Here is a 56310-nt window from a genome sequence, read left to right on the forward strand (position 1 = left end):
TGGTGAGATGCCCGTGGAGCAGGCAGTCCAGAAGGTAGAAGTGGACACAGCAGGAGCAGGGCAGCGTCTGAAGACCGCGAGGGTGGATAGGGGCCTTAGCATGTGGGAGCTATCCAGGAGAGCCGGTATCTCACAGCCACAGATCAGTTTGCTTGAAAGTGGGAAATATCAAGTGAAGCGAAAAGCGGCGGAGAAGCTGGCGGCTGCGCTTGAGGTTGGTGTGGATTGGCTACTGACCGGGGATGAAGAGAAAAAGGCTTTCCCGGCAGATAAGGCAATGGTTGACTGGCTGTGGCAGCATCCAGAGGTCAGGGAAGAACTGTGGGAGCGGATGAATGAATGAGCACCTCCGTAATGCCCTCTGAGGGCTTCTAGGAGCGGTTTTAAGCATTAGGGGTATTGCGGTATACCTCGATGCTCTGGAAGCTCCTGGAAGCTCTCTGAGTGGCTCAGAAGGTCATAGGTGACCTCATGTTAGGTGGTGATTAAATGCAAGATATGGTTGGCAAACGTTTCGGCAAGTTGGAAATTGTAGAATATGAGAAGCGGAAGCCGAATGCCTTAAGCAGATGCACCTGCAAGTGCGACTGCGGTAAAACGATAGAGATTGGTTTGGCTGCGCTCAGGAAGCGTACATCCTGTGGGTGCGATTACCTGGACCCTAGAGCTGATATAACCGGCAAAAGATTTTCAAAGCTGACTGTGGAATCCCGCATCATCGAACCCAATGTTGAGCCCTTCGCAATGAAATGGAAGTGCCGGTGTGATTGTGGTAAGGAGATTACTGCCACCACACTTGCGCTCCAGGCCGGTCTTATTGTCTCATGTGGATGCACTGCTGCTGATGAAGTGACCCTGGACCTTGCCAACGTCAACCGTGGTAATATCGAGAGAACGAACACACTTTTACTCCAGGGCGCACTTGACGGTGTGATGTACGAAAACAATAAATCCGGGGTGCGGGGAGTATATTTCAGCACCACTTTTCAAAACTACTGGGCAAACATAGTTTTTCAAGGAAAGAGGTATCACCTTGGAAGCTACAAGACTATCGAGAAAGCAAAACGGGCGCGAGAGAAAGCTGAGGATATTCTGTATGCAGGTTTCATGGAGCATTATGAGGAAGACCTGAAGCCGCAGATAGCAGCAGAAAATGAACGAGCCAACATTGAGAGCTTTGATAATTTTTTGGAAAATCTGGAGCCGGATGAAGAACGTACACCGATACTCACACCTGGGAAATTCGGGGAGGGACAGTGTCAGGTTTGCGGCAAGCCGATCCCCAAAGGAAGACAAAAGTACTGCTCCAATGCATGCTGCTCTCGGGCCTTGCAGGAATTCAATTATCATAAACGAAAGCGCTCGGAAGAAAGATTCTGCCCAGTGTGCGGAAAGCCCGTCCCTTCAAACAGGACAAAGTATTGTTCTGACTCTTGCCGTGGTCTTGCTTTAAAGAGAAGAACTGTGAAGACCGGAAATGGTCACCAGAAACAGATTGTCTGCCCGGACTGCGGCAAGACTGCTTGGGTTGGATATAGCAGCATCCGCTGTAAGGAATGCCAGGCTGTGGTTAGGAAAAGACAAAATGAGGAGTCTCATTTAAGGCGAAAAGAAGGTGCCACGAGGAAGATCGGCAGCGAGGCATCCTGTGAACGTTGCGGCAAACCATACATCGTAAAAGGTGCTGTACAGAAGTATTGTGAGAATTGCGCTGGTATTATGCTCCAGGAAAAGGCGCGGAAAAGATATGTTCCCAAAGAAGCTGCGACTCTGATTTGCCAGATATGTGGGAAAGAGTTTACTTCAACCGCTAATAAGAAGCCCAAGTACTGCTCGGATGAATGCCGTGAAGAAGGCTTGAGAAGGTACTATAAAGAAGTCTGGAAAAGACAAAAGGCGGAGAAAGAGAAAGAAAAGAAGTAAGTTTATAGGAGCTTCCGATGCACCGATGCCCACAAGAGAGTGTATAGCCACAAGCTGTGGGAGGGAGGGGAAGTTGAATGTGGTCGTTTATATTATTTACTTCCCCTGTAGTATTATATATTTAACTTTCCCTTATTCCCTTTATAAAAAATAATATATATAATAAGATGTAATAATAATTAAAGCAACTGTGCCGCCATTGATCACGAATGCATTATTGTATAGGGCGATAGTTTTGGGGGTTATGACATCAAAATATCAAGACAAGGAGAACACGACGATGAAAAAAGTCTTAATGATTGTTGGCTCTATGAGGAAAAAGTCTTTTAACAGGCAGCTGGCTGCAATCGCGGCAGAACTTCTCCGGGGAAAAGCAGAAGTTTCTTTCCTGGAGTATGCAGACATTCCTTATATGAATCAGGACATTGAATTTCCTGTACCGGAAGAAATTGCACGAGTGCGTGAAGAAGTCAGCGGGGCGGATGGTATTTGGATTATCACTCCGGAATACAATTACAGCTATCCGGGTGTACTGAAAAACCTGCTGGATTGGCTCTCCCGCCCCACAAGGATGGGAGCTCCAAGAACCGAAACAGCCATTGCAGGCAAAAAAGTGACAATCAGCGGTGTAGGCGGGAAAAGTGCTACAGCGAATGTAAGAGTAAAACTAAAAGATCTTTTGCAGTTTATGCAGGTCGATCTGATGGAAGAATGCGAGACAGGTGTGGCGTTGGATATGAGCGCATTTCAGACAAATGTCTTGAATCTATCTGAAGAAACGAAAGTATCTCTTCAGAAACAGGTAGATGCGTTCCTGAAATTTATGGAGGGCTGACCAGACCGCTTTTCAATGCCATTAGTCTTCTGATTATCGCCTACCATCGATCACGAATGCATTCTTAGGACTTGCTATGTGCTAAAAGATAGGTTCTAATGGTGATGGAGGCGGTTTCGTGATAACTACAGAATATAGAGTTGGAGCTGCTTGCAACCACACTGCTGCTCATAATCCCCATATCTCTATCGCTATTGTAGATCCCGCCTGTGAGAAGATACCATAGTTTCCGCAGCAGGATATTTTATATATTCTCACAGAAAATATGATGTAACCACACACGTTCCGGCCTAATCTTGATTTCTTTACGGACTCCTGCTATAATACATTTCGCGCATAGATATAATAAACTATGAAATATCAGGCTCTGTTATATCACACATTGTTTTATGCAATCAAAAAAATATATTTCTAAGGAGTGTGTTCATTATGCCGCGTACCAAGGGGTCTAAGAATAAAGCAAAAACCTCATCCATCCCTACCACCGACTTCACCTCTCTCATTGCTGAGAAAGCAGCAGCCAAAGATGCTCTCGTTTCCGATATCGCTGTGCTGGAAGAAAACGTGAACAATCTGAAGAATGAGCTGAAGGAGAAGAAGGTCGAGCTGAAGAAGCTGGATACTGAGCTGTCCAAGCTGGAAGCAAAGAAAGCGGAAGCCGATGCTAAGGCTGCTGCGGAAGCTCAGAAAGCCGAGCTGGAAGAGACGATTCAGAAGCTGATGGCCGATGGTGTGTCTGCGGCTGAGATTCTGGAGAAGCTGAAATAAAAATATATACCCTGCTGTGAGAGGTAATCATCCACACAGCAGGGTATTTTTTTGCCTTGATGCGTGCGTGCCTGGGAGCATTCACGCCTGTTCTGACATCACTTTCAATTTTGCAAACATGAGCTCTCCGATACAGGTACCGATTTCTAGTAGGAAATCTTCATCTATTTCCCAGAACTTTTCTTTTTTGACCTGTGTTTCAAGCAAATCCTTCATTTTCCAGAGCTGGACGCGGAATCTCTCATCATCCACATCAGATATACAGGTGGGTTCTATTTCATCGTCTGGCACAATGATGTTGCCGTTATCATACACCTTTAACTTCCTGTCTGCGGCGGCTTTTACATACAGCACAATAAAATCATCCATGAGAAGATTTGCAAAGTAATGTGCAAGAGCGTATTCGTCTATGGTGGAGGGGTAGTACCAGAGAGCATCATCAAGTAAACCCACCAGACGGTCAACGATTCCTCCCCAGTATTGAGGATGCCAATCCATCAGCTCCGGGTGATAGTATTTTGTATTTGAACGATGCTTAAAGCTAACATACTTGGAGATAGCTTCAGCAATAAACTCCTGCCAGAACCAATACCCTTCCTGCTTGAGGCGCTCATCGGATAGCCCCAGGACCGGGCCATGCGTGGTGAATTCAACAATATGGCTATCATCGACAAGCCCCGGGTCGCTATAGTGATGCAGGTTTGTTTTTTCGGAATTGATGGCATAGAAATGTCCAAGTTCATGCCAGAAGTACCAGCAGAAGCGTTCGTCATTGCTATCGGGAAGAAGATTCTGCCGGATGAGGATTGCATGACCCTTCTCCCCAAGCATATATTCCATAATGGAATCTTCGGGAAATTCAGTTTTCTTGCAGGCAAGGTCGTTAACAAGCTGGGCCCTAATGGAGCGGATGTTTCGACCGTTGGCGATGATGACTTGAGGATAGGGTGTATTAATCGGCGGCATGATGGACTTGAATATATCCGTAGCAGCAGGAATCCACAGTTGAATCTCGGACTTTGTGGGAGCTTTTGCCATATGTTTTTTCTCCTTATGTCTTTGTGGGTGCATTCAGTGTATTTGATACTCCCGGCCATTATATAAAAAAAGGACTTCACATCGGAGATAAGTATAGACGGGATGACGGCATTATATCATCCGACTGTTGGTAATTCAACTGTGTCTGCAAGGTTTACGGAATTTGCTTTCATTTTCTTCGCGTACTGCATGGTTTTATAGGCTCCGCCGGAATTGTGGTCAACGCAGAAAACGACAAGGTCGGAGCAATTAGCCACAGTCTTGGGTGAGATGAGATGTCCAAAACCTTTTTTCTATATATTCTTTTCTTATATAGATATTTATATATTCATTATCTACGTCTTCTTCAAAGAAGAAAATATAATATATAAGTATATATATAATAGAATCCATAGGGTGAGTGGTACTTACTCACACAACACCATCGTCCATATAATCCACGAGATCACCGTGGATTTCGGTAATCCGGTCGATGTCGATTGTGGCGTTCATCCCGGCAGGACCCGTCTTTTTCATCAGAATGACCTTCCGGGCCACCGGGGCTATCTTCTTGATTTTCTCTGTTACAGTGATATATTTCCCACCGGATTTCCGCTCGTCCGGCACAAAATAGGTGATGGACACAGTGGGTTTCGTGCCATCTTCTATCACATCGGCAATCAGAGTGAGCTTTTGGTTCAGAAGCTCTATGGATGCTTCCCCCAGATCTATCTGCTGCCCGACATATCGCGCTTCTTCTTTGACCATGTCATCGTAGCCGGTCAGAGCCGCAAACGGAGCGAACTGCGCGGCCCGGTCATACAGACTCATGTGAGGTCTGGTAGGTGACTGGTGGTGGGGCAAGTCTATAATATCCGCGTACACGACACGTGGGTCCGGCTCTTTTTCTGTGATTCCTTTTGTCATACCATCTCTCCATTCTGCGGTGCTGCAGCATCTCCTCACGCCTTGTGGCCACCAACCTGCTCATTACGAAGCCGGGTGGTTCCATCTTCAGACAGGTTCATTCCTTTCAGGACAGCGTTCTTGCCGTATTTGGCTTGCAGCAGTAGCGTTGCTTTCTGCAATCGGCGCTCTTTATCGTCCGCTGCCGCTTCCGCAGCTTTCTTCTTTTCAAGGGCTGCGTAGTCCGTGAACAGGTCAAGCTGCTCTGGTGCTTCCTCTGGAATGTCATCCTCATGCAGAAGGTTTACAGCAACCACGGTTACGCGCCTGACCAGAAGATCGGGGTCCACGATTTTATCGAAAAGCTCCATCATGACTTCCATGATCCGTCTGGTGCTGCTGGTCCAGCAGCTGATGTTCCCGGTGCCATGGGCATACTTCGGTACCGGTCTGCCGTAATGGTCAGAAACGACAGCCCCTTTATAATGTTTCCCTGTCTTGACCACCGTGTAGACGGAGTCCTTGATGCTTTTCCCCTTGTACACACAATTGATGCTTTCCCGGTCATATCCGATGGTCAGTTCGATTTTCTTTGTGACCACACCCTTGCGTACCAGATCAAGGACCAGCAGCTCCGTCATTTCTTTCACGATCAGTTTCGCCTGGTCAATGTTATAAGGCTTCATCAAAACCTGCCCGGACGAGATGCTATTGGTTTCCGGTTTGTAGGATTTGATGGTTTTGATTTCCGTAGGCTCCCAGCCCCAGGCGTGGTCGATCACAAGCTCCGCGTTGATACCCAGTGCGGCATACAGCTTATCTTCGTCCTTCACGCTGAGCCTTGCAATATCACCCATGGTAAAGCAGTTGAGCGCAGCAAGGCGCTTTGAGATGCCGGGGCCGATCCGCCAGAAGTCGGTGAGGGGTGTGTGACACCACAGCAGTTCCCGGTAGGTTCGCTCGTTCAGTTCAGCGATTCGGACACCATCCTTATCGGGCTTGACGTGCTTTGCCACAATATCCATGGCGACCTTCGCCAGATACATATTCGTCCCGATCCCAGCGGTGGCGGTGATGCCGGTGGTGTACAGGACTTCCCGGATCATCGTGATAGCCAGCTCATGGGCGGACATGCGGTAGGTGTTCAGGTAAGAAGTGACATCCAGGAAGCACTCATCAATGGAGTACACATGGATGTCCTCTGGTGCTATATATTTCATGTAAATTGAGAAGATCTGCGTACTGATCTGCTCATATAATCTCATTCTTGGTGGAGCAATAATATAAGAAAGCTCAAGAGATGGGTCTGCAGCGAGGGCATCCGCATCGAAGGAAGCGGAGGTGAAGTGGTAGTTTCCGTCCTCGCCCTTGGGGAGCTTGCCGAGCCGCATCGCTCTCTGAAACCGCTCCTGGTTGACTTCCTTCACCCGCTGCACAACTTCAAACAGCCGGGCACGACCGCTGATGCCGTGGGCCTTCAGAGAAGGGGAGACTGCCAGACAGATGGTTTTCTCCGTCCGGGAGGAATCCGCAACAACAAGGTTTGTGGTCAGCGGGTCCAGGTGGCGGTCGGCGGCTTCCACCGATGCGTAATATGATTTCAGGTCAATGGCCAGATAAGTGCGGCCATTGTTTTCCGACATTGCTGTTTCCCCCTTTCTGATTATTCGTACTGTGTAAATGACTGCGTGTTATCTCGCAGCCCTTGGTGTTTCCACAAACCATCTGCCGAAACGGCCTGAGAACATCGGGTCTGTTCGCTCAAAGAAGAGGTGCTTGACCTCACCCTTGATGACTACGGTGTAGCAGTCACCCGGCAAATGCTCTGCCAACGATGATGCCGGTCTGAAGTCCTTTATCGACTCGATCTTAAAGACCCTGCCATCTTTCCAGATGATTTCAAGCGGCTGCATATAGCCGGTGGAATCGAAGATGGAGGTAACCGTGACAAATATTCTCTCCGGGCGCTTTGTGCTTGTGGCCATGGGCGGCTACCTCCTTTCTGCATGAATACTGATTATCTGCAACTATTGACAGCCTATATGCTGCTGTTGACAGTATATATGCTTCTGTTGACGGGTTATTTATATAGTAGGTGTATGGGTTTAAGTAGGTGTATGGCTACTGACAGTCACATATAACTGTCGTTCTCTGCACCGCTGCAGTCAATGGTGCCCATGCAGTTACGCTTCGTGTAGATGGGGCATTCAGCGGACAGCAGATTATAGTAGCGGAGCATCCGCATCTTGTAATCCAGGATTTCCTTTGGCACTTCGAGCAGAGCCGCCGCCTGAAAGAAGTCGTTGCTTTCCCTCAGCACCTCCAGCGTTTTGTCGGTGTCGAGCAGGTACTCAGCAATAAAGCGGTTGGCTTCATCCTCGAACACTGATGCGGCATCGAAGACAGCGAAGTCCTGGAAGGCAAAGACCTGTTTCTTCTGATGGTGGTTCAGGACATAATGCCCGATCTCGTGGAACAGGACGATGGCCTGAGTCCGCTTCGGAAGGTCCGAATTTATAGTGATGACACAGCACCGGGAATTTCTCGTAATAAGCCCCTTTACTGCATCAGGCCCTTTCCCCATAGGGAAATAGTCAATCAGGATGTCCAGGTATCTGCACAGTACCTCAGGCGAGGTGGTTTGGTGCAGGTTGCGTAATCTGCGGGCAATTCTGGTGATTTCCTCGTTCGTCATCTTATCATCTCACAATCCGGTATATACTCAAAAACAGGTTGCGGCATATATATCTCCATTGCATGAACCCGAAACTGCAAGGAGATGTCTATGTGTATCAGAATAATGCACATATGCGGTCATATACCCAGATTGTGATTTACTTATCCTTACGTCCAAACTTCTCACGGGCATGCTGCTTGTTCATGAAATAGGCGCGACTGACTGCTTCATAGAACATGTCCTTCTGATCTTCACTGAGAGAACCACCGGCAAAGAGCGCTTCATTCTGTTTGAGAAGTCCGGCCATCTCCGCTGCACCTTTTTTACCAAAGGTTTCCTGTGCAGCTTGGATGAACGGCTCTTCATCAATACCAGCCTGCGGGTCATCGCAATCATCATTTTGAAGATAGCGCATCGTTACACCAAGTGCCTCAGCCAGCTTCCGCAGTGTGCCCTCACGAGGAAACTTACCCCCGGTTTCATAAGAGACGATGGTGCGGCGAGATACGCCACACAAGTTTCCAAGTTGCTCCTGCCCAAGCTGCAATGCTTCCCGCGCAGTTTTTACTTTTTCTCCGAATCTTGTCATGGTAGTATTCCTCATTTCTATAATTGGGTGAACTGCTTCATTATGAACGCCGTGTAAATTTCCTCAAACTTCTCTTGACAATGAGAAGTTACAGAGATATAATACAAACAAGCGTTCGAGAAGTATGAGAACATTATACACCGAAAACTTCTCAATGTCAAGAAGGAGAGCGAAAAAAAGAGAAGTAAAAATGAGAACTTGAATATAAAACTTCGCATTATATAGTTGCTTAGAATAAGTATAGCATGGATAGTGTCCAATAAAACGGACACGAAAGCGGTAGGAATTGAAGTGTGATTACTAAAATAGTGCCATGAAATATGTACATCAAAAACATGACAACCCTATTGACAACCGATGGCTACTCATATATAATAGTGTACATACAATACATGACAAAGATAACATTGAATGAATGACAAAGAGGGGTAACGATATATGATGTACGAGATTGGGTGCATGGACTGTCAGGTGGCGAGTGGGACCGTCATTAGCCGCATTGCTGTTAAGGACGCAAAACCGGACGATAGAGAGTTGTTTGAGGAGAGGGTATTGCTGCCCAAGGCTCTGGATGGCGGTATCATTAAAGAAGAGCTGGGTTCGGTGGTTGTCTCCCGTAAACAGATGCAGAGCGGGAAGGTGATGAGGACAGAGAAGGGCGATGTGGTGATAAAGCTCACAACACCCTATGACACCGCGTATGTGACGGAGGACGATGCAGGTATCATTATTTCCTCACATTGCGCCGTGATACGTGCGCTGAATCCAAACGAGGTGGATTGTAGATATCTAGCCTATGTTCTAAGTAGCCCATATGGAAAAGATGCGCTAAGTTCCATGACCAACGGAGCCGCTACTGCTATGCTAAAGGTAAGAGATATAATCTCAATCCCTATTCCTATGGTATCTATGGAGGAACAGAGATATCTTGGTGATCTCTATGAGTTGTCCTGTAAGAAAAGAATTGTTTTACGAGGGATACAGATCAACGAACGGAAGGTTATGGACAACTTGATTATGGACGCAATCGAGAAGGAGATAGGGTGAGATGAATTTTTACGAAAGGGTATATAATATAACAAAGGATGACAATCAGGCAATAGAGGCAGCACAGGCGTTCCAGGAAATCTTCCGGCTGCAGAAGACATGGAAGTATCGAATGGTATCACCCGGAGGAATGCTACCAGGGTTGCTAATGCCCCTGCTTCCCAAATTTGTCCTGGATAATAAAGAGGACTTTGAAATCCCTGATGACCTCGCAAGCGGAATAGATGAATTGATGAGAGGTTATGGACGAAAGGAATCGGGGTTCATCATTGCGATCATGAACCAGTTTGTTGCTTTCCTGGATCATTGGATGGGATTGCAGAACAGGTTGATTGCCAGCATTTATATGCAACAGGAAGGAGAGAATTTCTTTTCATTTTTGAAGGAATCCTTCTATATCTTGAGCAGATTGGATCTGAATATGCATCGCCACCCTTATGCGGCCTATGAAGCACTCTTGGAGGTGATAGAGGATATTACCAGGTATGAGGGCAGAAAAAGCGGTGAGCTAATTTCCGAGCGGAGCATCAGCAATTTGATGTGTGAGCTTGCGGAAATAAGAGACGGAGACCTTGTGTATGATGGAGCCTGTGGCTATGGTATTTCCATGAGTCTCGCTGTGGCGGCGACGGATGCAGTTCCTTATATGCAAGATTATTCCAGTGACTGCACTGCGGTGGCTTCAATTCTAATGCTGTTCGCGGGGAAAAAGGAGGCTGTGATTCATTGTGGAGATACCACAGTGAAACCGCTGACAGCAGAGGTTGATGTATATTTTGACCGCTTTATTACTCATCCGCCATTCCTGAATTACAGCACTGAAGTAGAACAACGCTCTGAATATCAAAGAAGTCGGGATTTCCTGTACTCTGGTATGGTGCCGCCCAACGATCGTTGGCTTTTTGTGCGTAATGCATTGGCGCGACTAAAGGATGACGGAGTTGGGGTTGCGCTTGTTCCGATTAGCGTCTTAAGCCGTGAATCAGATGCTTATGCCATGACCAGAAAACACCTTGTATGGGATGGTTTTATCGATTCCGTAATCGAACTGCCAACGGGAGTTGTCGGCAGCATCAATACCAAATGGTCGATTTTGGTCTTCCGAAAGCACGCGCAGCGAGAATCTATCTATATGCTAGATTTGAGCCGTAAGAATGTATACTCGTATTTTGAAAAAGAAGACGCGATGCTGGTATTACGTGATGGTGCAGCTGAAGAAATTGTTTCTTTTGTGAAGGAGCATACAGCGATTGATGGCATGGCGAGAATGGTATCGCAGGACGAGATTGCACAGAAATACTATCGACTAAGTATCGGAAGCTATATAGTAGCAACCACAAATCGAGATGCTGCTGTGGCAAATAGCGCTGAGCTGTGGGATGAACGAGAGCGCTTGGAGAAGGAATATGAACGAGTCAACTATGAATTTGAAGAAGCTCTATGTGGTTATAACGCTTGGCTTAATCATAATGCCATCGATGACGAGGAAGAACTGGGCGAAGACTTATCTTTCAGATATGGAAGCAGACGGCGCTAAACGAGGTAAATGGGAGGGTAGCGAATGAGGAATAAAAAGAACAATGAAATTCGTACCGCCAGGGAGGATATTATGGTCGGCACAAAAACAACGGATCACGAAACCGGCGCACCTGTGGCCTTGATCAAAGGGAAGGGCGACAAGTACGACACCATCAGTCTACAGGAGATTGCCGAGGCCCTCTATGGGAAAGGCGTAACGGTCACAATTCACACAGCATAAAAGAAAAAACAGATCGGCACCGCACTGAAAACGGTGCAAACAGCGTAGCCGGTCGTTCACGCACATCGAGCTTTCCGATAGGACAAGATTCCTTACAAAACGAGATAAGCCGGAGCGGATATAAGCAATATGGTAGCGCAGTACCCAGGATAACTGGGCTGTGAGAACCATGGGCTTTTATCTGCTCCGGCTTTTTGATTCTCACAGAAAAATATATTTTTCCTTCGACAAATACATTATATTTTCGACATTTTTCACGCAAAAACGTAACGAATCTTCTTGACGGCCCTGATAAGCTGAAAATGAAAGGAGTCGAAACGTGGAATCGGACGTTTACAGAGAGGACAGCGTGACTAGCAGGGTCATGGATTACAACAACTACATGACCACAGGATAGAAAGATTAGCATTTTACAAAGGAAGGGGGTGTCTTACAGATATGGAAATCCAGGCAGATGCAGTTGTTTTGGGGAGAAACATCAAAAGCATCAGAAAAAGCCAGCATCGTACCCAGGAGGACCTGACGTTTGATGCCGAGATATCTGTTAAGATGCTCTCCGAATATGAAAATGGCAAGCGGGAAATGAGCAGCCAGGTTCTTTTCAAGATTGCGGATGCCCTGATGGTATCCGTGGACGAGCTGGTGCCGGATCGGCTAAAGAAGCCGGAGGAGGAAACAAGCCCGGAAGAAGATACCCTACTTACCATGTTCCGCCAGTTGAACGCAGCCGACAAGGAGATGCTCCTTGGTATGGCAAAGCGGCTGAGTACATCCGTAGCATAATCCGTACAGTGAGAAATTGCTGTGCGGATTATTTTTTTGTCTTCCGAGGGGAGGACGGCCCCACAGAAACGGGAGAAAATCTGAAAACTTTACATATGTGTAAAGTTTTGAGGGGGAGAAGCGGCTGAACCTTACATCGCTAGGAAGGTGTTTTTCGGGGTTCTGGTGTAGAATTTAACCATCGACAGGGCGAACACAGAGCTCAACCCGAAAGCAGTTCATAACGAGTTGCAGCGGGCCGAACCTGAATTGAATTTGCTTCCTGTTAGGGGAGTCAGGAGGCGGACAAGCATCGTATTCTCACGTCGATAAACTGAGCAGTCGAATCGGTACTACCGGATATCTTTCACAAAAACAATATCTGAAGCCGGATGCATACGGCAGCGGATGTTCAAGACGATCTGTTTAAAGGAAAACAAGCATGAATGCTTGGGCTTCTGGAAGCAGATTGTCTGGACACCCTTCTGTCTGTGCGTCTGGCTTTTGTCGTTTGCAGGCAAATCGGTGTCAACAACCGCAAGACCGTAACAAAACAAAGGAGCAACAATAAACACTACAAGGAGGCTCGTATGAACTACGCAGTGAATTATTCCGCAATCAATCTTTTGATGAACAGCAATGTCGGACAGGCCGTCCTGACCAGCGTAAGAGTAAGCCCTGAACCGCTGACGCACAACGATGCAATGACGCTGCGAGAACTTCGCGGGCATATTCGTTCGACTGCCGGAGTACCGACGCCTGGGAAGAAGGTGCTGGAGGACTCGAGTGAGCCAATAGCGACGTATTCATCCGAAGATTACCACATGGTCGCATACAAATGCGGATTTGCTTTGGTCAAGTTTGGGAAACGCTGGACTGTTGTAAGGGTGAATGGATGCAAGGAGTACGACTACCAGTTTGATGAAGATTATCCGAAGACAGAGGACACCACGCCACATCATTTGGATGAGGAGTATTTTCTGGACAAGCCCTGGCAACTCAGGGTGATGATGGAAGCAGAGGACCAATTGGAGTCGAACAACAACTCTCGAGAGGGGAGCTTGATTTCAAAGCATCCGGAAATCCCGGACAATAAGATTTACATGAATGGTGGCCATTACTCCTTTGAAAGTCAGATAGCGGCTCAGGACCAGTGGCAAAGGGCGTTGGAAACGCTTTCTAACCGTCAGCGTCAGACAATCTTGCTGTGGAAGGAGGGGTACAACCAAAAGGAAATTGGGAAATTGCTGGGGATAACACAGTCGGCGGTATCTGAGCATTTCGCACACGCAGTGCAGAAGTTGAAAGAATACTACTCACGTTAATCACTCAGATCTTCTGATCACACAGTACAGCTTACATCAACCCCGCTGACAAGGCGTGTCAGCTAAGAAAGCAGCTCACGGCTTCATACTGAGCGGCGAGTCCAGCGCCACCACATGGACGAAAATACAAAAAAAATAATATCTAAAGCCGGATGCATACGGCAGCGGATGTTCAAAATGACCGGTTTCAAGGAAGCCAAGCATGAATGTTTGGCCATTAGAAAAACCATGAAACGAGCCATTAGGACACCCTTCTGTCTGTGCGCCCGGCTTTTGTCGTTTGTCAGCATTCAGGTGTCCGGTGAGCATACCGCTGTCTTATGTGTCCGCAGAAAGGACACAAAGATGGAAATCAAGATCAACGGAACTATTCATATTGAAGAAAATTGCGCGGCTCCTGCCGATAACGGAAACCCACAGGAGGCCCAGACTCCTATCGACCATAGCAAGGATGTACTTCTTGACAACAGCACTACCTTCAACGAGCTTCTTCGGGTTCTCGCCCGTAATCCGGAGGTTAGCATCGCCGGTCAGCTGGAAGCCGAGCAGCGGGAGCAGGAGAAGCGGGAAGCCAGGCTGCGTGAAGCCTTTGGTGAGGACTACGCATGGGTTGTCGAAAAGAACGAGAGAAGCTCTGATGCTGAAGCTAGGGAGATGAAGACCGAAAAACAGAAGCCGAAACGTCGCCCGGGTGCGAGACAGCTTCGCCAGGGTTACCCTCGCGTTGCGATGATCGAAATTGGGAAGAACGCCCGGGTGGAAGTGTTTAATAATGGTTACGCCATATACGACAACGGGAACCGCAGGGTTGTCTTGTGGGCACCGGATTGTGGCTCTGCCATATATTACTTCACCGGCCTTCGGGACAATGAAAAAGAGTATCTCTCACAGAGTGAGGAGATTGGGTTGGATATTCTCGGAGAGCTTCCCTGGTATCAAGCCCTGATGATTGCGGGGGAGAACCGTATCGAATACAACATGGACCATCCGAAATCCAGAGGGAATACCAGCGATTTCGATACGGGGGATGACGATGTTGTACCGGCAACCCACTGGGTTGGGGCGTACCATTTTGAATCTCCGGAGGAAGCTTATCTGAAGAAGGAAGCAGCAGAGGAGCGGAGGAAGGCACTGACGGACAAGCAGCGTGAAGCGTATGTGATGTATTACGAGGAAGGAATGACTGTAAAAGAAATTGGGGCGAAACTTGGAATTCATTACTCGCAAGCCGCAAAGCGTATTTCAAGAGCTAGAGAAGTATTCAAAAAGGATATTGAAAAATTTTTCTAATCTAATGGCACATTTTGCCCTTTCCAAAACCTAATAAGTAGAGGGACATGGAAACGAGCCCCTCTGAAGACCAAGAATGGCCGCTTCTGCAAAGAGGCGGTCCTTCACTATAATACGGACCGCAGACCGACTTCTGCGGAGGAAGGAAAAGACTATGGACAAGAAGGTTTTTATTTGCTCCCCGTTTGCAGCAACCGCGAAGGACAAGGAAGAAAAGAGGAAGGAGACCATCCGCAACATCCAGACGGCCAGAGCCGCAAGTCTGTATGCGGTGGCGGAAGGCGCGATACCGTACACTCCGCATTTGTACTTCCCGCAGTTTCTGGACGATGATGATCCGGATCGCCGTGAGCTGGGACAGCTGCTGGGCATGTTGTGGCTCGAAGAGTGTGATGAACTCTGGGTCATCGGCAGACACATCAGCGACGGCATGAAGAAGGAAATCGAGATGGCAAAAAAGCTCGATATTCCGGTGCGGTACTTTGTGGCCAAGCGTACCCGCGAGGAGCGTTTTCTGGATGCACTCATGTTCCCGGATATCGCTTTTCGGGAAATGGACTAAAAAATGGAGGTAATAGATTATGGCAGCAAAGAAAAAGAACGCAGAAACTGTGGAAACCATAGCGTCCAATGTGATCGCAGTGGATGCCCGTAGGCTCAGTCAGGGCCTTAAGATGACCTTCGAGGGCATGGCGATGGTCTTTGACAGCATTGGTGTGGATGCTGCTGTCCCCACTGTGAAAGCTGATGATGCAAAGACCGAGGTCCCTGCTGACACGGCATCTGCGGATAAGGCTGGCGGTGTGGAAGAGACCATGTCTGAAAAACACAATACGGCTCCGGCTGCGGAAGAGCAGAATCCGGCCACCGAAGCGGAGAATATGGATACCGCCGAGGACACTGCTGCAGAAGCACAGCCTGATGCATCTGAACCGACCAACGCTGTGAGTCTTGATGATATCACCAAGATCATCGTTCAGAAAATCAAGCAGAACCGCAGCAACAATGAGAAGATTGGCTCCATCCTCAAGACCTATGGCGTTGCCAAAGTTGGTGAGCTTCCGGTTTCCAAGTATGAGGCATTTCTGACTGACCTTTCTGCCATTTAAGGGGAGGTGGTCGGATGCCGGAAGTTCATGCACTGCTCAGTGCGTCCAGCTCGAAGCAATGGCTAAACTGCCCACCCAGTGCCCGGCTCCAAGAGAACTTCCCGAACGAGTCTTCCGTGTACGCGGAAGAAGGCACCTTTGCCCACAGTATCTGCGAGTACAAGGTTAAGAAGTATCTGCATGAGCGGGTGCGAAGGCCCCAGTCGGAAGAGTTTTATACAGAGGAATTGGAGCAGAGCACCGATGCCTACTATGAGTTTGTGGTCGGCTTGATCGAAGAGATGAAGCGAAACGGCTGTGAGCCGCTTGTCTTGGTTGAGGAGCGGGTGGATTACAGCCACATCGCGCCATCCGGATTTGGCACAGCGGACATGCTCATCATCGGGCACGACGCAGAAGGACGGGGCATCCTGCACATCTGTGACTATAAAAACGGCAAAGGCGTTTTTGTGGATGCCAACCACAACAGCCAGATGATGCTCTATGCCATCGGTGCGCTCCATGCTTACGGATATATTTATCCGATTGAGATCGTGCGCATGTCCATCATTCAGCCACGGCTTGATAATATCAGCACCTACGAGTGCAGCCGGGAAGAACTGGAAGCCTGGGGCGAGTCCATCAAGCCCACCGCGAAGATGGCCTATGAAGGAAAAGGGGAACAGAAGGCTGGCGACTGGTGCCGGTTCTGCCGTGCAAAGCCGGTGTGCCGTACATGCAAAGAAGAAGCCCTATCCCTTTGCCGGGAGGAGTTTCTGGACCTGGATGCTGGCGCTTTTGCGGTGGACCCGAGAGCTGCTCCCTCGGAGGTGGAGGAATCCGACACCACAGCTCCGTACACACCGGATAGGTCCGCGCCGACGTTCAAGCAGCCGGGGTTGGTATCTCTGGACGAGCTAACGGAGATCCTCCCAACGCTGAACCGTATCAGCACCTGGATTGAGTCCGTGTTCGCCTATATCAGCTCCGAAGCAATCAACCATGGTGTTCCCATCAAAGGGTACAAAGTCGTGGAAGGTAGGAGCAAGCGGGTGTTCACGGATACCAAGGCTGTGGTTGCCACCGCAGCCCAGAACGGCTACACCGACCTCTATAAGCAGCAGCTTATTTCGCTGACCGAATTCGAGAAGATGATGGGCAAGAAGAAGTTTGCAGAGCTGCTTGGGGAGTATGTGGCCAAGCCCCCTGGGAAGTTGGCTCTGGTCCCGGAGAGCGATCCGAGACCTCCGGTGGATTTGAGCAATGGGGTAACAGAAGAATTCGAGGTGTTGGAAAATGAATGAGTCATGGTCGGAACGTAACCGACCTTAAAGAAAATGCAAACCGGGACACCGGGTGGAAAAGAGACAGGTGTAAGAGGATAGGGAAGTGCAGAGGATTCTGCTTACCGAGAAATGCCGTCCACATGGAGCCTCTGCCATGGCGTGGACATCATCATATCGAACCAGGCGAAAGCAGTCTGCCTGTTCAGATGTACACAGTTTGAATGACTGCAACGCTACACAAAGCGCTATCAGCTTATGGCTGGGCGCTATTATTTTTGGAGGTAAATATTTATGGCGAACAACAACAATAATCGTTCCGCAACCAAGGTGGTTATCCCTTGCCGCATTTCTTTTGCGAATATCTGGGAGCCCAAGTCCATCAACGGCAGTGAGGAGAAGTATTCCGTCTCCTGCATCATCCCCAAGTCCGATAAGGCGACCCTGGCCAAGATCCACAAGGCCATCGAAGCTGCCAAGGAGGACGGCAAGTCCCGCAAGTGGGGTGGCAAGATTCCCGCCAACCTCAAGATGCCCCTGCGCGATGGCGATGTCGAGCGTGCGGATGATGAGGCCTACGCAGATGCCATGTACGTCAATGCCAACAGCAAGGATGCTCCCCAGATTGTGGACCGCAGGGTTCAGCCTATTCTGGATGCCATGGAGTGCGGCAGCGGCGACTACTGCAATGTCAGCGTGAATTTTTACGCTTTCAACGCCAACGGCAATCGCGGTGTGGCGGCTGGCCTTGGCAACATCCAGCTGATCAAGCACGGTGAGCGCCTGGCCGGTAAGGCTTCCGCTGCTTCCGACTTCGAGGAGATCGAGGGCGAGGAAGAGGATGGTGCTCTCACCGGTGAGGATGACCTGCCTGATTACCTGAAGTAATCACCAGCCACACTGTGCCATGAAAACAGCGGATTAGGGAGGGGGCTTCGGCTCTCTCCCTTTCTGCATTTTATGAGAGTTTCCAGCGACTACATCTGGCGGTTCTCATAAGGTGCAGAAATAGATGCACAGAAATATATACTCAGGAAGGAGCGCACATATGGGTATAGTGAGAAATCTTAGTATTGACATCGAAACGTACAGTGACGTGGACCTGTCGAAATGCGGTGTATATAAATATGTTGAGGGGGATTTCCACATCCTCCTTTTTGCTTATGCCTTTGACGATGAGGATGTCCAAATCGTGGATTTGGCTTGCGGAGAGGAGCTGCCGCAGGAGGTACTGGACGCCATCGATGACCCGAACTGCATCAAGTGGGCGTGGAACGCACAGTTTGAGCGGACCTGTATTGGTCATTACCTTGGCAGGGTGCTATCCCCGGATTCCTGGCGTTGTTCCATGGTTCATGCCGCATCGCTGTCTTTACCGCTTTCCCTGAAAGAAGCGGCGAAGGCTCTCAAGACCGGGGAGCAGAAGGATAAGGCCGGTGAGAACCTGATTCGATATTTCTCGGTTCCCTGCAAGCCGACCAAAACCAACGGTGGCAGAACCAGAAATCTGCCGGAGCACAACCCGGAAGGCTGGCAGCAGTTCAAGGACTATTGCTTGCAGGACGTTCGCACCGAGCGGGATATCCGCAAGCGGCTGGAGGTTTTCCCGCTGATGGAGCATGAGTGGGACTACTACCACATGGACCAGCGCATCAACGACCGGGGTGTCCTGATCGACAAACAGCTGGTGGAACAGGCCATTGCCTGTGACCTTCTGCTGTCAGAGACTATGACCAAGAAAGCCTATGAGCTGACCGGACTTGAAAACCCGAACTCGGTATCTCAGCTTAAGACCTGGCTGCAGGAGCGGGGGATTGATGTTGACAGCCTTGGGAAAAAAGAGGTCGCGGCTATGATCACCGACCTTGACAAACACAGCTGCGACCAGGAAGCACTGGACATGCTGAAGCTGCGGTTGCAGATGGCAAAATCGTCTGTGAAGAAATATCAGGCGGCGGACCGGTGTACCTGCGCCGATGGCCGGGCAAGAGGTCTGTTCCAGTTCTCCGGGGCCAATCGCACGCAGCGTTGGAGCGGCAGAAATATCCAGTTGCAGAACCTCCCCCAGAACCACATCAGCACACTGGATGAAGCGAGGGAGCTTGTTAAGATGGGGTGTTTTGATATGGTCGAGAGCATCTACGGTAACACACCGGATATTCTCTCCCAGCTGATCCGCACCATGCTGATTGCCAAGCCGGGGTGCAAGTTCATAGTGGCCGATTTTTCAGCAATCGAGGCCAGGGTGTTAGCCTGGTTGGCTGGAGAAGAATGGCGCATGGAAGCCTTCAAAAACGGAGAGGACATCTATTGTGCGTCAGCCTCTCAGATGTTCGGAGTTCCGGTTGTGAAGCACGGCATCAATGGCGAACTGCGGCAAAAGGGAAAGGTCGCGGAGTTGGCCTGCGGTTACGGCGGTGCAGCAGGAGCCTTGATTTCCATGGGCGCACTTGATATGGGCCTGTCGGAAGAGGAGCTTCCTGACCTGATTGATGACTGGCGAAACTCCAATCCCAAGATCGTTCAGTTCTGGTGGGATATCGAGAAAGCAGCGATTGAATCGATCAAGGACCACAAGGATAGACGGGTCGGCAGGATTGGCGTTTCGTTCTCCAGCAACACACTTTGGCTTCAACTGCCTTCGGGTCGCAGACTTGCCTATGTGAAACCCAAGCTGCAGCCTAATCGTTTCGGTCGTCTTTCCATCACCTATGAGGGTTTAGGGCAGAACAATAAGTGGAGCCGCATCGAGACCTACTCCGGGAAGCTGGTGGAGAACATCACACAGGCAACTGCCCGCGATCTGCTTGCGGAAGCCATGTGGCGTATTGAGAAAGCCGGACTTGATATCGTCGGCCATGTCCACGATGAAGTGATTCTGGAAGTGCCGGAGGATGGCGCGACGGTTGAGGACGTGTGTCAGATTATGAATCAGAATCCGAAATGGGCAGATGGGATATGTCTGTCAAGTGCTGGTTATAGTGGGTCCTACTATTTCAAGGATTAGAGAAGAAAAAATTTCAAAATTTCTATTTCTAATGGCACATTTTCCCCTTTCCAAAACCTAATAAGTAGAAGGACTTATTTCAGAGTTCTTCAAAAGCTACAGAACGATAGGATGAATCAAGGAGGCAAACACAATGGGTAGAAAAAGAAAGAACTTCTTCGAGAACGTCACATTCGATAGAATCGGTGAACCGGTAAACCTGGAAAAGTGCCCGGAATGCGCAGAGCATTCTGACTGCTTCGCGTGTATCGGTGGAAAGTGCACAGCTCTGAGCGAAAGCGGTGGTCAGGGCTGTGTTTTTTATAAGCCGGAGCATCAGGCTCTTCAGGAAGTCCGGAGGGCATATCAGGTACTTAAGGAGAACAAGCGCTATGACCTGATTGCCAAGTACCTGAAAGCCCTCACGGCTTTGGGTGCTACGGCTCAGGAGTTCGATGCCGGTGAAGGCATTATGGCGGATCTCAACGAGTACGCAGCAGAGGACCTTGCAGCACAGCTTGAGGCAATGGCAGAGGGAGGAAAGAAGGTGTGAAATGAAGGAAATCATCCCACATATGAAACCGCCATGGGATGATGGGAGCGGCCCAGATTACAGTTCTCCATACCGGGATTTGGCTACCGCCATTGTCCAGCTTGCGGTGAAGGACTACAAGAAAACGCTCCGGGCTATATGGAGGAATCCGAAGTCAGAAGCCGAAAGGCGAAAGCTAATAAAGGAGAAAATCGAGTTGGAAGAATTCTTCCATTCCGGCGAATATCGGATGTACTGCAATATTGATCCGGACAAGCTCATTAAGAATTGCTATCTCACCGCAATTGAGGATGAGAAAAAAGCAATCTCAAGACGGAACAAAAGAAAGATCAAAAATCAGCTGAAAGATTATAAGGAGGAACAAGCGCATGAAACAGGGAAGAGCATTGTCTGAGGTACTCACAGAACTGCAGCGGCAGAACGCAGCCAAGCAGGATTTTATCGGTCCTGCCCAGGCATTCACGTTAAGGCCGGACGGTTCTACATTTGAAATCGTCCACACCAATTCCGGGCAGCAGGAGGTATTCGGAACCACCGACCTGTTCCATCGGCAGATCGGCTCCACGCTTGGCATTCCCGCCAAATACTACGACCAGATGCGCAAGCTGAAGCCGGAGCTGCTGGCGGAGAACGTCAACGCATGGTTTGCCGACCGGGAGCAGTCCTACATGATCCGCTCCATGGATTACGGCAACGGCAGGGTGGCCAGAGCATTGCTCTCCGACCGCTATCGCCGTATCGACAACATGGAGATCGCATCGGCGGTACTTCCGCTGTTCGCAGGACAGCCGGACATGCAGGTGATGTCCTGCGAGGTGACGGAGAACCGCATGTATCTGAAAATTGTGAATAAGCGGTTGGAGTTGGATGTGGTTCCCGGCGATACCGTGCAGGGAGGTGTCATCATTTCCAACTCCGAGGTTGGGCTTGGCGCAGTCTCCGTGCAGCCCCTGCTGTACCGTTTGGTTTGTACGAATGGCCTAGTGGTAAACGACCTGGGAGAGCGCCGGACCCATGTGGGTAGAGCCGCAAAGGCGGTGGAGGACAGCTTCACCCTCTATTCGGACGAAGCTCTGATCGCCGAGGACAAAGCTTTTATGCTCAAAATCCGAGATATTACCATGGCTGCTATCGAGGAGACGCGTTTTGGTATGATCGTTGATCGGCTGCGCGAGTCCACACAGGTCAAGATCACCGGCAGGGTGCAGGATGTCATCGAGCTGACCGGCAAGACCTATGGCCTGAATCAGCCGGAGCAGGATGGGATTCTGAACTACCTGATCCAGGGTGGCGACCTGAGCCAGTACGGCCTGTCCAATGCCATCACAAGGGCCAGCCAGGATGTGGAGTCTTACGACCGGGCTACAGCTTTGGAGGGCATCGGTTGGCAGGTTGCGACCATGCCGATCCAGCAGTGGAAAGAGATCAACAGCAAGTAAGACTGTATAAATATACAAAAGGATGTATAAAAGGATTTTAGAGCTTCTGGCATACCGCCAGGAGCTTTTTTGATAGGAGACGGAAATGATGAAGAAAAACAGGAACCGCTTACCTTCCGATGTAGGAGGTGGGCGTAATGCGTGAAGATTATTACCCACACGAGGACCGTTATCCCCGCTCGGAATATTACCCTTGTGGATATCGGGATGACGAAGAAATGTGTGTTTTCGACCAGTGCTGCGACAACTGCGCAAGGCAAGGTTGCGGTTGCCCCTTTGAGGACGATGATATGCCCCCTGGAGCAAGGAATGAAGCCATGAAAGAGGATGCAGTCGTCAGAGATCAGGAGCCGCAATGGTGCATCTACTGGAAGCAGATCAAGCGGCACAGATTTTAAGGAGACCAGATGAGAGAGTACGTTGTTGAAAATGAATTTGTAAAGGCAGTCCGAAAAGCCGGTGGCGTGGCATACAAGCTCACAAGCCAGACTGCGAATGGTCTGCCGGACAGACTTGTCCTGTTTTTCCCGGCAAAGACCATCTTTGTGGAGCTCAAAGCTCCGGGCAAACAGCTGAGACCGCTGCAGCGGAAACGCAGATACCAGCTGATGAAGCTGGGCTTTCCGGTCCTCTGCATCGACCGGTTCTCACAGATTAAGCCCTGCATTGAAGCCATTTTGAGCTGGACCCCCGGAGAGCCTTTCCCCGAGGGAATCGGTGCGAAGATTCCTGAGCTTGAGATGGCGCAGCTGCCGGACCATCAGAAGGACATGGACGATTATGGAGATACCCTGGAACTGGAGGACCCTGCGGTATTGGCGGACTTTTACGAGCTGGACGAAGAGTAATCAATTTATGGAGGTTAGAAAATATGTTTGAAAACAAGGAAAAGACCACTGGTAACTCCGAGCATTACGATGGTGCGACTCTCAGGGATGTCTACGGTGCTGCCTATCGCCCGGAGGGGAACAAGGCCCGATACATCGAAACGCGGGTGTATCTGCAGCAGGTTCGTGATGAGAAGCACCGGGAGGACCTGATCAAGAAGCGTATCCAGTATCGCAAGGAAGCGGGCTTGGATACCAGCGAAGCAGAGCAGGAACTCGCTGCCGTGCAGGACAAGCTGAAGCGGGTGACCGCAGAGGTGGCGGAGGAGATCAGCAAGCTCTATAACGTCAACCTGGAAATGGTCATGGTCAAGCGCTACATCGAAACCCTCTCCTGGGATGAGGTTGCGAAAAGCCTGGATATCAAGATGCGCACGGTTCTTAAGTTTCACGGCAAGGCACTCCCTCGTATGCGAAGAATCCTACTGACCGATGGTCTGGTGGAGCTGGCGGTTGAAGACCCTGGTGCCAAGGTTGATGCCGGTGCAGAGACGGATTCCAATGCTGCTCAGGTGCCGGTTCAGCATGACACTGACGAGGAGGAGCCGGGTGAATACTTCAATGACTGATGCGGCATCCAGCGCTGTGAATCTCGCCATCCACCCGCCCAACGACCACACGGTTATGGGAGGTGATGGCGATTGAAGTTTATACCGCACGACTATCAGAGATTCTGCATTGAATATATCAAGACGCATCCAATTTCGGCTCTGTTCCTGGATATGGGTCTCGGTAAAACAGTCATCACCCTGACCGCCATCCGGGACCTGATGCTGGATGATCTGCTGGTGTCCAAGACGCTGGTCATCGGCCCCCTTCGAGTGGCCCGTGATACCTGGCCAGCGGAAGTTGAGAAATGGGAGCATCTACAGGACCTTGATGTATCCGTTATCGTTGGTGATGTCAAGGCCAGAACTGCGGCCCTCAACCACAATGCTCTGGTCTATGTCATCAACCGGGAAAATGTCAAATGGCTCGTTGAGTACTACGAGAAGAACGGCTTGCGCTGGGACTTCGACTGCGTGGTAATCGACGAGCTTTCTTCGTTCAAAAACCATCAGGCCCAGCGGTTCAAGTGGCTGCGGAAAGTACGTCCGTTCGTCAAACGCTGGATCGGCCTGACCGGCACACCCACATCCAATGGTCTTATGGACCTTTGGGCGGAGATTGGCATCCTGGATGGCGGGGAGCGGTTGGGCCGGTTTATCGGCAGATTCCGGGAGTGCTATTTCAAGGCTGGCTCCATGAACCCCTCCACCGGTGTGGTGTTCTCCTACGTTCCCCGACCGGGAGCAGAGGAACAGATCTATCAGCGTATCTCCGACATCACGATATCCATGAAGGCCATGGACTATCTGAAGATGCCGGAGTGTGTTTTTGTCAATCACGAGGTGGAAATGTCCGCAACCGAGCGGAAGCTGTACGACCAGCTGAAAACCGACCTGATTATCCCGCTGGAGGACGGAGATATTGATGCCGCCAATGCTGCATCCCTCTCCAACAAGCTCCTGCAGATGGCGAACGGTGCTGTCTATGACGAGAATAAGGAAGTCCGGGTTATCCATCAGCACAAGCTGGAAACCCTGGAAGACCTTATCGAAGCCTCCAATGGCCAGCCGGTTCTGATTGCCTACTGGTTCAAGCATGACAGGAATCGCATCATCGAACACCTGGAATCCATCGGATATAAGTTCGGGAAAACCCTGCGGGATATCAAGGATACTGAGGACATCAAGCTCTGGAATGCCGGACAGCTCCCGGTGGCTCTGATCCACCCGGCATCTGCTGGCCATGGCCTGAACATCCAGTCTGGTGGCCACATCCTGATTTGGTACGGCCTGACGTGGAGTCTTGAGCTCTACCAGCAGACCAATGCACGACTGTGGCGGCAAGGACAGACACAGACCGTGACCATCCACCATATTGTCACGAAGAACACAGTGGACGAGGATGTACTGGCGGCACTGGCCAGCAAGGACGTGACCCAAGAGAAACTGATCGCTGCCGTGAAGGCAAGATTGTAAGAGAAATAGTTCCAGAATATAAGAAGGTGAAAAATATATGGGACGTAAGAATAAAAGAAAGAAAAGCGAGTACAGAAGGAGGCTTGGATTTAATCCTATGAAATATATTGGTTCGGGTGCTCGGAGCGCGGTCAACCATGCGTCGGTTGCACCCACTATCCCTGCGCTGACAGACACAGTTCCCCCTGCACCGGCTCTCCCGGTGACTTCCGCAGACCGCATCCCGCAGCGGGGTGACATTTGGTTTGCGGACCTGATTGGCTGTCCGGGGACCTGCGTACAGAGGGGGATTCGCCCGGTTCTCGTGGTTTCCAATGATGCGGGTAACACCCACTCTGGCATCCTCAACGTACTGCCTCTGACCAGCCATTTGAAGAAGCCGTATCTGCCCTGCCACACACTGCTGGAACCCGGCAATGTGGCAGACAGCAGATATCATTTCGTGGATTCTATGGTCCAGGCGGAGCAGATCACCACAATTGGGAGGTTGCAGCTCAAAAACTATGTCGGCAGGGTAGAGGACACAGAGGTCCTGGATCAGATCACCCAAGCGGTGATCTCCCAGCTGGCATTATAGTAGTACACCATTTTCGTAATGCACCATATTCACAAGCATTGAATAATATACAACTTTTTAGAAAGGACGATTCTTTATGAGCGTTAATTTTGTCAACATTCCCACCGAACTCAAGCAGAACGCTTCGTTCTGTCTGTGGAAGAAAGAGAAGCGTGGCGGCAGGGTGACCAAGGTGCCGTATAACCCCAGCAACGGCACAATGGCCAAAACCAACGACGCATCTACCTTCTCTGACTTCGCCACTGCCATGAAGGCCTACGCCATGGGCGGCTGGGACGGTATCGGCTTCCGTGTATCCGAAGGTATCGGAGCCATTGACATCGACCACTGCATCCGGGAGGACGGAACTCTCAACGATGTGGCGGCATCTATCCTGGGTTTCTTCCCGGACAGCTATTTCGAGCGTTCTCCCTCTGGCACTGGTTTGCGCGGCTTCTTCAAGCTGTCCCCGGACTTTGCCTATGATAAGACGGTTTATTATATCAATAACCGCAAGCATGGTCTGGAAGTCTATCTGCCCGGCACCACCAACCGCTTTGTGACGGTCACCGGAGATATGTACCGCAGCGGCAACGTGGAGCGCAACGATGAAGGCCTGGCGACTACCCTGGATACTTTCATGAAGCGGAAAAATCAGACTACCACAGCTGCCGTTGAACCCTGCTCCTATCTGACCGACGAGCAGGTAATGCAGCATGCCCTGAAATCCGAATCCGGCGATAAGTTCAAGGCTCTGTACAACGGCCAGTGGGAAGATTTATACGACTCTCAGTCCGATGCAGACATGGCGCTGGTCTCCATGCTGGCATTCTGGTGTGGCAATGTGGAGGAGCAGATTGACCGCATTTTCCGGGAATCTGGCCTGATGCGGGAGAAGTGGGATCGCCACACGGGTGACAGCACTTATGGCCAGATTACCATCCGTAACGCGGTAAGCTCCAACTCCGCCATCTACACCCCTGTCCGCGATGCAGCTGCATCTGCTGAGGACGAGTTCAAGGACCTGGATGATCCTGAGAATCCCGAGGAGAAGTCTCCCTTCCGTCCGGCGCTGTCGTTCATCACGATGAAGCTGGAGGACATGAAACCCCACACGAATCCCCGGTACCAGCGGGACGAGATTGGTATCGGTAACGCCTTTGCAGATTACTTCAAGCCCATCGCTCGTTTCGCCGGTGACCGCAATATCTGGTATGTCTACGATGGTGTCGTGTGGCAGCCGGACGAGAATGCCCTGGCAGTGGCGGAGCTTGCCAAGGTTCTGGCGGACAGGCTGTATTCCTTCGCCCTTCAGATCAAGGACGAGGATACCCGCAACCGCTACATCAAGCGTGTCCAGAAGCTGCAGCTTCGTAAGCACCGCAAGACCATGCTCGAAGACGCGAAGTCCGTGCATCCGGTCAAGGCGTCTATGTTCGATCGCAACAAGTACCTGTTCAACTGCGCCAACGGTACGCTGGACCTCTCCACCCTGGAGTTCCGTCCGCACGACCCGGAGGATTTCATCACCAAGGTCAGTCCCATCAACTACGACCCGGATGCTATCTGTCCTCGTTGGAATCGGTTTGTCGATGAGGTGATGGAGGGGCACACGGAGGTTAGCCGTTATCTGCAAAAGGCAATCGGATACACCATGACCGGCGATACCTCCTTGGAGTGTCTGTTCATCATGTACGGCCCGACCACCCGAAACGGTAAGACGACTACAATCGAAACAATCCTGCGTGTCATGGGCGAGTATGGCTGTTCCGCGAAGCCGGACCTGCTGGCTGCAAACTTCCGTGGCCCTTCCAGCGGCGGTCCTTCCGAGGATGTTGCGCGTCTTGCCGGTGCTCGTTTTGTGGGTATCAGTGAGATGGAGCAGAAGCTGACCATCAATGCATCGCTCACCAAACAGCTGACCGGCAACAGCTCCATCACAGCCCGTTTCCTGCACCAGAACTCTTTCGATTTCCGTATGCAGGCTAAGATTTTCATCGACACGAACCATCTGCCCAACGTCAACGACCAGACCCTGTTCGAGTCGGGCCGTATTAAGATCATTCCCTTCAACCGGCATTTTGAGGATCATGAGCAGGACAAGACCCTGAAGTTCACATTGGTCGACCCGGATAACCTGTCCGGCATACTGAACTGGTGCATCGAAGGGTATCGGATGTTCAAGGCAGAAGGCCTGGAGGAACCGGAGGATGTCAAGAACGCGACTGCCCAATACCGACAGGATTCCGACCGTATCTCTCAGTTCATGACACAGTGTCTGAAACCCGAGAAAGGGTCTGAGCTGAAGCCGAGCGCCATATACAACCGGTATAAGGACTGGTGCACCGAAAACGGATACAAGTACGAAGGTGCTCAGAATTTCTACAAACGTCTGAGCCTGGCGTATTTGATTATCAAGCGTAGACCGTGGAAGCAGGAAACGACTGGCAATATGAACCCCACCAACCTGGTGGACAACGTAACCTGGGAAACGGGGGAAGAGCCGGAGAGCTCGTTGGTGCCGGAAGAGTGAAGCTTGGAAGATTGATGCAGTAGCCATGCCCACATTGTGTGCGATAGAAGGAGCTTTAGGTGGGGTAGTAAAGTGCCCCACCGCCTTTTCTGGCTGTCAGTGGCCGTCTGTCGCTGTCAGTGTACAGCGATTAGCAGTAGCTAACCATTTTTCTTATTATCTTCTCTAGTAGTTATCTTTTAAATATTATATCTTTTTTCTTTTCTTGAAGAAGACGTAGATAATGAATATATAAAAATACTATAAAGAAAGAATAAATAAGAAAAAAGGTTTTGGACATCTCATCTCACTTTGGGGGATGATACGCTGCTACCCCCTGTGGTTGCCGACTGTGTTGGAGTAACAAAGCTGGCCAGGGCAAAAGGGTGCAGAGATGGTGTAAATGAGGTGGTTCCCATGATTTAGTTACACAGTCCTGTGGAGGATTTGCTAAAAGGCGGTTCTCCCGGGACTATTTTCAATCTCGACAATTCAAAATCCCCATAAAAACTATTTTTAAAGCCCAGGAAAGGAAATCCTGGCAGAAAGGTGAATCAGTATGAAGATTATCACTTGTGAGCAGGTCAGCAATGGTCATCCTGACAAAATCTGCGACCAGATCGCGGATGCCATCGTTACGGATGTGCTCAAGAACGACAAGAACGCCAGAGTCGCCATTGAGGTTCTTATCAAGGACCGAGTGGTGGTCATCGCCGGTGAGCTGACTAGCAAGCACGAACCCAACTACCGCAGACTGGTCTACGATGTGTTCAAGCGCATCGGCTTCGACAAGCTCGGCTACTTTGACCCCCTGTCTGTTGGCCCTGAGATTCAGATTCTCGTGAAGCAGCAGAGCCCGGATATCGCTCTTGGCGTTGATAAGGGCGGCGCGGGTGACCAGGGCATGATGTACGGCTACGCAACCAATGAAACCGTGGAGCTGCTGCCCATCCCCTTCATGGTCGCCACCAAGTTCCTGGAAATCCTGAAGAACCATCCCAGCAAGATGTTCCGGGCGGATGCCAAGGCGCAGGTCAGCTTCGATTACGACAGCGGCAAGATTACGACTTTCCTCTGTTCCGTCCAGCACAGTCCCGATGTGGAGGTCAGCGATTTCCGTCACGTCATCGAATCCATGATGGTGCTGGCTGCATGCGAGTACGGGCTGAACACCGACTTTGAGAAGCTGATTAACCCCACCGGTCGATTCGTCATCGGCGGTCCTTATGCTGACTGCGGTGTCACCGGACGTAAGCTTGCCTGTGATACCTACGGTGGCATCGCACATATCGGCGGTGGTGCCATGAGCGGAAAAGACCCTTCCAAGGTGGACCGCTCCGGTGCCTACATGGCGCGGAAGATTGCAAGGGACATCGTTCTCGCCGGATACGCAGAGAAGTGCGAGGTCCAGATTGCCTACGCCATCGGTGTGGCGGAGCCGGTCAGCGTGTATGTCGAGACCTTCGGCACCGAGCGTCAGGACAAGCGTTTCATCGAACAGTACGTCAGAGATTCCTACGACCTGACCCCGAAGGGCATCATCGACAGCTTGGGGCTTCTCGATGTGGACTACAACAAGGTCAGCGCCTACGGCCACTTTGGCAAGGCGGATCTCCCCTGGGAGAAGTAAGAGAGAAATCAGAACAAGAGCCGTGGTGGTGAAATATCCACCCGGCTTTTCTTATATCCCGAAAGGAGGAAGATAGATGCCATACAGACCGAAAGTGCCCTGCAAACAGCCTGGGTGTGCTGCACTGGTTGAACCCGGCAAGCAGTACTGTGAGAAACACCTGCCGCTCCATCCCGAGGTGACCCGCTCCGCAGGGAAGCGTGGCTACGGCAGCAGATGGCAGCGGGAATCCAAGCAGTTCCTTCAGGCCCACCCGCTGTGCGCCGAGTGCATGAAACAGGACCGATACACCAAGGCCACTGTGGTGGACCACATCATACCCCACCGAGGAGACCCGAGGCTGTTCTGGGATAGGAGCAACTGGCAGAGTCTTTGTAAACCCTGCCACGATAAAAAGACGCTGACGGAGGACATCAATCCGGTGTATCGGTACTAAAAAATAAAAAAATTTTTTCGATGGCACATTTTGCCCTTTTCAAAACCTATATAGTAGAGGGGCTTGTTTATGAGGCTTGACCCTCTCCTGGATATAGGATTTTCATCACCTAAAGGAGAGAACGCGATTGAAATGTGAACTGTACAACGAGAACTTCCAGAATTATAAATCCTACAACATCCCCAAGGCGCAGCTGATCATTGCGGACATCCCCTACAACATCGGGAAGAACTTCTACGGAAGCAACCCTTCCTGGTATGTGGGCGGCAATCGGGAGAACGGAGAAAGTAAGCTGGCAGGAAAAGCCGCTTTCAACACGGACTTCTCCTTCAATATCACCGAGTTCTTCCATTTCGTCAGCCGGATGCTGAAACCCGACCCCAAGAAGAAAACCGAAGGGAATGAACCGCCCTGCATCCTTGTGTTCTGCTCCTATGAGCAGCAGTTCGAGGTGATTGAGAAGGCAAAGGAGTATGGCTTCAAGCATTACATACCCCTGACCTTCATCAAGAACTACAGTCCCCAGGCACTGAAAGCCAATATGCGTGTGGTTGGAGCCACCGAGTATGGTTTGGTGCTGTACCGGGACAAGCTGCCGAAGTTCCGCAACGAGAAGTACACCGATGCCAAAGGCGTGGAGCATGGCCGGATGGTTTTCGACTGGTTCGAGTGGGGGAAAGACGGGAAGGAGATTCCCAGGCTGCATCCCACCCAGAAGCCGGTCGCGCTGCTGGAAAAGCTGATTCAGATTTTTACGGACCCGGGCGATGTGGTCATCGACCCTTGCGCTGGCAGCGGCTCCACCTTACGAGCGGCGCACAACCTTGGTAGACCTGCCTACGGCTTCGAGGTCGATAAGCATCGGTACAAGGTTGTGATGGACAGCGACATGCTGAAATTTGAGGACTGACACCTACTGAGAAATCGGTGGGTGTTTTTTTTGGAGGTACAAGATGAAAGTTGAATTGGTTGGGTTTAGCCAGATGGTAAATGCCCACGGTGACCCTATGTCGCTTGCCGAGCTAGCGGCTTCGGTTTGCTATGACAGCAAGCCCACAAAGAACTGCAGCATTGTGAAGCAGTGTATCGCTTCCGGTCACATGTCGGTGCTGGAGCATGTGAGCTTCACTTTCCACATCGAAGGAATCAGCCGTGCCTGTCTGGCGCAGCTTTCTCGGCACCGGCACATTAGCCTGTCGGTCCGTTCGCAGCGGTACTGCCGGGAGGACAACTTCCAGTATGTGAACCCGTTCCCGGAGGGAAGCTTCGGTGCGGCGGAGTTTGAGGACTACATGGAAGAAGCGAGAGCCAACTATGTGGACATGGTGGATGCCGGTGTTGCGCCGGAGGATGCCAGAGCAGTCCTCCCCAATGCCTGCTGCACGGAGCTGTATATGACAGCAAACGCAAGAGCCCTGATTGAGATGAGCCACCTGCGGATGTGCAACCGGGCGCAGAGAGAAATCCGGGAGCTGTTTGATAAGATTCGGAATTGCTTCCTGTACTTCAGCCCCGTGATGACGCAGAACATGGTCCCTGTCTGTAAAGCACATGGTGATGTTCCGTTCTGCACGGAGCACAACAGCTGTGGCTGGCATCCCAAGCTCTCCGAGCTGGTGCGTCCGCAGGAGAATGATGACCTTCTCGACGAGGATGACTTCGATGAAGACGATCCCCTGGAGGATTACTTCGACGAGGCTGACCTTCTCGATGATGAAGACCTTCTTGACGAAGACGATGACGATGAGGAGTACTTCGACTAAGGTTTGAGGGCTTCCCCAGAGCAGTTCCGGGAGGCCCCCAGGGGGGATCGAAATCTCTACGGACTGCCCAGACGGAGACCGGCGCCCCCTCAATCGTAAAAATCCGCGAATTTGATGGGGTGGGGGTCCATGAGCTATTCGGCGCAAAATGAAAAAGGAGAAACGGCGCAAAATGAAACCGTCCTCATGCTGCACCGAAACCGCAAAACCAGATGGAGAAGCCATAAAACCCCGAAAATCCAGCTCAATTCCGGTATTTCGGGTGCTTTTTCAGTTTGGCAGCGCGTTTCTTAAGCCGCTGGCGAAGCCCCTGTGGAAACCAAGAGGCAAAGAGGAAACCGACGATTTGATGGATTTTCACCTCGATGCTTTTTAGGTGTTTTTTGAGGTTTTTCGCAAAAACACAGGGGTATTCGGTGCAACATGGACGGGGTGCTGGCTTTGAAGGGTTGCCTTTAGGCCGTTTTTACCCAGAAAGGAGGAACAGAAGCGTGAGCGGAACCATTGCCGTGTTGTCGGCAGAAGAAGAAAAAGAGTTTGAGGATGCCGTGGTCAAGGGCTTCTGTCCTGAATGCGGGAAGGCGGTCTACCAGAACCCAAGGGGCAGACGGAAGAAGTTCTGCTCCGATGCCTGTCGGTTCGCCTGGAAGAACAAACACCCGAAGCCGGAGAACTGGAAGTCCACCAGGGTGGCGGTTTGCCCGGTCTGCGGGAAGGAGTTTCTGGCAAGCCGGGAATACAAAAGCAAGAGAAAGTATTGCAGCCACGCCTGTGCCAATCGTGGCAGGGCAGTGAAGGAAGGAGGTACAGAATGACCCTGATTGAGGGATTTGTTCGGGACGAAATCTTTGTGGACTTCGGTTCGGATATTCTTTACGGCTCCGACCAGCAGTTCGTGAACTACCCCAGCCGGTTCCCAACTGTGGGGTTTGAGCTGATTGCAACCTGCGGCCTTTGTCAGATCGCCGACCGTATCCGCAAGGATGCCGGATTCAAGCCGATGCATCCCATGGACGAGTTCACCGATGACACCTGTGACAACGAGGGCTGGTACGATTTTTATATTGGCCTGAATGGATTTGCTGAGAATCACATGGACAGCTGCATCGAGTTCTATGTGGTCAATGCGGATTCGCCGGACAATGAGGAGAAGTACACCATCGACCTGACCGCTGAGGAACAGGCCGCGATCTACGCACGGCTGGATGAGCAGTGCAAACGGTATCTCGGTAAGGGCTGTGAGGAGCTGCTGGCCGAAGCCGATAAGCTTCTGAAGGAGGAAAGCTCATGAAAGTGATCAAGCGGAACGGTACAGAGGTGCCGTTCGATTTTACGAAAATCAAGAACGCGATAGAAGCCGCCAACGCTTGTGTCGCAGAGAAGGACCGGCTGTCTGATACGATGATCGGTTTTATTGTTGGCAATGTGGAGAAACGCTGCGATGCTCTTGGCAGGGCTGTTAGTGTCGAAGAAATCCAGGACATGATTGTGGATGAACTGGATCAGAGCGAACATTACAGGCTTGCCCGGCACTACAGCGACTACCGTCTGCGCCATGAACTGCTGCGCAAGCAGAGCAGCACCGATGCCAAGGTCCTCTCCCTGCTGCGCCATGACAATGAGCTGGCCAAACAGGAGAACGCCAACAAGGACCCGGTGCTGAATTCCACCATGCGCGACTATCTGGCATCGGAAGTGTCTGAGGACATCTGTCGCAGATATATTTTCCCGGAGGATGTGATCCTGGCCCACGACGAGGGCATCATCCATGTCCACGATATGGGCTATGTATCTGGTCCCATCACCAACTGTGAGCTGGTGAACCTGGAAGACATGCTGCAAAACGGCACGGTGATTACGGACACCCTGATCGAGAAGCCCCACAGCTTCTCTACTGCCTGCAACATCGCCACCCAGATTGTGGCGCAGGTCGCATCCAACACCTACGGCGGTCAGACCATCAGCCTGGCCCACCTCGCACCCTTTGTGGATGTCAGCCGCCAGAAGTACCGGAAGGAAATCCGGGACGAGTTGGCAGCAATCGGGGAGCCGGTGGATGCGGACAAGGTAAACCAGATGGCTGAGATGCGGGTTTGCAGAGAAGTGGAGCGGGGCATCCAGACCATCCAGTATCAGATCCAGACGCTGCTGACCACCAACGGTCAGACCCCGTTCGTATCTGTGTTCCTGTATCTGGATGAAGTCCCCGCTGGTCAGATGCGGGACGACCTAGCCTTGATCATTTCTGAATGCCTCCGTCAGCGTTACGAGGGGATTAAGAATGAAGTTGGCGTGTGGGTATCTCCCGCGTTCCCCAAGCTCATCTATGTGCTGGACGAGGACAACATCACAGAGGATGCCCCTTACTGGTATCTGACGGTGCTGGCTGCAAGGTGCTCTGCCCGGCGCATGGTCCCCGATTATATCAGCGCCAAGGTGATGCGGGAGCTCAAAGGTGATGTGTACAGCTGCATGGGCTGTCGCGCTTTCCTGACCCCGGATACCGAGGGCCTGAACCCGGATGGCAGTCATAAATACTATGGCCGCTTCAATCAGGGTGTGGTCACCATCAACCTGGTGGATGTGGCTTGCAGCGCAGAAGGGGACGAGGAGAAGTTCTGGCAGCTGATGGAGGAACGCACGGAGCTTTGCCACAAGGCGCTGCGGATTCGCCATGAAACGCTGGTGGGCACTCCTTCTGATGTGGCCCCCATCCTGTGGCAGTACGGAGCCATCAGCCGCCTGGGCAAGGGAGAGAAGATCGACAAGCTGCTGTACGACAACTACAGCACCATCTCCCTGGGCTATGCCGGGCTGTGCGAGTGTGTTTATCGCATGAAGGGTGTGAGCCACACCGATGCAGCCGGTCACGATTTCGCCATCGCGGTCATGGAGTTTCTGAACCGCAAAACGGCTCAGTGGCGGAAAGCGGAGAACATCAGCTACTCCCTCTACGGCACTCCGATGGAGAGCACCACCTACAAGTTCGCCAAGAACCTGCAGCGGCGCTTCGGCATCATCCCTCACGTCACGGACAAGAGCTATATCACCAACTCTTACCACGTCCACGTCACGGAGCCCATTGATGCATTCAGCAAGCTGGGCTTTGAGGCGCAGTTCCAGCCCCTGTCTCCCGGTGGGGCCATCTCCTATGTGGAGGTCCCCAACATGCAGCACAACATCCCTGCGGTGCTCTCCCTGATGCGTTTCATTTACGACCACATCATGTATGCCGAGCTGAATACCAAGAGCGACTACTGCCAGGTGTGCGGCTTTGACGGCGAGATTCGGGCGGTGGAAGATGACGGCAAGCTGGTCTGGGAATGCCCCAACTGCGGCAACCGGGATGAGCAGAAGCTGAACGTCTGCCGCCGGGTCTGTGGATACCTTGGCGTGAACACCTACAACCAGGGCCGGATGTCCGAGATCGCCGAGCGTGTCCTCCACCTGTAAGGGGGTGCGGGGCCATGAACTACTGTGGAATCAAGAAAACAGACATCGCCAACGGTCTGGGTGTCCGGGTATCCCTCTTTGTTTCCGGATGCCGGAACCACTGTCCTGGCTGCTTCCAGCCGGAGACCTGGGATTTTGATTTCGGAGAGCCGTTCACCCGAGATACAGAAAAGGAGATTTTGAAAGCCCTGCGTCCTTCCTGGATTCAGGGTCTTTCCGTTCTCGGCGGGGAGCCTATGGAACCAGAAAACCAGAAGGCGCTGCTTCCGTTCCTCAAGCGTGTTCACCGGGAACTGCCGGATAAGGACATCTGGCTGTATACCGGATATCGGCTTGAAGATATCGCGGAATCCCCGCTGCTCCACTATGTGGATGTTCTGGTGGACGGTCCTTTTGTGGAAGCGGAAAAAGACGCTGGGCTTCCATTCCGTGGGAGCCGAAACCAGAGGATTATTCAGCTGTGAGAGGAGAAAGTCAGATGGAAGAATACGATGGAACGGTACGCTGTGACGCCTGTGGATGCGCGTTCCCCCTGGACTTTGAAACCCGTGTGGACGGGGAAATCGAAACCACCTTCTTTCGCTGCCCGTTCTGCGGCAAAGGGTATGTGGTATGTGTGACCGACGAAGCCCTGCGGAAGAACATCCGGGAATATCAGCAGCTGTACACACGGAATCAGAAGAAACGGCTCTCGGAGCGGACGCAGAAACGGTTGCAGAAGCTGAAGGCATCCAATGTGAAGCGGTGTGAGGAGCTGAAAAAACAGTACCCCCTGGAGGGAGAAAGGACGGAACCGGATGTCGGAGAGTAACATGATCGACCTGTCCAAGGTAATCGGTGTGTATGGCCTGTGTAATACCGGAGCCGTCCTGGTGCATGCCATTGACTACCCGGAGGACAAAGTGCTGGCAAGCATCAACGGAGAAAACCCGCAGTGGTGTGAGCTCACCGAAGCTTGCCGGGAAGGTGAAGACGAGTTGGAGCTGGGATTCTTCCTCGGCTCTCTTTTTGTACCGATCTGCGAGGTTATGAGATTTTATGGAGGAAGCGAATGAAGAAAACTGCGGAATTGAAGGTCCTGCCGGTATCGGTACTCAAACCGGCAGAATACAACCCCAGAAAGAAATTGAAGCCTGGGGATAAAGAGTACGAGAAGATCAAGAACTCCATTGAGGAGTTTGGCTTTGCCGACCCTCTGGTGGTCAATGCGGATATGACCATCATCGGTGGCCATCAGCGTCTGACCGTGGCCATGAGCCTTGGGTACACCGAAGTGCCCTGCGCCGTGGTGGATGTCGATAAGACCCGGGAGAAGGCGCTGAACATCGCCCTCAACAAGATCACCGGCGCATGGGATGATAACCTCCTGGCTGATCTTTTGAAGGACATCGAGAACAGCAGCTTTGACTTGGGCTTTACCGGCTTTGACCCGCCCGAGATCGAGACGCTGTTTAACAAGGTACACAGCAAGGAAGTCAAAGAAGATGACTTCGATGTGGACTCCGAACTGAAGCAGCCGGTGTTCTCCAAGGAAGGGGACCTGTGGTTCCTGGGCAAGCATCGTGTGTTCTGCGGCGATTCCACTGTGGCAGAATCCTATGCGAAGCTGATGGAAGGCCAGAAGGCCAATCTGGTTCTGACGGACCCGCCCTACAACGTCAATGTGGAAGAGACCGCTGGCAAGATCATGAACGACAACATGGGTGACAGCGAGTTCTACAACTTCCTGCTGGCGGCTTACACCCAGATGTATGAGAACCTGGCATCGGACGGCAGCATCTATGTGTTCCACGCGGACACCGAGGGGCTGAACTTCCGCAAGGCTTTCAAGGAAGCGGGCTTTTACCTCTCCGGCTGCTGCATCTGGAAGAAGAACGCTCTGGTGCTGGGCCGCAGCCCTTACCAGTGGATGCATGAACCTTGCCTTTATGGCTGGCGTGCTGACGGCAAGCATCAGTGGTATTCGGACCGCAAGCAGACCACCATCTGGGAGTACGACCGGCCCAAGGCCAACAAGGACCACCCGACCATGAAGCCCATCGGCTTGATGAGCTACCCCATCCGCAACAGCACCATGACCAACGGCATCGTGCTCGACCCGTTCCTGGGCAGCGGCTCCACGCTCATTGCCTGTGAGGAAACCGAGCGAGTTTGCCGAGGCATTGAGCTTGATCCCAAGTTCATGGATGTGATCGTGAAGCGCTACATCGAACACCAGGACGGCAAGTACGATGATGTGTACGTCATCCGCGACGGCCAGAAGCTGAAATTCGATGAAGTCGCCACCTTCGAGCCGGAAACGGAGGTGCTGGCAGATGCGTAATCGGATGACCAGGAGGGAATGGGTATGAAGACAGTGGGCCTGGTTCTGTTTATTGTGGTGTGTGTGCTCCTGATTCTTTTCGACCTCCTGATGATCCTGAGCATGATTCCGTTCTCAAGGTGGGAGGACCGCAAGAACAGAAAACGCAGAAGAAAAAACCTGCGAAAAGCAGCAAAAAGGAATGTAAACTGAACCATTTACACCAGAATTCTTCCTCCATCTTTGGTAGGTATATGTAGCGGAAATGACTTGATATCTGTTCAAATCAGAGCGAATATGTGACTACCAAAATAAAGGAGGAAGAATTTATGATGATTCTATTCAACGTAAGTGGCGAGAGCCGAAAAGCGATGGTCAAGGCCATCGAGGACGAGCTGGGCGTAAAGGCGACCTACCTTGGAGTTCCGAGCTGCGCGTATCAGATTGGGGACTTCAAGGTGGGCAAGCTCGGTGAGCTGGAATTTGCAGATGGAGAGATGACCGAGAAAGCATCCAAGGTGATCGACGCTTGCATTCTGGCCACCGGCGTCACCCCGGACGGCTTGCCGGAAGCGGAAAGCAACCAGGAGGAGGAAGTGGAGAGCGCCCAGGTAGAGGAAGCGCCAATGCTCACGATTTCGGTTCCCTTGGACAAGGTGAAGGTCGGAAACCTCACTGCCCTTGTGGAGTCCAAGGCCGGACTGATTCGAAAAGCACTGGGAACCCAGGACCTGCGCATCGATGTGGACGAAGAAAAGGTTTCCTTCCCTTGGTTTTCAGGTGACCTGGATGCGGATACCGTTCAGGCCTACACCGAGTTCATTGGAGCGCTCTGCAAGATGAGCGTCAACCAGAAACGGGTCCAGGCCAGGGAGAAACCGGTGGAGAATGAAAAGTACGCGTTCAGGTGCTACCTGCTCAGGCTGGGCTTCATCGGCGCAGAGTACAAGCAGACCCGCAAGGTGCTCCTGAAGAACTTTGAGGGGAGCAGCGCCTTCCGCACCCAGGAAGCCGCCGACAAGTACCGGGAGAAGCAGGAAGCCAAAAAGGCCGAGGCGCACCGCAGCGAGGAGGATGCAGTATGTTTGGAGTAACACAAAAGGAGCTGGAGCGGCTCCGCCAGCAGTACCCGAAGGGGACCCGGCTGAAGCTGATTTCCATGGAGGACCCGCAGGGAGTTCCAGAGGGCACGGTCGGCGAGGTCGAGCTCGTCGATGACATCGGTCAGATTCACGTCAGATGGGAGACTGGAAGCGGCCTGGCCCTGATCCCCGAGGTGGACCGGTTCCAGAAAGTCTGAACACTACATGTGGTAGTTGCACCATAATGTACACAAGAACCGGCACAAAACCTTGTGTAGTATATGTTGCCCAAATGACTTGATATATCTCCCGAGTAGAGCGAATATGTGTACACCGAAAGGAAATACACAACGCAAAAGCGAAGGAGATAATCAAAATGATGAACATGGAAAACGCCAAGGACCAGACCTACGGAGTCGAGATTGAGATGAACAACATCACCCGCAAGGAAGCGGCAAGGTTGGCAGCAGAGTTCTTCGGAACCGGCAGATACGAGGACACCGCCAGGCGGAACGGCTACTACACCTGGAGCGCCTGGATGGCGGACGGCAGGGAATGGAAGTTCCAGAAGGATGTGTCAATCGCCGGACCGGATTCCCAGAAATGCGAAATGGTCACCCCGATCCTGACCTACGCGGACATGGAAACCCTGCAGGAGCTGGTCAGAATCCTCCGCAAGGCCGGAGCCAAGAGTGATGCCACTCGCACGTGTGGAGTCCACATTCACATTGGCGCAAAGGGCCACACCCCGCAGACCCTCCGGAACCTGGCCAACATCATGGCAAGCCACGAGAGCCTGATTGCCGAAGCCCTGGACCTGGACAGCTACAGGATGCACCGCTACTGCAAAACAGTGGACCCCAAGTTCCTGGAGGTCCTCAACAAGAAGAAGCCCGACACCATGGCCAAGTTCGCAGACATCTGGTACGGCACTCAGGATGCGGACTATGGAAGGAACCATCATTACAATGAGTCGAGATACCATATGCTGAATTACCACGCAACCTTCACAAAAGGCACGGTCGAGTTTAGATTGTTTCAATTCGACGCACCTGCAGACGGCAAGCAGAACGGACTCCATGCGGGACGCTTAAAGGCATACATCCAGTTTTGCCTGGCCCTCAGCCAGATGGCGAAGGAAGTCAAGTTTGCCAGCGCCAAGCCCCAGCAGCACGAGAACCCCAAGTACGCGATGCGCACCTGGCTCCTGCGGTTAGGATTCATTGGCGACGAGTTCAAGACCGCACGAGAGGTCCTCACCAAGAGACTGAGCGGCGACGCAGCATTCAGAACCGCAAGATAAGGACATAGTTCCTTATCCTCCTACCTGGCCCGGGTTCGGGCCTTTAGGTGGTAGAAGGGTAAGGAAGTGTGCCCTTAGAAAGGAGACAAAGGATATGAAGTATTACTTAGCGTATGGAAGCAACCTCAACATCCGGCAGATGCAGATGCGATGCCCTGGAGCAAGGCCTGTGGGAACGATGGTTCTGAAAGGCTACGAGCTGCTCTTTAAGGGGAGCAAGACCGGCTCTTACCTGACCATCGAAAAGAAGCGGGGCGGCAAGGTCCCGGTGGGAATCTGGCAGGTGACCGAGCAGCACGAAAAGGCCCTGGACAAGTACGAGGGCTTCCCGGTTTTCTATTATAAGAAGGAGATTCCGATTACTGAGGGCAGGAAAGCCTTTGTGTATATCATGCACGAGGACAGACCCTTCGCCATTCCCAGCAAATTCTATGTGGATGTGTGCAGAATCGGTTATCAGGACTTCGGCTTTGATGAGACCTACCTTTTCAAAGCCCTCAAGAAAAGCAAGGAGGCGGCGCAGCTATGAAGACAGAGGAAACCATGAACCGAATCTGCCCGGTTTGCGGCAGGGAGTATCACGATGCCCCGGCATTGTCCCGGGTGGATAACACCACACTCATTTGCCCGGACTGTGGTACCCGGGAAGCGCTTTGCAGCATCGGGGTGGGGGAAGCCGAGCAGGAAGAAATCCTGGGCATCATCCACCGGGCGAGAAGGGGCGAAGATGCGTAAGCAGCTGATGGAAGGCTGAACCAGATCAGACAAAATGGCTCGTGGAGTGAAATGCTCTGCGGGCTTTTTTGATTACATCATTTTAAGGAGGATGCAATGACCAGAGCAGAAACATTGGAAAGAGCAAAGGTGTGTGTCTGCGGTGAGCGCGAGACCGACTACGGTTCCCCGGAGGATAACTTCAAGCGGATCGCCGAGCTTTGGAGCGCATACACCGGCCACACCTACACAGCCATTGATGTGGCCATGATGATGGCGCTGCTGAAGGTAGCACGGATCAAGGCCGGAGGGACGGACGATTCCTTCGTGGACCTTGCCGGATACGCCGCCTGTGGCGCAGAGATTTTCGGAGCGGCAAGCCCGGAAACGTAAGAGCAAGTACACAAGAATAAAAAAACTTTGGAGGTAAATTCAATGAAGAAAATCGTACCCCTTTTCCTGGCGATGGCCATTTTGATGGTCCTGTGTGTCTGCCTGACCGGCTGTGACGCCGTTGAGTACGCGACCACGGACACCGAGAAGCAGCAGGTGGTTCAGCAGACGCTGTCCTACAACCAGGCCACCCCCACGGACATCGACTATTCCCTGGAACGCTACAACCTGATCAAGCGAGCCTATTGGGTCAATGGTCAGCGGGAGAAAGCCATGACGCTGGCATGCCCTGTGGAGAAGCCCCTGGGATATATTGTACTGTTCTCCGAAAACGGTGCAGTCATCGGTCGCCATGTGGTGGATGGCAAGGTCACCAGCCTGAACAGCTACCTTTCCCCCGACAGTGAGTATTTTGAAATTTCCAGCGAATATACACGATACAATAACTGGCTTGCGGATGTGGATGGCAGCTACGGCGAGAATGACAGCGGTATCTTCTTCTTCACCACGGACGGCAATTACTACGAGTGGACCGGTACCTACCTGTATACCGATGTTCCCGTCCAGGTAGACAACCCCATCGTCTATGTGGAGGAAAAGGGTCATGAGTAAAGCAGAACGAGTTCTGGCGCTGCTCCTGGTGGCGCTGGTGGTTGCGGTGGGTGTATTCCTCGTCACCCCCGCTGGGGTCGCCCTCCGCAACGGTTACAACTTCGCGGTGCAGAAGGTGGACGATGCCACTCGCTATGAAACCCGGAAAAAGGTGGAGGACACCTGCCGGGCCATGATTGCGAACTACGAAGCAGACCGCATCTCCTACGAGCAGTATAAAGACAACCCCGACTCTGAAAAGCAGGGGTGGGCAGAACAGGCCAAGATGAGGGCAAACCGCACGGCGGCAAGTTACAACGAATATTATTTGAAGAACAGCTTTGTGTGGTCCGGCGCGGTTCCCTCTGATATCAAGGGCAGCCTTCCCTACCTGGAATAAGGTGTAAAAGGCGGCGATGCAGACCAGTCACGGGGTAGTTGAGACCCTTCTATCCCGTGGCTGTTCTGCTGTAAGATACACAAGAATCCGGGTAAATGATTGTGTGGTATTTCCCTCTATCTTGACTTGCTATATGTGCTTTTCAGAGCTAATATGCTACTACCGAAAGGGAAAACAGCCAAGAAAACGGAGGAAAATACAATGACAAGATTTGAAAAGGAACTGAGCGGAGCCCTTGGAGCCTTCTGGAAAAACAGCGCAGAGAAGGAGCTGGCTGGGATTCGGGCCGACCTGGAAAACGGCAAGATCACCATCGACGAGAACGGGGTGGCAAGGAACTGCATCGGGCGGGTCCTGATGAGCGACATGCTGGAAAAGCTCACCTACGTTACCGACAAGGTAAGCGTGGAAGCCACCATGGCGGCACGGGAGGACGAGGTTTCCAGAAGCCTTGCGGAGTACCGCAGGAACGCAAGACCGGCAAGCGCGGAAGAACTCCACGAGATGAGAGCAGCCTTTGGCGAAGGCCAGACGGTGGTGAACATCCTGACCGGCGAACGCTACAGCCTTTAAGATACACCCGGCAGATAAAGGAAAGGGCCTGACAAGAGCAGGTCTTTTCCTCTGTCTGTTGACAGATAACGAAGATCTTCACTTCCTGTGAGGGTCTTTTCTTTTACCCATTTTTCGGAGGAAGGAGGAATGCCCATATGGCAACCAGAGGAAGAAAGCCCACGCCCACCGCCATCAAGGAGCTGGAAGGGAATCCGGGGAAGCGGGCGCTCAATGACAAAGAGCCGAAGCCTGTGAAAAAAGCTCCTGCCTGTCCTAAGTGGCTGGAGGATGAAGCCAAGAAGGAGTGGCGGCGGCTTGCCAAGCAGATGGAGCAGCTTGGAATTCTCACCCAGGTGGACATGGCTGCTTTCGCCGGTTACTGCCAGGCCTATGCCCGGTGGAAGGAAGCTGAGGAATTCATCACCCAGCACGGTTCCATCGTCAAGACCCCTTCCGGCTACTGGCAGCAGGTACCGCAAGTCTCTATCGCGCAGACTTATCTGAAAATCATGAACAAGTTTGCGGAGCAGTTTGGCTTGACCCCTTCCTCCCGAAGCAGAATCATTGCTTCCAGTGAATCCAGCGGCAACGCTGTAGATGAAATGGAAGAGCTGCTGGGAGGTGGGAGCTGATGGCAGAAACCAGGCCGAAGAATTATCCGAAGCTCAAAAACTATGTGCCGTCCCGGTTCATGCTTCCCACATCCCATTACGATGCGGAGAAAGCCGACCGGGCTGTGCGGTTCATCGAAAACCTCCGGCACACGAAGGGCAAATGGGCTGGCAAACGGTTCTGGCTGCTCCCCTGGCAGGAGCAGATCGTCCGGGATGTATTCGGCATTGTGGACGAGAACGGAAACCGCCAGTTCCGTACCGCCTTTGTGGAGATCGGAAAGAAGAACGGCAAGTCCGAGCTGGCCGCTGCCATCGCCCTGTATCTGCTGTTCGCCGACAATGAACCCTCTGCGGAAGTCTACGGCGCTGCTGCGGACCGCCAACAGGCGTCCATCGTATTCGATGTGGCCAACCAGATGGTGCAGATGTCTCCGGCGCTGATGAAGCGCTGCAAGATCATGGCGGCGACCAAGCGCATCGTCAACTATTCCAATGCCGGTTTCTATCAGGTGCTTTCCGCTGAGGTAGGTACCAAACACGGCTTGAACGTATCCGGCCTTGTGCTGGACGAAGTACATGCCCAGCCGAACCGCAAGCTCTACGATGTCCTGACCAAGGGCTCCGGTGATGCCCGAGAGCAGCCCCTGTTCTTCCTGATCACCACAGCTGGTACGGATAAGGAGTCCATCTGCTACGAGCTCCACATGAAGGCCCTGGACATCTTAGCTGGCAGAAAGATCGACCACACCTTCTACCCGGTGGTGTATGGGCTGACCGATGACGATGACTGGACAGACGAGAAGAACTGGTACAAGGCCAATCCCTCCCTGGGCCAGACCATCAAGATTGAGCGTGTCCGGGAGATGTTCCAAGAGGCCCTGGATAACCCGGCAGAGGAGAACGTGTTCAAGCAGCTTCGTCTGAACATGTGGGTCGCATCCCTGACCCGGTTCATCCCGGAGCAGATTTATGACCTGGGCAACATCCCGATTGATATGGAAGCCTTAAAAGGCCGTGACTGTTATGCTGGTCTGGACCTATCCAGCACCGGTGACATCACGGCTTTTGTGCTGGTGTTTCCTCCGCGCACCGAGGACGAGAAATATATTGTCCTCCCGTTCTTCTGGATTCCAGAAGACACCATCCCCATTCGTGTGCGCAGGGCATCGGTTCCCTATGATGTCTGGCATCAGCAGGGCTACCTCATGGCCACCGAAGGCAACGTCATCCACTACGGTTTCATCGAGAAGTTTATCGAGGACCTGGGCAAACAGTACCACATCCTGGAGATCGCTTTTGACCGCTGGGGTGCGACCCAGATGGTGCAGGACCTGGAAGGCATGGGGTTTACTGTGGTGCCCTTCGGTCAGGGCTTTAAGGATATGAGCCCTCCCACCAAGGAGTTCTACAAGCTACTCATGGAAGGCAAGATCATCCACGGCGGCAATCCGGTCCTGCGGTGGATGGCTGGTAACGTTGTGGTGGACCGGGACCCGGCAGAGAACATCAAGCCCACCAAGGCCAAGTCGCCGGAGAAGATTGACGGCATCGTCGCCACCATCATGGCGCTTGACCGCTGCATCCGCAACCAGGGTCAGCAGGGAAGTGTATATGATGAACGCCCCCTGATCGTATTTTAGTGCTCTCAGAGCAGGAAGGAGAAAACAACAATGGGAATTCTCAGTGGTTTGTTTCGGACCCGCGACGGTCCCAAGAACGCCACATCCGGCAGTGCCTACAGCTTCTTCATGGGATCTTCCGCAGCCGGGAAAAGCGTAAATGAACGGTCCGCCATGCAGATGACGGCGGTGTACGCCTGTGTGCGTATCCTGTCGGAGTCGATTGCAGGACTTCCGCTGCACATGTACCGCTACGAGGACGATGGCAGCAAGACTAAGGCGGTGGAGCATCCGCTCTACCATCTGCTCCACGACGAGCCGAATCCCGAGATGACATCCTTCATCTTCCGGGAAACCCTCATGAGCCATTTGCTCCTGTGGGGCAACGCCTACGCGCAGATCATCCGAAACGGCAAGGGCGACATCATCGCGCTGTATCCATTGATGCCCAACCGCATGAAGGTGGAGCGGGATGCCAAGGGGCAGCTCTACTATGAGTACCAGACCATGAAAGAGGATGCTCCCACCATGAAGGGTGCGGTCTACCAGCTGTACCCCAATGAAGTCCTGCATGTACCGGGGCTTGGCTTTGACGGCCTTGTGGGTTACAGCCCCATCGCCATGGCAAAGAACGCCATCGGTCTTGCAATCGCAGCCGAGGAATATGGCAGTAAGTTCTACGCCAATGGTGCAGCACCCAGCGGTGTGTTGGAGCACCCCAACGTCCTGAAGGACCCCGCCAAGGTCCGCGATAGCTGGAATGCAGCGTTTGGCGGCAGCTCCAATGCCCACCGTGTGGCAGTCCTCGAAGAGGGGATGAAATACACCCCCATCTCCATCAGCCCCAACGAAGCCCAGTTCCTGGAAACCCGAAAGTTCCAGATCAATGAGATTGCTCGAATCTTCCGTGTGCCGCCCCATATGGTGGGTGACCTGGAGAAGTCGAGTTTTTCTAATATTGAACAGCAGAGTCTTGAGTTCGTGAAGTACACCCTCAATCCCTGGGTGTGCCGGTGGGAACAGGCTTTGCAGCGGGCGCTCCTTGACGATGACGAGAAGGGCAAGTACTTCTTCCGGTTCAACGTGGAAGGTCTGCTGCGCGGCGATTACCAGTCCCGCATGAACGGTTACGCCACAGCACGGCAGAACGGCTGGATGTCCGCCAACGACATCCGGGAGCTGGAAAACCTCGACCGCATCCCTGCGGAGCTGGGCGGTGATCTTTACCTGGTGAACGGCAACATGCTCCCCCTGTCTCAGGTGGAACAGAACAATGCCTATGCCAGTGGAGATAAATCTGAAACTTTGAAGAAGGAGGAAGAAACCGATGAAGAACAAGAAGTTCTGGAGGTGGACGAACCTGGCACCGGAAACCGGGCAGGAAGGCGAAGCCGAACGAGTCCTTGAGCTCTACGGCACGATTGCCGAGGAATCCTGGTTTGACGATGATGTCACCCCACAGATGTTCCGGGAGGAGCTTTTTGCGGGGAACGGCCCGGTGACCATCTGGCTCAACAGCCCCGGTGGTGACTGCATTGCAGCCAGCCAGATCTACTCCATGCTGATGGACTACACTGGCAATGTGACGGTCAAGATCGATGGCATTGCGGCATCCGCTGCATCTGTGATCGCCATGGCCGGTACCACGGTGCTCATGGCCCCGACTGCGCTCATGATGATTCACAATCCCATGACCGTGGCCTTTGGAGACACCGCAGAGATGCAGAAGGCCATCGACATGCTGGATGAGGTGAAGGAGTCCATCGTCAACGCCTATGAAATCAAGACCGGCATGAGCCGCGCCAAGATTTCCCACCTCATGGATTCGGAGACATGGATGAATGCCAACAGGGCCATCGAGCTGGGTTTCGCCGATGACATTTTGGAGGACAAAAAGAAGAAGTGCGCCACGGATGACGTGGCTTTTTCTTTTGCCGCAAAGTCTTCTGAGATGCGTCTTTGGAACAAGCTGGAGGGCAAGTTCAAAACCAAACCTGTGGCAAATTCTGAACCCGAGCCCAAGGAACCTGCGCAGCAGACCCCTGTGGCGAACCCCGCATCCGACCCCGAACCCAAACCCGAAGACAAGCCGGTCACTCAGGAGTGCCCTCTGACTCCGGCTGAAGAAGAACAGGGCGCAAACATCGCCGATCTCATGAAGAGATTGAGCCTTTTGAAATAATACGGAGGTATTGATTATGGCAAAGAACAAGATTAACGAGCTGCGTGCGCAGCGTGCCAAGACCTGGGAGTCCGCGAAGGCTTTCCTGGATTCCCACCGCAACGACAAGGGTATCCTCTCCGCTGAGGACACCCACACCTACGAGCAGATGGAGCAGGAGATTGTGGACCTGGGCCACGAGATTGAGCGCCAGGAGCGTCTGGATGCCATGGAGCGTGAGATGGCCCTGCCTGTGAACACCCCCATCACCGGAAAGCCTCAGAATCCCCATGGTGAGGAGAAGACCGGTCGTGCTTCCGATGAGTACAAGAAGAACTTCTGGAATGCCATGCGCATGAAGAATCCTGACCGTGCCATCGTGAATGCCCTTCAGATCGGTACCGACTCCGAAGGCGGCTATCTGGTCCCTGACGAGTTCGAGCGCACCCTGGTGTCCGGCCTGTCCGAGAACAACATCTTCCGTACCCTGGCCCATGTGATCCAGACCACTTCCGGCGACCGCAAGATCCCTGTTGTGGCTTCCCACGGTTCCGCTTCCTGGGTGGATGAGGAAGGCTCCTACAAGGAATCCGATGAGGCTTTCTCCCAGATCACCATCGGTGCTTACAAGCTGGGCACCATGATCAAGGTCTCCGAGGAGCTGCTCAACGACTCCATCTTCGATATCCAGTCCTACCTGGCTACCGAGTTTGCCCGTCGTATCGGCAATGCGGAGGAAGAGGCGTTCATCACCGGCAACGGCACCGGCAAGCCTACCGGTTTCCTGAGCTCCGCAGAGCTGGGTGTGACCGCAGCTGGCGACAAGGCCATCACTGCCGATGAGCTCATCGACCTCTACCACAGTCTGGCGGTTCCTTACCGTGGCAAGGCCGTGTGGATGCTCAACGACTCCACCGTCCAGTTCATCCGTAAGCTGAAGGACAACAACGGCCAGTACCTGTGGCAGCCTGGTCTGGTCGCAGGTGCGCCTGACACCATCTTGGGCCGTCCCGTGAAGGTATCCCGCTATATGCCTTCCCTGGCTGCGGGGAATAAGGCCATCGCCTTTGGCGACTTCTCCTACTACTGGATCGCCGACCGTCAGGGTCGTTCCTTCCGTCGTCTGGATGAGCTGTTCGCTGTCAACGGCCAGGTGGGCTTCCGTGGCTCCCAGCGTGTGGACGGCAAGCTGATCCTGCCGGAAGCCATCAAGGTGCTGCAGATGAAGGGCGCTGCGGGCTGATTGTAACAGGTAGACCCATGGGTGGCCTCTTAACCGGGGCCACCTTCCTTTATTGGAGGTAGAGAACGATGCTGATCACACTGGAGGAAGCAAAACAGTATCTGAGGGTGGATTCCGCATCTGAGGATACCCTGATCCAAAGCCTCCTGGAATCTGCGGAAAGCATCTGCATGGATGTGGCACGTAAGGAAGCAACCGAGGAGATGGAAGAAAAGCCCACCATGAGGGCGGCTGTGTTTTATGCCCTGGCTTATCTATATGAGCACAGGGAAGAAGCCGACCACAAGGAGCTGATCCGGACACTCCGGGCAATCCTGTCTCCCATCCGTGAGAGCAGGTTTTAAGGAGGGCGCATGAAGATCGGGAGAATGAACGAGCGCATCACCTTCCAGAAAAACGAGATCGTGACGGACCAGTATAAAAACCGTGTGCCGGTCTGGTCGGATTACTTCTCCTGCTGGGCATACGCAAGCACCTATACCGTGAGCGAGGATGGGGATGTGGTGGTTTCCGAAGAAGAAAGCATTACGTTCCAGGTGCGGTACTGCCCGGAACTGGCAGCAGTCACATCCACCGGTTATCGCATCCTTTTCCACGATACTGTGTACAACATTCGGTCGGTGGATCGGATGAACTACCAGAAGCAGGAAATCCGGTTTGCCTGCAGGAAGGAGAAGCGATGAGTAGGAATGTGTCGGTGGATCAGATGGAAGAGGCGATTGGGGAGGAACTGGAAAAGTACCGGGACCTCGCAGCGGACGAGCTGAAGAAGGCTGTGAAAAAGGCCGGACGGACCGCCAAGTCCGACATCAACGATTCCGCGCCTGTGCGGACCGGCAAATACGCCAAGTCCTGGAAGACCAAGGTGACCGCAGAGGATTCCCAGCGCATCCAGGTGACCGTCTACTCTCCCTCCCGATACATGATCGCGCACCTTTTGGAGAATGGTCATGCCAAACGAGGCGGGGGCAGAGTGAGGGCGATTCCCCATATCAAACCTGCGGAGGAGCACGCGGAAGAAGTGCTCTTAAGAGATATCGAAAAAGCACTGGGAGGGTGATGCCATGACCTATGAAGAGGTAGTAAACATGGCGGAGGAGACGGGGCTTCCGGTGGCCTATGACCACTTTGCAGAAGGAGAAAGCCCAGACCCTCCGTTCCTTGTATTCCTGTTTCCGTCCTCGGATAACTTTTCCGCTGACGGTCAGGTCTATGCCAAGATCAACGCACTCCATTTTGAGCTGTACACAGACAAGAAGGAGCCGGAGATCGAGGCGAAGGTGGAAGCCGTGCTGGACCAGCGCGGTATTTTTTATGACAAGAGCGAAGTATGGATCGCCGATGAGCGGCTCTACGAGGTGCTCTACACGATGGAGGTATTAAGCGATGAATAAGATCAAGTACAACCTGAAAAATGTGCATGCGGCGATCCAGACCCACACCGAGGACGGCGGCTATTCCTATGAAACGCCTGTGGCCATTCCCGGCGCAGTGAGCCTGTCCCTGGATGCACAGGGCGAAACCAGTCCTTTCTATGCGGATGGTATCGTGTATTTCCGTACCGTGTCCAACAACGGCTATTCCGGTGACCTGGAGATCGCGTTGATTCCCGATTGGTTCCGCGAGAAGGTTCTCAAGGAGCTGAAGGACAACAACGGTGTGCTGGTGGAGACCGACACGGATATCGAGCCGGTGTATTTCGCCCTGCTCTTTGAGTTCGACGGCGATAAGAAGGCCATCCGACATGTCATGTACAACTGCTCCGTGTCCTCCCGTCCGACCGTGGACAGTAAGACCAAAGAGGGCAGCATTGAGCCTGGCACGGAGACCCTGTCCCTGGCTGCGGATGCCCGTGAGGACGGACTCATCAAGGCGCGTACCGGTGCGGACACCAAGGAGACCACCTATAAGGACTGGTACAAGACGGTGTATGTCCCGGATGTGACCGCTGAGCCCCAGGGCTAAAAGGAGGTAAGACCATATGCTGAAGAAGACTGTCAAAGTAGGTGAGCAGGAAGTCACCTTCAAGAGTTCTGCGGCGATCCCGCGCATGTACCGCATCAAGTTCAAGCGGGACATCTTCAAGGACCTGACCAAACTGGAAAAGTCCTACAAGGACAAGGACGATGGCACCAAGGAGCTGGAGATCGAGGATTTGGAAATCTTCGAGAACGTGGCCTATATCATGGCCCTTCATGCGGACCCCAGCACCCCTGCTTCCATTGACGAGTGGCTGGATCAGTTCGAGATGTTCTCCATCTACGAGGTCCTGCCGGAAATCCTGGAGCTGTGGGGCAGTAACCTGTTCACCGATGTGAAGTCCGCAAAAAACTGAGAGAGACCGAGCGTGAATTAACGACACCGCTTTTCCTGCTGCGGTGTATGGAGGTTGGGATATCCATTCCGGATCTTGACCTCCTCACGATCGGTCTTGTGCTGGACATCTGGACAGAGAAGGGGAATGACAGCGTGGAATACGCGACCCTTGCAACGCAGGACGATTTCGACCGCTGGTGATGGGATATCCACACCTTTTCTCATGGAAATGCAGTGTTTCTGCGGCTTTGTGGGAAGGGTGTGGATACCATCCTCACGAATACTCCGCCATGAATCATCAGAAGTTGTCGGGGGGAGAAAAATGACAAAAGACCGCCTGCTGATAAAAATGCAGAAATCCGCAAAAATTTCAGTAGAACAATTGATATCTGAGTGAAAATATGGTATACTAATAGTGCTATTGAGAAAAATGCGGAAAACCGCAAATATTTCAGCAGGAGGTAAGTATGGAGTACGAACGCAAACAATACCTCGAACAATTGATTAAGAAGAAAGATAACGGACGTGTGAAAGTGATCACGGGTCTTCGAAGAAGTGGGAAATCCTATCTTCTGTTTAATCTGTTTCGCAGTAACCTGATGGAATCAGGAGTAGGAGAAGACCAAATCATCGCTCTTGCTCTCGATGAAATCGATAATGCAAAATACAGAAATCCATTTGAACTGAACCAATATGTAAAGGAACGCATCTTGGACAAAACCAAGCGCTATTATATTTTCCTGGATGAAATACAGTTTGTTTCTACTGTTCCAAACCCCTATGTGGATGACCCGGAGGCAAAGCTGACATTCATTGATGTTGTGCTAGGGCTCATGAAGATTCCGAATGCGGATGTGTATGTCACGGGAAGCAATTCAAAAATGCTGTCTTCGGATATACTCACGCAGTTCCGTGATCGAGGGGACGAGATTAAAGTCTATCCGCTCTCGTATCAAGAGTTCTATGAACACTATGATGGAGACAAACGTGGTGCGTGGCGCGACTACTACACCTATGGTGGCATGCCCCTGGTGTGGACCCTTGAAACGCATGAGGAAAGAAGCCGATATTTGAGAGACTTGTTTTCACGCACCTACATCAAGGATGTGCTGGAACGCAATAAGATCAAAAAGGATGAAGAAGTTCTGGAAATCCTCCTGAACATTCTTGCTTCAGCGGTTGGCTCTCTCACGAACCCTACCAAGCTGTCAAACACATTTCACACGGAACGACACATCGAAATATCTCCCGGTACCATCGACAGCTACATTGGCTTTTTCATGAACGCCTACCTGATTCAAAAAGCTGAACGCTATGATGTGAAAGGGAGGAAATATATCAGGACTCCTGTCAAGTATTATTACTCTGACCCTGGATTGCGTAATGCTCGTCTTGGATTTCGGCAGATTGAAGAAACCCATCTGATGGAAAATGTGCTGTACAATGATCTGATCCGAAGAGGATACGATGTTGATGTCGGCGTGGTTGAGCAGCATGCCGTGGAGCCGGATGGCAAAAAGGTACGGAAACAGCTGGAAGTAGACTTTGTGGTCAACAGAGGAGACGAACGCTGTTATATTCAATCGGCGCTCTCTATTGATGACCCGGATAAGAAAGCACAGGAAATCGCGTCCTTAATCCGCATTCCGGATTCTTTCCGAAAGATTGTAGTGGTAAAAGACTATATGAAACCGTGGCGAGATGAGAATGGTATTCAGTATGTAGGAGTGGAGCAATTCCTACTGGATGAAGACTTTCTTACCCACTAAACAATAACCCAAGCAGACCTCGCTGGAAATCAGCGGGGTTTTCTTATTCACTGAACTAGCACTTTTATGCAGCGAAACGCATAAGGTGCTTTTTTTGTGCCCTAAGAAAGATACTGAGAAAAATGCGGAAATCCGCAAAAGTTTCAGTAGCATGAATTTTTTTGAATCATCAGAAAGGGGGAGCAAAATGGCTTCAAGGATCGCCGGTATTACCGTTGAGATTGGCGGCAACGTCGGACCTTTGTCGAAGGCCCTCGAATCCGTCAATAAGGTCATCAAAAATACCCAGACACAGCTGAAAGATGTGGAGCGCCTCTTAAAGCTGGACCCGACCAATACCCAACTGCTCACCCAGAAGCAGGCGCTCTTGAAAGACTCCATCTCCGCAACCAAGGAAAAGCTGGAGGCACTCAAAACCGCCCAGGAACAGGCAAAGGCCCAGATGGAAAACGGTGATCTGGGCAAGGACAAGTACGATGCCCTGCAGCGGGAGATTATCGCAACCGAGCAGGAACTGGAACGCCTGGCCAAGGAAGCCGCCAACGCCAATGCCGCGCTGAACAAGCTGGACAGTGTGGGTCAGACCTTAGAGAATGTGGGCAACAAGATGGCCGGGGTGGGCAAAACGCTGACCACCAATGTGACAGCACCCATTGTTGCTATCGGCGCTGCCGCAGTCAAGACCACCGCAGACTTCGATGCCCAGATGAGCAAGGTTCAGGCCATTTCCGGTGCCACCGGGGATGAGTTCGATGACCTTCGGGAAAAGGCCCGTGAGATGGGCGCAAAGACCAAGTTCTCCGCTTCCGAAGCCGGTGCGGCCTTTGAGTACATGGCCATGGCCGGTTGGAAAACCGGGGACATGCTGGATGGTATCGAAGGCATTATGAGCCTGGCTGCGGCATCCGGTGAGGACATGGCGACCACCTCGGATATCGTGACCGATGCCCTGACCGCCTTTGGCTTATCCGCTAAGGACTCCGGGCATTTTGCAGATATATTGGCATCGGCATCCTCCAACGCCAACACCAATGTGTCCATGATGGGCGAAACCTTCAAGTACGCTGCGCCTATCGCGGGTGCTCTGGGATACACGGCGGAGGATACAGCTCTTGCCATCGGTCTGATGGCCAATGCCGGTATCAAGTCCACCCAGGCTGGTACCTCGCTGCGTTCCATCATGACCAACCTGACTGGGGATATCAAGATCGCCGGAGCCGCGATTGGCGAGGTGACCATCGCAACGACCAATGCAGACGGCTCCATGCGCAGCTTTAATGACATCATCATGGATTGCCGGGATGCGTTCTCCAAGCTGTCCGAATCCGAGAAGGCCAATACCGCAGAAGCCCTGGTGGGTAAGAACGCCATGTCCGGCTTCCTTGCCATCATGAACGCTTCGGAAGCGGATGTGAATAAACTCGCTACTGCCATTGATAACTGTGATGGCTCCGCAGAGCAGATGGCGGCGACCATGCAGGATAACCTCAATGGCCAGATCACGATTCTCAAATCTGCCCTGCAGGAGCTTGCCATCCAGATCGGTGATGCCCTGATGCCTACCGTCCGCAGCATTGTGGCGAAGGTGCAGGAGTTCGTAGAAAAGCTACAACAGATGGATGAGGGAACCCGAAACACCATCCTCAAGATTGCGGCCTTTGCGGCGGCTATCGGTCCGGTGCTCCTTGTGGTCGGTAAGCTCACAAGCGGTGTCGGGTCGGCCATGCAGTCGATTGCATCCATGGGCAAAGGTATCCTTACCTTTGTAAATCAGGCCAAGCTGGGTGTGGGTGCGGGAGGACAGCTTGCATCCGCGATTGCCGCCATTGGTCCTGTGGGATGGGCAATCATCGCGGTGGTTGCGGCTCTGACTGCGGCTTTCGTTTCCCTTTGGAAGAACAACGAGGAATTCCGCAACAACATCATCGCCATCTGGGAGGGCATCAAGGCCAAGTTTGAAGCCTTCGGACAGGCCATCACGGATCGGCTCAATGCCCTGGGCTTTGATTTTGAGAATTTCACCGAGGTGCTGAAAGCCGTGTGGGATGGCTTCTGTGCGGTGCTGGCTCCGGTCTTTGAGACGGCCTTCAACTATATCTCGGTGGTGCTTGGCGCTGTGCTGGATGTTCTGGTGGGGCTGTTTGATGTGTTCGCTGGCATCTTCACCGGCAACTGGGATCAGGCGTGGAACGGTGTGAAGGAGGTGTTCTCCGGCTACTGGGAGGGCATCAAGGGTGCTTTTTCCGTGGTTCTGGATGGGCTTAAGAATCTGGCGGATGTGTTCCTGGGCTGGTTTGGCACCGACTGGGATACCGTTTGGAGCGGCATCAAGGAGTTCTTTGTGAACACCTGGAACACCATCAAGCAGTTCTTCTCGGACACCTGGAACGGCATCAAGGAGACCTTCACCTCGGTGTGGACGGCCATCTCTGATACCGTTTCTTCCGTATGGGAGACCATTAAGAACGTGGTGCAGGTTGGAATCCTGTTCATCCAGGAGCTGTTCTCTGCGGCATTCCAGATTCTGACCGTTCCGTTCCAGTTCATTTGGCAGAACTGCAAGGATGCGGTGACCGAAGCCTGGGAGACCATCAAATCCAAGGTGTCTGCGGCAATCGAAGCCATCAAGACCACCCTGGAAACGGTATGGACCGCCATCTGGACGGTGCTTTCTCCCATTATCGAAACCATCAAGACCGGGATTTCCACGGCATGGGAGAACATCAAGACCACGGTGACCACCATTGCGGATGGCATCAAGAATGCCCTGAGTACCGCATGGAACGCCATCAAGTCCATCATTACCCCCATTGTGGATGGCATCAAGACCGGTGTGACTACCGCATGGAATACCATGAAAACCACGATCAGCAGCGTGATGGACGGCATCAAGACCAAGGTATCCTCCGTGTGGGATGGAATCAAATCCACTGTCAGCAGTGCTGTGGACTCCGTGAAGAACGGAATCAGCAACGGCTTCAATGCCGCAAAATCCACGGTTTCCAATATCTTCGGGAGCATCAAGACCAGCATCTCCAATGCCATGAGCAACGCAAAGAATGCGGTGTCCAATGCCATCTCGGCCATCAAGAGCAAGTTCAACTTCTCCTGGTCGCTGCCGAAGCTGAAACTGCCCCACATCTCCATTTCGGGTAAGTTCTCCATCAACCCGCCTTCCGTGCCGCACTTCTCCATCAGCTGGTACAAGAAGGCTATGGAAGACGGCATGATCCTGAACGCTCCGACCATCTTTGGTATGAAGGGCAATCAGCTTCTTGCCGGTGGTGAAGCAGGAAGTGAGACAGTCGTTGGCACCCAGAGCCTGATGGAGATGATCCGAAACGCGGTGGCTTCCATGGCAGGAGGCACGACCATCAACTACGGCGGTGTGAACATCAACGTCTACGCCAAGGAAAACCAGGACATCCGGGCTTTGGCAGACGAGATCGAATACCGCATCAACAATAACGTGATGAGAAGAAAGGCGGCGATGGGAACGTGAGACATGAATTCATCTACAACGGGATGAACTCCCGTGACTATGGCCTGAGGATTTCCGGCGAAGATACCTGGACCCGTCCCCAGCCGGATGTGACCAGGATTTCTGTTCCGGGCAGGAATGGCGACCTCATTCAGCTTGGGAACCGGTATCAGAACCTGGACATCACCTACCATTGCGGTATCGTGAAAAATCTGCGCACCAACTTCGACGCCTTCAATGCAAAACTGCTTTCCGAACC

General features: G+C 52.2%; 66 protein-coding genes (1 of these 66 only partly in view). 60 read left to right on the forward strand and 6 right to left on the reverse strand.

All coding sequences use genetic code 11. The features are described from left to right. The 4 genes from ACQRCC_RS11655 to ACQRCC_RS11670 all read left to right on the forward strand — a co-directional run. Nucleotides 1-343: helix-turn-helix domain-containing protein (locus ACQRCC_RS11655; RefSeq protein ID WP_427850949.1), on the forward strand; the 343-nt coding region annotated here is incomplete at its 5' end. Between the two features lie 146 nt (nucleotides 344-489). After that, nucleotides 490-1923 (forward strand): hypothetical protein, encoded by a 1434-nt coding sequence (locus ACQRCC_RS11660; RefSeq protein ID WP_427850950.1) that lies wholly within the window; start codon nucleotides 490-492, stop codon nucleotides 1921-1923. 280 nt (nucleotides 1924-2203) lie between these two features. Beyond that, nucleotides 2204-2758 carry an NADPH-dependent FMN reductase gene (locus ACQRCC_RS11665; protein WP_427850951.1) on the forward strand — a complete coding sequence of 185 codons (555 nt, stop codon included), beginning with the start codon at nucleotides 2204-2206 and terminating at the stop codon, nucleotides 2756-2758. Nucleotides 2759-3187: 429 nt separating this feature from the next. After that, entirely contained in the window at nucleotides 3188-3526 is a 339-nt protein-coding gene (locus ACQRCC_RS11670) for a hypothetical protein (protein ID WP_427850952.1), read from the forward strand. An 81-nt stretch (nucleotides 3527-3607) separates the two neighbouring features. On the opposite strand, the gene ACQRCC_RS11675 is transcribed toward ACQRCC_RS11670, so the two are convergent. The 6 genes from ACQRCC_RS11675 to ACQRCC_RS11700 form a co-directional block, all read right to left on the reverse strand. Beyond that, nucleotides 3608-4564 carry a hypothetical protein gene (locus tag ACQRCC_RS11675; protein ID WP_427850953.1) on the reverse strand — a complete coding sequence of 319 codons (957 nt, stop codon included), beginning with the start codon at nucleotides 4562-4564 and terminating at the stop codon, nucleotides 3608-3610. Between the two features lie 411 nt (nucleotides 4565-4975). Next, nucleotides 4976-5509 (reverse strand): hypothetical protein, encoded by a 534-nt coding sequence (locus tag ACQRCC_RS11680; protein WP_427850954.1) that lies wholly within the window; start codon nucleotides 5507-5509, stop codon nucleotides 4976-4978. After that, complete coding sequence (locus ACQRCC_RS11685) at nucleotides 5506-7092, reverse strand: DNA methylase (protein WP_427850955.1); 1587 nt, start codon at nucleotides 7090-7092, stop codon at nucleotides 5506-5508. The genes ACQRCC_RS11680 and ACQRCC_RS11685 overlap by 4 nt, the downstream gene beginning before the upstream one ends. 48 nt (nucleotides 7093-7140) lie before the next feature. Next, complete coding sequence (locus ACQRCC_RS11690) at nucleotides 7141-7434, reverse strand: hypothetical protein (protein WP_427850956.1); 294 nt, start codon at nucleotides 7432-7434, stop codon at nucleotides 7141-7143. A 146-nt stretch (nucleotides 7435-7580) separates the two neighbouring features. Beyond that, complete coding sequence (locus ACQRCC_RS11695) at nucleotides 7581-8144, reverse strand: ImmA/IrrE family metallo-endopeptidase (RefSeq protein ID WP_427850957.1); 564 nt, start codon at nucleotides 8142-8144, stop codon at nucleotides 7581-7583. Between the two features lie 139 nt (nucleotides 8145-8283). Next, the gene (locus ACQRCC_RS11700; RefSeq protein ID WP_427850958.1) at nucleotides 8284-8715 is read right to left on the reverse strand and encodes a helix-turn-helix domain-containing protein; all 432 of its coding nucleotides are present in this window, start codon (nucleotides 8713-8715) and stop codon (nucleotides 8284-8286) included. A gap of 438 nt (nucleotides 8716-9153) precedes the next feature. Between ACQRCC_RS11700 and ACQRCC_RS11705 the strand changes: the two genes are divergently transcribed. The 56 genes from ACQRCC_RS11705 to ACQRCC_RS11980 form a co-directional block, all read left to right on the forward strand. After that, the gene (locus ACQRCC_RS11705; RefSeq protein ID WP_427850959.1) at nucleotides 9154-9762 is read left to right on the forward strand and encodes a restriction endonuclease subunit S; all 609 of its coding nucleotides are present in this window, start codon (nucleotides 9154-9156) and stop codon (nucleotides 9760-9762) included. Between the two features lies 1 nt (nucleotide 9763). Continuing rightward, nucleotides 9764-11299 (forward strand): N-6 DNA methylase, encoded by a 1536-nt coding sequence (locus tag ACQRCC_RS11710; protein ID WP_427850960.1) that lies wholly within the window; start codon nucleotides 9764-9766, stop codon nucleotides 11297-11299. Between the two features lie 24 nt (nucleotides 11300-11323). Next, nucleotides 11324-11521 (forward strand): hypothetical protein, encoded by a 198-nt coding sequence (locus tag ACQRCC_RS11715; RefSeq protein WP_427850961.1) that lies wholly within the window; start codon nucleotides 11324-11326, stop codon nucleotides 11519-11521. Between the two features lie 438 nt (nucleotides 11522-11959). Beyond that, a complete protein-coding gene (locus ACQRCC_RS11720; protein WP_427850962.1) occupies nucleotides 11960-12304 on the forward strand; it encodes a helix-turn-helix domain-containing protein in 345 nt (114 codons plus the stop codon). A 569-nt stretch (nucleotides 12305-12873) separates the two neighbouring features. Beyond that, complete coding sequence (locus tag ACQRCC_RS11725) at nucleotides 12874-13608, forward strand: sigma factor-like helix-turn-helix DNA-binding protein (RefSeq protein WP_427850963.1); 735 nt, start codon at nucleotides 12874-12876, stop codon at nucleotides 13606-13608. 177 nt (nucleotides 13609-13785) lie between these two features. Next, nucleotides 13786-14898: an RNA polymerase sigma factor gene (locus ACQRCC_RS11730; RefSeq protein ID WP_427850964.1), complete on the forward strand. Its 1113-nt coding sequence runs from the start codon at nucleotides 13786-13788 to the stop codon at nucleotides 14896-14898. 154 nt (nucleotides 14899-15052) lie between these two features. Next, the gene (locus ACQRCC_RS11735; protein WP_427850965.1) at nucleotides 15053-15460 is read left to right on the forward strand and encodes a DUF4406 domain-containing protein; all 408 of its coding nucleotides are present in this window, start codon (nucleotides 15053-15055) and stop codon (nucleotides 15458-15460) included. 19 nt (nucleotides 15461-15479) lie between these two features. After that, complete coding sequence (locus ACQRCC_RS11740) at nucleotides 15480-16007, forward strand: hypothetical protein (RefSeq protein ID WP_427850966.1); 528 nt, start codon at nucleotides 15480-15482, stop codon at nucleotides 16005-16007. A 14-nt stretch (nucleotides 16008-16021) separates the two neighbouring features. Beyond that, on the forward strand, nucleotides 16022-17290 hold the full coding sequence (locus ACQRCC_RS11745) for a DUF2800 domain-containing protein (RefSeq protein ID WP_427850967.1): 1269 nt from the start codon (nucleotides 16022-16024) through the stop codon (nucleotides 17288-17290). Between the two features lie 273 nt (nucleotides 17291-17563). Beyond that, nucleotides 17564-18157, forward strand: coding sequence for a DUF2815 family protein (locus tag ACQRCC_RS11750; protein ID WP_427850968.1), 594 nt, complete (start codon nucleotides 17564-17566; stop codon nucleotides 18155-18157). Between the two features lie 160 nt (nucleotides 18158-18317). Next, nucleotides 18318-20276 carry a DNA polymerase gene (locus ACQRCC_RS11755; RefSeq protein ID WP_427850969.1) on the forward strand — a complete coding sequence of 653 codons (1959 nt, stop codon included), beginning with the start codon at nucleotides 18318-18320 and terminating at the stop codon, nucleotides 20274-20276. Nucleotides 20277-20409: 133 nt separating this feature from the next. Beyond that, complete coding sequence (locus ACQRCC_RS11760) at nucleotides 20410-20808, forward strand: hypothetical protein (protein WP_427850970.1); 399 nt, start codon at nucleotides 20410-20412, stop codon at nucleotides 20806-20808. Between the two features lies 1 nt (nucleotide 20809). Then, a complete protein-coding gene (locus ACQRCC_RS11765; RefSeq protein ID WP_427850971.1) occupies nucleotides 20810-21202 on the forward strand; it encodes a hypothetical protein in 393 nt (130 codons plus the stop codon). Next, nucleotides 21177-22247, forward strand: coding sequence for a DUF932 domain-containing protein (locus ACQRCC_RS11770; RefSeq protein ID WP_427850972.1), 1071 nt, complete (start codon nucleotides 21177-21179; stop codon nucleotides 22245-22247). Before ACQRCC_RS11765 ends, ACQRCC_RS11770 begins: the two co-directional genes overlap by 26 nt. Before the next feature lie 137 nt (nucleotides 22248-22384). Continuing rightward, nucleotides 22385-22645: a hypothetical protein gene (locus ACQRCC_RS11775; RefSeq protein WP_427850973.1), complete on the forward strand. Its 261-nt coding sequence runs from the start codon at nucleotides 22385-22387 to the stop codon at nucleotides 22643-22645. 9 nt (nucleotides 22646-22654) lie between these two features. Continuing rightward, nucleotides 22655-23095, forward strand: coding sequence for a VRR-NUC domain-containing protein (locus ACQRCC_RS11780; protein WP_427850974.1), 441 nt, complete (start codon nucleotides 22655-22657; stop codon nucleotides 23093-23095). A 23-nt stretch (nucleotides 23096-23118) separates the two neighbouring features. Then, nucleotides 23119-23703, forward strand: a complete 585-nt coding sequence (locus ACQRCC_RS11785; RefSeq protein ID WP_427850975.1) for a hypothetical protein — start codon at nucleotides 23119-23121, stop codon at nucleotides 23701-23703. Between the two features lie 72 nt (nucleotides 23704-23775). Next, complete coding sequence (locus ACQRCC_RS11790) at nucleotides 23776-25158, forward strand: SNF2-related protein (RefSeq protein ID WP_427850976.1); 1383 nt, start codon at nucleotides 23776-23778, stop codon at nucleotides 25156-25158. Nucleotides 25159-25195: 37 nt separating this feature from the next. Next, nucleotides 25196-25735, forward strand: a complete 540-nt coding sequence (locus ACQRCC_RS11795; RefSeq protein WP_427850977.1) for a type II toxin-antitoxin system PemK/MazF family toxin — start codon at nucleotides 25196-25198, stop codon at nucleotides 25733-25735. Between the two features lie 76 nt (nucleotides 25736-25811). Continuing rightward, entirely contained in the window at nucleotides 25812-28247 is a 2436-nt protein-coding gene (locus ACQRCC_RS11800) for a phage/plasmid primase, P4 family (protein ID WP_427850978.1), read from the forward strand. A 538-nt stretch (nucleotides 28248-28785) separates the two neighbouring features. Beyond that, nucleotides 28786-29856, forward strand: coding sequence for a methionine adenosyltransferase (gene metK / locus ACQRCC_RS11805; protein WP_427850979.1), 1071 nt, complete (start codon nucleotides 28786-28788; stop codon nucleotides 29854-29856). 76 nt (nucleotides 29857-29932) lie between these two features. Next, nucleotides 29933-30292: an HNH endonuclease gene (locus ACQRCC_RS11810; protein WP_427850980.1), complete on the forward strand. Its 360-nt coding sequence runs from the start codon at nucleotides 29933-29935 to the stop codon at nucleotides 30290-30292. A gap of 127 nt (nucleotides 30293-30419) precedes the next feature. Further along, a complete protein-coding gene (locus ACQRCC_RS11815) occupies nucleotides 30420-31202 on the forward strand; it encodes a DNA-methyltransferase (protein WP_427850981.1) in 783 nt (260 codons plus the stop codon). Between the two features lie 43 nt (nucleotides 31203-31245). Further along, a complete protein-coding gene (gene thyX / locus ACQRCC_RS11820) occupies nucleotides 31246-32055 on the forward strand; it encodes an FAD-dependent thymidylate synthase (RefSeq protein ID WP_427850982.1) in 810 nt (269 codons plus the stop codon). 129 nt (nucleotides 32056-32184) lie between these two features. Next, nucleotides 32185-32349, forward strand: coding sequence for a hypothetical protein (locus ACQRCC_RS11825; protein WP_427850983.1), 165 nt, complete (start codon nucleotides 32185-32187; stop codon nucleotides 32347-32349). A 197-nt stretch (nucleotides 32350-32546) separates the two neighbouring features. Then, entirely contained in the window at nucleotides 32547-32870 is a 324-nt protein-coding gene (locus ACQRCC_RS11830) for a hypothetical protein (protein WP_427850984.1), read from the forward strand. Next, a complete protein-coding gene (locus tag ACQRCC_RS11835; RefSeq protein WP_427850985.1) occupies nucleotides 32867-33346 on the forward strand; it encodes a hypothetical protein in 480 nt (159 codons plus the stop codon). Before ACQRCC_RS11830 ends, ACQRCC_RS11835 begins: the two co-directional genes overlap by 4 nt. Then, nucleotides 33343-35508: an anaerobic ribonucleoside-triphosphate reductase gene (gene nrdD / locus ACQRCC_RS11840; RefSeq protein ID WP_427850986.1), complete on the forward strand. Its 2166-nt coding sequence runs from the start codon at nucleotides 33343-33345 to the stop codon at nucleotides 35506-35508. Before ACQRCC_RS11835 ends, nrdD begins: the two co-directional genes overlap by 4 nt. Nucleotides 35509-35522: 14 nt before the next feature. Then, nucleotides 35523-35972, forward strand: coding sequence for an anaerobic ribonucleoside-triphosphate reductase activating protein (gene nrdG, locus ACQRCC_RS11845; protein ID WP_427850987.1), 450 nt, complete (start codon nucleotides 35523-35525; stop codon nucleotides 35970-35972). A gap of 14 nt (nucleotides 35973-35986) precedes the next feature. Beyond that, nucleotides 35987-36319, forward strand: a complete 333-nt coding sequence (locus ACQRCC_RS11850; protein ID WP_427850988.1) for a hypothetical protein — start codon at nucleotides 35987-35989, stop codon at nucleotides 36317-36319. Then, nucleotides 36306-36563 (forward strand): hypothetical protein, encoded by a 258-nt coding sequence (locus ACQRCC_RS11855; RefSeq protein WP_427850989.1) that lies wholly within the window; start codon nucleotides 36306-36308, stop codon nucleotides 36561-36563. Before ACQRCC_RS11850 ends, ACQRCC_RS11855 begins: the two co-directional genes overlap by 14 nt. Continuing rightward, entirely contained in the window at nucleotides 36560-37831 is a 1272-nt protein-coding gene (locus ACQRCC_RS11860) for a site-specific DNA-methyltransferase (RefSeq protein ID WP_427850990.1), read from the forward strand. The genes ACQRCC_RS11855 and ACQRCC_RS11860 overlap by 4 nt, the downstream gene beginning before the upstream one ends. A 24-nt stretch (nucleotides 37832-37855) precedes the next feature. Then, on the forward strand, nucleotides 37856-38023 hold the full coding sequence (locus ACQRCC_RS11865; RefSeq protein WP_427850991.1) for a hypothetical protein: 168 nt from the start codon (nucleotides 37856-37858) through the stop codon (nucleotides 38021-38023). Nucleotides 38024-38139: 116 nt separating this feature from the next. Further along, entirely contained in the window at nucleotides 38140-38904 is a 765-nt protein-coding gene (locus ACQRCC_RS11870) for a virulence protein (RefSeq protein ID WP_427850992.1), read from the forward strand. Beyond that, entirely contained in the window at nucleotides 38892-39110 is a 219-nt protein-coding gene (locus tag ACQRCC_RS11875; protein ID WP_427850993.1) for a DUF4314 domain-containing protein, read from the forward strand. The genes ACQRCC_RS11870 and ACQRCC_RS11875 overlap by 13 nt, the downstream gene beginning before the upstream one ends. Nucleotides 39111-39268: 158 nt before the next feature. Beyond that, nucleotides 39269-40195, forward strand: a complete 927-nt coding sequence (locus ACQRCC_RS11880) for an amidoligase family protein (protein ID WP_427850994.1) — start codon at nucleotides 39269-39271, stop codon at nucleotides 40193-40195. Nucleotides 40196-40289: 94 nt separating this feature from the next. Next, nucleotides 40290-40724: a gamma-glutamylcyclotransferase family protein gene (locus tag ACQRCC_RS11885; RefSeq protein ID WP_427850995.1), complete on the forward strand. Its 435-nt coding sequence runs from the start codon at nucleotides 40290-40292 to the stop codon at nucleotides 40722-40724. After that, a complete protein-coding gene (locus ACQRCC_RS11890; protein WP_427850996.1) occupies nucleotides 40721-40930 on the forward strand; it encodes a hypothetical protein in 210 nt (69 codons plus the stop codon). Before ACQRCC_RS11885 ends, ACQRCC_RS11890 begins: the two co-directional genes overlap by 4 nt. 96 nt (nucleotides 40931-41026) lie before the next feature. Further along, the gene (locus ACQRCC_RS11895; RefSeq protein ID WP_427850997.1) at nucleotides 41027-41302 is read left to right on the forward strand and encodes a DUF6378 domain-containing protein; all 276 of its coding nucleotides are present in this window, start codon (nucleotides 41027-41029) and stop codon (nucleotides 41300-41302) included. A gap of 42 nt (nucleotides 41303-41344) precedes the next feature. Beyond that, nucleotides 41345-41914 carry a hypothetical protein gene (locus ACQRCC_RS11900; RefSeq protein ID WP_427850998.1) on the forward strand — a complete coding sequence of 190 codons (570 nt, stop codon included), beginning with the start codon at nucleotides 41345-41347 and terminating at the stop codon, nucleotides 41912-41914. Further along, the gene (locus ACQRCC_RS11905) at nucleotides 41907-42293 is read left to right on the forward strand and encodes a hypothetical protein (RefSeq protein WP_427850999.1); all 387 of its coding nucleotides are present in this window, start codon (nucleotides 41907-41909) and stop codon (nucleotides 42291-42293) included. Before ACQRCC_RS11900 ends, ACQRCC_RS11905 begins: the two co-directional genes overlap by 8 nt. 201 nt (nucleotides 42294-42494) lie before the next feature. Next, nucleotides 42495-42866 (forward strand): hypothetical protein, encoded by a 372-nt coding sequence (locus ACQRCC_RS11910; RefSeq protein WP_427851000.1) that lies wholly within the window; start codon nucleotides 42495-42497, stop codon nucleotides 42864-42866. A 137-nt stretch (nucleotides 42867-43003) separates the two neighbouring features. Then, nucleotides 43004-43480, forward strand: coding sequence for a phage terminase small subunit P27 family (locus tag ACQRCC_RS11915; protein WP_427851001.1), 477 nt, complete (start codon nucleotides 43004-43006; stop codon nucleotides 43478-43480). Between the two features lie 59 nt (nucleotides 43481-43539). After that, a complete protein-coding gene (locus ACQRCC_RS11920; protein ID WP_427851017.1) occupies nucleotides 43540-45102 on the forward strand; it encodes a terminase large subunit in 1563 nt (520 codons plus the stop codon). Nucleotides 45103-45132: 30 nt separating this feature from the next. After that, nucleotides 45133-46488 carry a phage portal protein gene (locus ACQRCC_RS11925; RefSeq protein ID WP_427851002.1) on the forward strand — a complete coding sequence of 452 codons (1356 nt, stop codon included), beginning with the start codon at nucleotides 45133-45135 and terminating at the stop codon, nucleotides 46486-46488. Continuing rightward, complete coding sequence (locus ACQRCC_RS11930; protein WP_427851003.1) at nucleotides 46409-47263, forward strand: head maturation protease, ClpP-related; 855 nt, start codon at nucleotides 46409-46411, stop codon at nucleotides 47261-47263. The genes ACQRCC_RS11925 and ACQRCC_RS11930 overlap by 80 nt, the downstream gene beginning before the upstream one ends. Before the next feature lie 16 nt (nucleotides 47264-47279). Then, nucleotides 47280-48485, forward strand: a complete 1206-nt coding sequence (locus tag ACQRCC_RS11935; protein ID WP_427851004.1) for a phage major capsid protein — start codon at nucleotides 47280-47282, stop codon at nucleotides 48483-48485. Nucleotides 48486-48553: 68 nt separating this feature from the next. After that, nucleotides 48554-48829, forward strand: a complete 276-nt coding sequence (locus ACQRCC_RS11940) for a head-tail connector protein (RefSeq protein WP_427851005.1) — start codon at nucleotides 48554-48556, stop codon at nucleotides 48827-48829. 9 nt (nucleotides 48830-48838) lie between these two features. Further along, nucleotides 48839-49168, forward strand: coding sequence for a phage head closure protein (locus tag ACQRCC_RS11945; RefSeq protein ID WP_427851006.1), 330 nt, complete (start codon nucleotides 48839-48841; stop codon nucleotides 49166-49168). Continuing rightward, the gene (locus tag ACQRCC_RS11950) at nucleotides 49165-49545 is read left to right on the forward strand and encodes an HK97 gp10 family phage protein (protein WP_427851007.1); all 381 of its coding nucleotides are present in this window, start codon (nucleotides 49165-49167) and stop codon (nucleotides 49543-49545) included. Before ACQRCC_RS11945 ends, ACQRCC_RS11950 begins: the two co-directional genes overlap by 4 nt. Nucleotides 49546-49549: 4 nt before the next feature. Beyond that, nucleotides 49550-49879 (forward strand): hypothetical protein, encoded by a 330-nt coding sequence (locus ACQRCC_RS11955; RefSeq protein WP_427851008.1) that lies wholly within the window; start codon nucleotides 49550-49552, stop codon nucleotides 49877-49879. Then, a complete protein-coding gene (locus ACQRCC_RS11960; protein WP_427851009.1) occupies nucleotides 49872-50450 on the forward strand; it encodes a major tail protein in 579 nt (192 codons plus the stop codon). Before ACQRCC_RS11955 ends, ACQRCC_RS11960 begins: the two co-directional genes overlap by 8 nt. A 16-nt stretch (nucleotides 50451-50466) precedes the next feature. Then, the gene (locus ACQRCC_RS11965; RefSeq protein WP_427851010.1) at nucleotides 50467-50820 is read left to right on the forward strand and encodes a hypothetical protein; all 354 of its coding nucleotides are present in this window, start codon (nucleotides 50467-50469) and stop codon (nucleotides 50818-50820) included. Between the two features lie 448 nt (nucleotides 50821-51268). Then, nucleotides 51269-52570: an ATP-binding protein gene (locus ACQRCC_RS11970; RefSeq protein WP_427851011.1), complete on the forward strand. Its 1302-nt coding sequence runs from the start codon at nucleotides 51269-51271 to the stop codon at nucleotides 52568-52570. A gap of 187 nt (nucleotides 52571-52757) precedes the next feature. Beyond that, on the forward strand, nucleotides 52758-56072 hold the full coding sequence (locus tag ACQRCC_RS11975; RefSeq protein WP_427851012.1) for a phage tail tape measure protein: 3315 nt from the start codon (nucleotides 52758-52760) through the stop codon (nucleotides 56070-56072). Continuing rightward, nucleotides 56069-56310 carry the beginning of a hypothetical protein gene (locus ACQRCC_RS11980; protein WP_427851013.1) on the forward strand. 496 nt of this gene lie beyond the right edge of the window, so 242 of the gene's 738 nt are visible here — the first part of the coding sequence; the start codon lies at nucleotides 56069-56071; the stop codon falls past the right edge of the window. Before ACQRCC_RS11975 ends, ACQRCC_RS11980 begins: the two co-directional genes overlap by 4 nt.

Origin of the sequence: Sporofaciens sp. SGI.106 (assembly GCF_050314255.1) — a bacterium.
GTDB lineage: Bacteria > Bacillota > Clostridia > Lachnospirales > Lachnospiraceae > Claveliimonas.

Coding starts and splice junctions, on each gene's coding strand:
- ACQRCC_RS11660 (WP_427850950.1), top strand. CDS start 490: ATGCAAGATATGGTTGGCAAACGTTTCGGCAAGTTGGAAATTGTAGAA.
- ACQRCC_RS11665 (WP_427850951.1), top strand. CDS start 2,204: ATGAAAAAAGTCTTAATGATTGTTGGCTCTATGAGGAAAAAGTCTTTT.
- ACQRCC_RS11670 (WP_427850952.1), top strand. CDS start 3,188: ATGCCGCGTACCAAGGGGTCTAAGAATAAAGCAAAAACCTCATCCATC.
- ACQRCC_RS11675 (WP_427850953.1), bottom strand. CDS start 4,564: ATGGCAAAAGCTCCCACAAAGTCCGAGATTCAACTGTGGATTCCTGCT.
- ACQRCC_RS11685 (WP_427850955.1), bottom strand. CDS start 7,092: ATGTCGGAAAACAATGGCCGCACTTATCTGGCCATTGACCTGAAATCA.
- ACQRCC_RS11690 (WP_427850956.1), bottom strand. CDS start 7,434: ATGGCCACAAGCACAAAGCGCCCGGAGAGAATATTTGTCACGGTTACC.
- ACQRCC_RS11695 (WP_427850957.1), bottom strand. CDS start 8,144: ATGACGAACGAGGAAATCACCAGAATTGCCCGCAGATTACGCAACCTG.
- ACQRCC_RS11700 (WP_427850958.1), bottom strand. CDS start 8,715: ATGACAAGATTCGGAGAAAAAGTAAAAACTGCGCGGGAAGCATTGCAG.
- ACQRCC_RS11705 (WP_427850959.1), top strand. CDS start 9,154: ATGATGTACGAGATTGGGTGCATGGACTGTCAGGTGGCGAGTGGGACC.
- ACQRCC_RS11710 (WP_427850960.1), top strand. CDS start 9,764: ATGAATTTTTACGAAAGGGTATATAATATAACAAAGGATGACAATCAG.
- ACQRCC_RS11715 (WP_427850961.1), top strand. CDS start 11,324: ATGAGGAATAAAAAGAACAATGAAATTCGTACCGCCAGGGAGGATATT.
- ACQRCC_RS11720 (WP_427850962.1), top strand. CDS start 11,960: ATGGAAATCCAGGCAGATGCAGTTGTTTTGGGGAGAAACATCAAAAGC.
- ACQRCC_RS11725 (WP_427850963.1), top strand. CDS start 12,874: ATGAACTACGCAGTGAATTATTCCGCAATCAATCTTTTGATGAACAGC.
- ACQRCC_RS11730 (WP_427850964.1), top strand. CDS start 13,786: ATGACCGGTTTCAAGGAAGCCAAGCATGAATGTTTGGCCATTAGAAAA.
- ACQRCC_RS11735 (WP_427850965.1), top strand. CDS start 15,053: ATGGACAAGAAGGTTTTTATTTGCTCCCCGTTTGCAGCAACCGCGAAG.
- ACQRCC_RS11740 (WP_427850966.1), top strand. CDS start 15,480: ATGGCAGCAAAGAAAAAGAACGCAGAAACTGTGGAAACCATAGCGTCC.
- ACQRCC_RS11745 (WP_427850967.1), top strand. CDS start 16,022: ATGCCGGAAGTTCATGCACTGCTCAGTGCGTCCAGCTCGAAGCAATGG.
- ACQRCC_RS11750 (WP_427850968.1), top strand. CDS start 17,564: ATGGCGAACAACAACAATAATCGTTCCGCAACCAAGGTGGTTATCCCT.
- ACQRCC_RS11755 (WP_427850969.1), top strand. CDS start 18,318: ATGGGTATAGTGAGAAATCTTAGTATTGACATCGAAACGTACAGTGAC.
- ACQRCC_RS11760 (WP_427850970.1), top strand. CDS start 20,410: ATGGGTAGAAAAAGAAAGAACTTCTTCGAGAACGTCACATTCGATAGA.
- ACQRCC_RS11765 (WP_427850971.1), top strand. CDS start 20,810: ATGAAGGAAATCATCCCACATATGAAACCGCCATGGGATGATGGGAGC.
- ACQRCC_RS11770 (WP_427850972.1), top strand. CDS start 21,177: ATGAAACAGGGAAGAGCATTGTCTGAGGTACTCACAGAACTGCAGCGG.
- ACQRCC_RS11775 (WP_427850973.1), top strand. CDS start 22,385: ATGCGTGAAGATTATTACCCACACGAGGACCGTTATCCCCGCTCGGAA.
- ACQRCC_RS11780 (WP_427850974.1), top strand. CDS start 22,655: ATGAGAGAGTACGTTGTTGAAAATGAATTTGTAAAGGCAGTCCGAAAA.
- ACQRCC_RS11785 (WP_427850975.1), top strand. CDS start 23,119: ATGTTTGAAAACAAGGAAAAGACCACTGGTAACTCCGAGCATTACGAT.
- ACQRCC_RS11795 (WP_427850977.1), top strand. CDS start 25,196: ATGGGACGTAAGAATAAAAGAAAGAAAAGCGAGTACAGAAGGAGGCTT.
- ACQRCC_RS11800 (WP_427850978.1), top strand. CDS start 25,812: ATGAGCGTTAATTTTGTCAACATTCCCACCGAACTCAAGCAGAACGCT.
- metK (WP_427850979.1), top strand. CDS start 28,786: ATGAAGATTATCACTTGTGAGCAGGTCAGCAATGGTCATCCTGACAAA.
- ACQRCC_RS11810 (WP_427850980.1), top strand. CDS start 29,933: ATGCCATACAGACCGAAAGTGCCCTGCAAACAGCCTGGGTGTGCTGCA.
- thyX (WP_427850982.1), top strand. CDS start 31,246: ATGAAAGTTGAATTGGTTGGGTTTAGCCAGATGGTAAATGCCCACGGT.
- ACQRCC_RS11825 (WP_427850983.1), top strand. CDS start 32,185: ATGAGCTATTCGGCGCAAAATGAAAAAGGAGAAACGGCGCAAAATGAA.
- ACQRCC_RS11835 (WP_427850985.1), top strand. CDS start 32,867: ATGACCCTGATTGAGGGATTTGTTCGGGACGAAATCTTTGTGGACTTC.
- nrdD (WP_427850986.1), top strand. CDS start 33,343: ATGAAAGTGATCAAGCGGAACGGTACAGAGGTGCCGTTCGATTTTACG.
- nrdG (WP_427850987.1), top strand. CDS start 35,523: ATGAACTACTGTGGAATCAAGAAAACAGACATCGCCAACGGTCTGGGT.
- ACQRCC_RS11850 (WP_427850988.1), top strand. CDS start 35,987: ATGGAAGAATACGATGGAACGGTACGCTGTGACGCCTGTGGATGCGCG.
- ACQRCC_RS11855 (WP_427850989.1), top strand. CDS start 36,306: ATGTCGGAGAGTAACATGATCGACCTGTCCAAGGTAATCGGTGTGTAT.
- ACQRCC_RS11860 (WP_427850990.1), top strand. CDS start 36,560: ATGAAGAAAACTGCGGAATTGAAGGTCCTGCCGGTATCGGTACTCAAA.
- ACQRCC_RS11865 (WP_427850991.1), top strand. CDS start 37,856: ATGAAGACAGTGGGCCTGGTTCTGTTTATTGTGGTGTGTGTGCTCCTG.
- ACQRCC_RS11870 (WP_427850992.1), top strand. CDS start 38,140: ATGATGATTCTATTCAACGTAAGTGGCGAGAGCCGAAAAGCGATGGTC.
- ACQRCC_RS11875 (WP_427850993.1), top strand. CDS start 38,892: ATGTTTGGAGTAACACAAAAGGAGCTGGAGCGGCTCCGCCAGCAGTAC.
- ACQRCC_RS11880 (WP_427850994.1), top strand. CDS start 39,269: ATGATGAACATGGAAAACGCCAAGGACCAGACCTACGGAGTCGAGATT.
- ACQRCC_RS11885 (WP_427850995.1), top strand. CDS start 40,290: ATGAAGTATTACTTAGCGTATGGAAGCAACCTCAACATCCGGCAGATG.
- ACQRCC_RS11890 (WP_427850996.1), top strand. CDS start 40,721: ATGAAGACAGAGGAAACCATGAACCGAATCTGCCCGGTTTGCGGCAGG.
- ACQRCC_RS11895 (WP_427850997.1), top strand. CDS start 41,027: ATGACCAGAGCAGAAACATTGGAAAGAGCAAAGGTGTGTGTCTGCGGT.
- ACQRCC_RS11900 (WP_427850998.1), top strand. CDS start 41,345: ATGAAGAAAATCGTACCCCTTTTCCTGGCGATGGCCATTTTGATGGTC.
- ACQRCC_RS11905 (WP_427850999.1), top strand. CDS start 41,907: ATGAGTAAAGCAGAACGAGTTCTGGCGCTGCTCCTGGTGGCGCTGGTG.
- ACQRCC_RS11910 (WP_427851000.1), top strand. CDS start 42,495: ATGACAAGATTTGAAAAGGAACTGAGCGGAGCCCTTGGAGCCTTCTGG.
- ACQRCC_RS11915 (WP_427851001.1), top strand. CDS start 43,004: ATGGCAACCAGAGGAAGAAAGCCCACGCCCACCGCCATCAAGGAGCTG.
- ACQRCC_RS11920 (WP_427851017.1), top strand. CDS start 43,540: ATGCTTCCCACATCCCATTACGATGCGGAGAAAGCCGACCGGGCTGTG.
- ACQRCC_RS11925 (WP_427851002.1), top strand. CDS start 45,133: ATGGGAATTCTCAGTGGTTTGTTTCGGACCCGCGACGGTCCCAAGAAC.
- ACQRCC_RS11930 (WP_427851003.1), top strand. CDS start 46,409: ATGAAGAACAAGAAGTTCTGGAGGTGGACGAACCTGGCACCGGAAACC.
- ACQRCC_RS11935 (WP_427851004.1), top strand. CDS start 47,280: ATGGCAAAGAACAAGATTAACGAGCTGCGTGCGCAGCGTGCCAAGACC.
- ACQRCC_RS11940 (WP_427851005.1), top strand. CDS start 48,554: ATGCTGATCACACTGGAGGAAGCAAAACAGTATCTGAGGGTGGATTCC.
- ACQRCC_RS11945 (WP_427851006.1), top strand. CDS start 48,839: ATGAAGATCGGGAGAATGAACGAGCGCATCACCTTCCAGAAAAACGAG.
- ACQRCC_RS11950 (WP_427851007.1), top strand. CDS start 49,165: ATGAGTAGGAATGTGTCGGTGGATCAGATGGAAGAGGCGATTGGGGAG.
- ACQRCC_RS11955 (WP_427851008.1), top strand. CDS start 49,550: ATGACCTATGAAGAGGTAGTAAACATGGCGGAGGAGACGGGGCTTCCG.
- ACQRCC_RS11960 (WP_427851009.1), top strand. CDS start 49,872: ATGAATAAGATCAAGTACAACCTGAAAAATGTGCATGCGGCGATCCAG.
- ACQRCC_RS11965 (WP_427851010.1), top strand. CDS start 50,467: ATGCTGAAGAAGACTGTCAAAGTAGGTGAGCAGGAAGTCACCTTCAAG.
- ACQRCC_RS11970 (WP_427851011.1), top strand. CDS start 51,269: ATGGAGTACGAACGCAAACAATACCTCGAACAATTGATTAAGAAGAAA.
- ACQRCC_RS11975 (WP_427851012.1), top strand. CDS start 52,758: ATGGCTTCAAGGATCGCCGGTATTACCGTTGAGATTGGCGGCAACGTC.